Genomic DNA, 57,671 nt, shown 5'->3' on the forward strand with positions numbered 1-57,671 from the left:
CATTTCAAAGAACATTCATATTGACCTATTGCGTAAAGAGAAAAAGTCTATATCTCAAATGGTTTCTAATGACGAAAAATCGGTTCTACAAATTTTAGACGAATCACCTTCCATTGAAGATAAACTAATTACGGAACAACATCTAGCTAAATTGCTTAGGGACATAAAAAAACTAAAACCTCATTATCAACAAGTTATAAACTTGCGCTACTTTCAGGAGTTGAGCTATAAAGAAATCTCTAAAGACCTTAATGAGCCTATAAACAATGTGAAAGTAAAATTATTGCGAGCAAAAAAACTACTTGCCGAAATTATTCAAAATTCCAAATGATTAATAAGCTTAAATACTTAGGTCCTGGTTTATTATTTGCTGGAGCCGCTATTGGCGTATCGCATTTGGTTCAATCTACCAGAGCTGGTGCCGATTTTGGTTTAGGGTTACTTTGGGCTTTACTTTTAGCCAACTTATTTAAATACCCATTCTTTCAATTTGGCCCTAGGTATGCTGCTGCCACAGGTGAAAGTTTATTAGATGGCTATAAAAAACTTGGAAAAGGCATATTAGTTACGTACTTCATTTTAACTTTTGCTACCATGTTCACCATTCAAACCGCTGTTACAATTGTTACTGCAGGTTTAGCTTCTTCTATATTCGGGAATTTAGGTTTCAACCCAGTGCTGGCGGTTAAAGTATGGACTGTCATTGTACTAATAGTTTGTTTATTACTACTTATACTAGGTAAATACAAACTCTTAGATAATATGATAAAGGTTATTATAATTATTTTATCAATTAGTACAATTTCGGCTGTAGTTATGGCTCTTTATGGGAATGACTCAAGTGTTTCACTTGCACAAGTATTCCCTAAAGAAACTGCTCAAGTAGCTTTCCTAATAGCTTTTATGGGGTGGATGCCTGCACCACTGGATATTTCGGTTTGGCACTCATTATGGGCGGTAGAAAAACGAAAAGATGATGAAGAATTCAAATCTAAATCAGCCTTATTCGATTTTAATGTTGGTTATATTGGCACAGTTATTTTAGGTATTGGTTTCGTACTTCTAGGATGTCTGGTGATGTTTGGTTCAGGAGAAACTTTTAGTAATTCAGCTGGAGGTTTTTCAGGTCAACTCATACAAATGTATACCACTAGCTTAGGTGAATGGGCTTATATTTTAATTGGCATTGCTGCATTTACTACTATGTTTAGTACTACACTTACTTGTTTAGATGCTTCACCAAGAGCCATGGATAGAACTTTGGAACTTTTAATTGGCAGAAACTATAAACGCGGTTATTTAGCGTGGATTCTATTGTTGGTTATTGGCACCATTGGCATATTTTTCTTTTTTGCATCAGAAATGGGACTACTTATAAAAATTGCAACCATTCTTTCGTTTATAACGGCGCCGTTCTACGCAATTATTAATTACAAATTAATCTCTGGTAACCACACACCTAAAGAATGGCGGCCTAACATAAAAATGCATGTTTTAAGTTGGTGTGGTATGATCTTTTTAATAGGATTTAGCATCTGGTACCTTATTACTTTATAAAAGAATACTTTGTATCTTTGCGTTTCATTTTTTGACTATGCAAAAGGAAACCACATCTAATATTTTACCTGAAAGAAAACCAAAACCCAAATGGCTTCGAGTAAAACTTCCAACAGGAAAAAAATACACCGAATTAAGAGGGTTAGTTGACAAGTATAATCTAAATACAATTTGTACTTCTGGTAGTTGCCCTAATATGGGAGAATGTTGGGGTGAAGGCACTGCTACCTTTATGATTTTAGGTAATATATGTACTCGTTCTTGTGGATTTTGTGGGGTAAAAACAGGGCGACCAGAATCTGTTGATTGGGATGAGCCTGAAAAAGTAGCTCGTTCTATTAAAATCATGAACATTAAACATGCTGTTTTAACCAGTGTTGATAGAGATGATTTAAAAGATATGGGGAGTATAATGTGGGGAGAAACGGTTAAAGCTGTTCGTAGAATGAACCCTGAGACTACTCTTGAGACATTAATTCCAGACTTTCAAGGTATTGAACAGCATATTGAAAGAATTGTAGATGTTACTCCTGAGGTCGTGTCACATAATATTGAAACCGTAAGAAGACTAACAAGAGAAGTTAGAATTCAAGCGCAGTATGATAGAAGCCTAGGCGTTCTTAAATATTTAAAACAAGCAGGACAAAGACGAACCAAATCTGGAATTATGCTTGGTTTAGGTGAAGCCAGAGAAGAAGTTATTGAAACACTCCATGAATTAAAAGATAATGATGTTGACGTGGTTACAATTGGTCAATACCTTCAACCAAGTAAAAAGCATTTACCGGTTAAGCAATTTATTAATCCAGACCAATTTAAAGAGTATGAAGAAATTGGTTTAAGTCTTGGTTTCCGTCATGTTGAAAGTAGTGCTTTAGTGCGTTCATCATATAGAGCACAAAAACACATTAACTAGTCATGATTACTGTTGCAATCAACGGTTTTGGAAGAATAGGCAGACGTGTTTTTAGACTTCTTCAAGATTATAAAAACATAAAAGTTGTTGCTATTAATGATTTATCTGATGCCAAAACTTTAAGCCACCTCCTTAAATACGATAGTATTCATGGTCTTTTTAATGGACCTATTTCTTTTGATGAGAATTACATTATTGTTGATAAAGAAAGAATTCCGCTTTTAAACAAAAAACACCCAAAAGATTTAGATTGGATACCTTACACTGTTGATTTTGTAATTGAGGCCACAGGTAAGTTCAAAATCACATCGGATTTAGAATATCATTTGAAGAATGGTGCCAAAAAAGTCATTCTAAGTGTTCCTCCTATAGAAGATGATATTAAAACTATAGTTTTAGGTGTTAATGATGGTATAATTGACGGTTCTGAAACCATTATCTCAAACGCGTCTTGTACCACCAATAATGCAGCACCAATGATTGATATAGTAAATAAACTATGCGGAATTGATCAGGCATACATTACCACTGTACATTCATATACTACAGATCAAAGTTTACATGACCAACCACATAGAGACTTACGTCGTTCAAGAGCCGCTAGCCAATCAATAGTACCAACAACAACGGGAGCAGCAAAGGCTTTGACAAAAATATTCCCTAATTTATCAGATGTTATTGGAGGTTGTGGCATTAGAGTTCCTGTGATTAACGGTTCTTTAACTGATATTACTTTTAACGTAAAAGACACCGTTTCTATTGAAAATATTAATAATACTTTTAAAGAAGCATCACAAAATAATTATAAAGGCATTTTAGAGTATACTGAAGATCCTATTGTCTCAATTGATATTGTTGGAAATACGCATTCCTGTATTTTTGATTCCCAAATGACTTCGGTAATTGGAAAGATGGTGAAAATCATTGGTTGGTATGATAATGAAACTGGATATTCTAAACGAATTATTGACTTAATATGTTATTTGTCGGAAAAAAAGTGTATTTTGTCGATAAAATAATTATATTTGTCAGTAATCTTGAACTAAGATGTCCCAAATTAAACAATATATACTTGCACTAACAATGTTACTTGGCATAGTTGCATGGTCTCAAAAAACCATACAAGATGACCCTGAAATTCAACAAAGTAACATTAATCATCGTATAGATCGATCTCAAGAAGAATTAGAAAAATTCAATTATTCTGAAGCCCAAAGGAATCTTGATGAAGCCCTAAAAATTGCCAAAAAAACCAAAAACAAAAAGAGTATTGCTATTATCAATACTCATAGAGCCAAGATTGAACTTATAAATAAAGAGCTTGATAAAGCATTTATATCTTTAAATGAAGCCATTAAAATTCAAAACGAAATAAAAGATGATGCTAACTTGGCAAACTCTTATAAAACCTTAGGTGAATTTTATATAGTTAAAGGAGATTATTATAAAGCAACTGACTATTTCAAATCTGCCAAAAATCTTTTTGAGCAAGAGGAATTAGAGCATGGTATTCCACAAACACTTCTTTTAGAGGGTAAAACATTCATGCTACTTAAAAACTATAGAACAGCTAGAGCTGTATTAGAACAGGCTACAGCCCATTCTAAAAAATTAGGCTTATTAAAAACTCAAAGTGAAGCCCTGATAAATCACGGTTTAGTTTATAATGAACTAGGAAATAATGTGAAAGCCATAGAATTAGCTAATAATGGTTTACAAATAGCAAAAAACAATAATTTTACCGCTATTTTAAATGATGGTTATTTAGTAGTAAGTAACTTGCACAATACTATCGGAAATTATCAGCTTTCTAGAAATTACTTGAGTAACCATTTAATATTATCAGATTCAATAAGAAATCTAACAACAATTAGTTCAAATAAAGAACTAGAAACTCAATTCTTATTAGATGAAAAAAATGATAGAATTAAAGAACTAGAAGCTGAGGCCAAAGAAGAGAAAGAAGATGACGGTGTAAGAACACTTATCTCCATTTTAAGTGTAGCACTCATAACAATATTATCACTTTTAACCTTGTCGTTATATAAAAATAATAACATTAGGTTAAAGACCAATAATATGCTTCATAAAAAGAATGGTGAACTTATTATTGCCAAAGAAAAAGCAGAATTAGCTTCAAAAACTAAAGCAAATTTCTTGTCTACTGTTACTCATGAGTTACGCACTCCACTTTATGCAGTAACGGGTTTAAGCAACATGCTGTTAGAGGAAGACCCAAAGCCTTCACAAATTCAGCATTTAAAATCATTAAAATTTTCAGGAGATTATCTGTTAACTTTTATTAACGACATTCTTCAAATAAACAAAATTGAAGCAAATAAAGTCAACTTAGAGCCAGAACCTTTCAACTTAAGAAAAAAAATAAGTAATATTATTTTGGCACTTAATAATTCCGCTGAGGACAATAATGTAAAACTTCATTTTGAATTCGATAAAAATCTACCGGAAAACTATATAGCAGATCAAATAAAAATATCACAAATCCTTATCAATCTTATTGGCAACTCTATTAAGTTCACAAAAGATGGGGACATTTGGATTAGAGTGTATCAAATGGCTGTTAAAGATAAAATCTATAAACTTAGGTTTGAAGTTGAAGATAATGGTATAGGAATTAGTCAGGAAAAGCAAGATAAAATGTTTGAAAGCTTCTCTCAAGGTTCCATTCAGATTAATCGTAAATATGGGGGTACTGGTTTAGGCTTATCCATAGTTAAAGGTTTAATTGATATTTTAAATGGAGAAATTCATGTTAAAAGTGAATTAGACAAAGGAACAACTTTCTACTTTGAAATTCCTTTAGAATACACCGAGGTTAAAGAAATAGCTCAAACTAAAACGTCTTATTTTGATAAGGAGACTAATGAGTTAGATCTTACCAACGTTAAGATTTTGGTAGTTGAAGACAACAAAATCAACCAAATGATTACTAAAAAGATTTTAACTAAAATGGATCTTAAATGTGATATTGTTGATAATGGTGAAGAAGCCGTGGATATGATTAAAACAAATGATTACAACATTATTTTAATGGATATTCACATGCCTGGAATTAGTGGTATTGAAGCCACTAAAATTGTTAGAACCTTTGATAAAGAGCTTACTATTTTTGCCTTAACAGCTGTAACCATTGAAGACAAAATGCATGAATTTGAAGAAGCTGGTTTCACAGATATTATTCCAAAACCATTTAAGCAAGAAGAGTTTGAGAAAAAACTATATAACGCTCTAGCTTCGAAAGAAGGTAAATCTGCTACGGCTTAGTTTATACAAAATTTAAAATCAACCCATTTAAAGACTCTGCCTTATCAATAGCTGCTTCTATTGGTAGATAAAACAACTTATCTTTTAAAGATTCATATTGCTTTAATCGCATATAATCCTTTTCGGTAGTAATTATAAGGGTTTCATTATTTAAATCATCAATTTCATTTTGGGTAAAATTATGATGATCTTTAAAATTAAGATGTTCAAAATTTAGACCTTTTTCAGATAAAAAAGATACTAAAGGAGAAGTATTAGCAATACCAGTCACTAAAGTAAACGCCTTTAACTCTTTAATTTCTTTTGAAGATTCATCAGAAAACACCTTATTGGAATACCTTATTGAACTGAAAAAAACTTGTTGACTTTTTTTTGGGTTAATCCTACTAATAAATTCCAATTTTTCATCTTCACTTATATTTATAGGACACTTGGTTACAATTATAACATCAGCTCTATTAGCGCCACTTCTAGGTTCACGTAAATTACCAGTTGGCAATACATAATCACTAAAATAAGGGTTACTATATGTGGTTAATAAAATATTGAATCCCGCATTTACCTTCCTATGCTGAAAGGCATCGTCCAATAAAATAACCTCAGGGACATCATTTGCTGATATTAAATTTTTTATTCCATTATTCCTATTAGCATCAACAGCCACTATAATGTCATCTTTATACTTATTATAAAACTGAAAAGGTTCATCTCCAATACTATCTGCATTTGAGTTTTTATCAGCTAACTGAAACCCTTCTGTTTTTCGTTTATAGCCTCTACTTAAGGTGGCTACTTTAAAATCTTCTTTAAGTAGATTAATTAAATACTCAATCATTGGCGTTTTTCCTGTGCCACCAACATTTAAATTTCCAACACAAATAACAGGAAAAGCATATGAAGTTGATTTTTTAACCCCGGCATCATACAGTTTATTTCTTAGGCTTGTCACCAAATAATAAATTGGAACAATTGGTAATAATATTTTTCTAACTAACTTCATCAGAGCGAAATCTTAATAAATATATGGGTTCGAATATAATCAATTATTAAATCATTTAAGATTACACAAGACCTTTAAAATCAATAAAAGTGAACTAGTGAAAGTATAATATTTTATCTTTGAAGCAAATAAAATACTTATGATTGTTCAAGACGTCATTAATCATTTAGAAGAATTAGCACCTTTGGCTTACGCCGAAGATTTTGACAATGTTGGCCTTTTAGTTGGCGATAAAAACCAAAAAATTACTGGAGTTTTAGTCACCCTGGACACCCTAGAAAGTGTTGTAGACGAAGCCATTGCGGAAAACTGTAATTTGATAGTGAGCTTCCACCCGATTATTTTTAAAGGGCTAATAAAAATCACTGGTAAAACTTATGTAGAGCGTGTAGTTTTAAAAGCCATTAAACACAATATAGCTATTTATGCAATTCATACGGCTCTAGATAATGCGTTACAAGGTGTAAATGATATGATTTGTAATCAACTGGGTTTGATTAATAAAAGAATACTCATTCCGCAATCTGCAACTATTAAAAAACTTACAACCTATGTTCCAAAAGAGGAAGCCGAAAATTTAAGAACAGCTTTATTTGAAGCCGGAGCTGGAAACATTGGTAACTATAGCAATTGTAGTTTTAATAAAGAGGGTATTGGAACTTACCAAGGCAATATAGATTCCAACCCAACCCTTGGCAAAAAAGGTGAAACACACCATGAAGAGGAAACCCAAGTCTCAGTAATTTTTGCAAAACATCTAGAATCAAAAGTTATAAAAACTTTAATAAGCTCTCACAGTTATGAAGAAGTGGCTTATGAAGTTGTTACCATAGAAAACAAGAACCAAAATATTGGGATGGGAATGATTGGTGAGCTTGAAAACTCCTTAGATGAAAAAGACTTTTTAACACATTTAAAATCTAGTATGAAAACAGAGTGTATTAGGTACTCTTCCTTTTTAAATAAACCCATTAAAAAAGTAGCTGTTTTAGGTGGCTCAGGTAGTTTTGCAATTAGTGCTGCAAAAGCCTCAGGTGCAGATGCATTTATAACAGCAGATTTAAAGTACCACGACTTTTTCACAGCAGAGGATAGTATTCTTTTAACAGATATTGGACATTACGAAAGTGAACAGTTCACAAAAAATCTTTTAGTAACGTATCTTACAAAAAAAATCACTAATTTTGCAGTCGTTTTATCAAAGACCAATACAAATCCCGTTAAGTATTTTTAAAGTATGGCTAAAAAGAAAGAAGTAACTGTAGAAGAGCGTTTGAGAGCTTTATACGATTTACAACTCATAGACTCACGCATAGACGAAATTAGAAATGTTCGTGGAGAACTTCCTTTAGAAGTTCGTGATTTAGAAGATGAAGTAGCTGGACTGAACATTAGATTAGAAAAACTTGTTGCTAGTTTAGAAGTAATTGACAACGATATTAATTCTAAGAAAAATCTTATTGAAGAATCTAAAGCTTTAATAAAAAAGTACAGTGAACAACAAAAAAATGTTAGAAATAACAGAGAGTACAACTCATTAACTAAAGAAGTTGAATTCCAAGAACTTGAGATTGAATTAGCTGAAAAGCACATTAAAGAATTTAAAGTTCAAATTGAGCAAAAGAAAGAGGTTATTGGCGAAACTAAAGACCGTTTGAAAGAACGTGAAACTCATTTAAAGCACAAAAAAGGTGAGTTAGATGATATTTTAGCTGAAACTGAAAAAGAAGAGCAAGCTTTAATTGACAAATCAGAAACTTATAAAACTCAAATTGAAGCCCGTTTGGTTGCTGCTTATGACAGAATTAGAGGTAGCGTTAAAAACGGATTAGCAGTAGTACCAATTGAAAGAGGTGCTTCTGGTGGTTCTTTCTTCACCATTCCGCCTCAAGTGCAGGTAGAAATTGCTTCTCGTAAAAAAGTAATTACAGATGAGCACAGTGGTAGAATTTTAGTTGATGCCGCTTTAGCTGAAGAACAAAAAGCAAAAATGGAAAAAATGTTTTCTAAACTTTAATCCATTTAAAATATATATTCAAAGAGCCTTCACATTGTGAGGGCTTTTTTTATTTTGGACGTTACCTCTCCTCGGGTCGTGCTTTTCACGTTACACGGTAACTTGCTAGAAATGCGAAGCATTCCAGATTCCCTCTTTATAAAAGTCATAATGCATGAGTAATTCCTAACGCAGAATTAGGAACCTAAAAAGCCACCATTTGTACAGTTCCAAAAGTCAATCATAAAAAATCAAACCAACAATAACATTAAGGTTTTGTATTTTTATACGTCTGAAGAAAGAAAAAAACATGAAAAACCTAATCACACTTTTAATAGTTACATTATTTTTTAGCTGCCAAAACATAGCACAAACAAAAAAGGCTCAAGAAAACGTTATCAATGCAAAACCTATTGAGGTTCCTTTAGAAAACGGAAAAGCCAGAGCATATTTTGCCAGCGGTTGTTTTTGGTGTGTAGAAGCTGTTTATGAAAGTGTAAAAGGTGTTGAAGAATCAATATCAGGTTATTCTGGCGGACATTCTGACAACCCAACTTATGAAGCCAGCAATACCGGGTGCACAGGTCATGCTGAAGCTGTAGAAATTATTTACGAGCCTAATGTAGTAAGTTTTGAAACCCTAGTTGATGTTTATTTTGCTTCTCAAAACCCAACACAAGTTAATGGTCAAGGACCAGACAAGGGCTCTCAATACCGTTCTATTATTTTCTACCAGAACGAAGCACAAAAACAAATTATACTTAAAAAGAAAGCAGCTTTGGCTAAAAAACTAAACGCAACAATAGCTGCCGAAGTATATCCATTTCAAAAGTTTTGGATAGCAGAAGATTATCACCAAAACTACGAACGTTTACACCCAAATCATCCTTATATTCAGCGTATTTCTATTCCAAGATTAAACAGGTTTAAGTCTAAATTTCCTAAAGAATTACTTAAGGAAGGGCATTAATATCTCACTTGATTCTATGTAGAATTTCGGACCCTTTGGTGATCTTGGAATAAACTTTCTTGGGAAACTTTGATTATTAACCTGGTTCTGGCTAAGCTAAAATAGCGATTATTATAAAAATATTTTGGGAACTCTTATCATTTGAAAATTGAGTAGACTCTCTAAACAAAAAAACGCTCACAAATAAGTGAGCGTTTTGGTTTTATCTCATACTAACTAAACTAACTAATAAAATTAAGAGATAAAGGATCTTATTTCATGTTCTTTTTCTTTATTCCTTAATTTATAAAATTAATGGTTAAAGGGTATTTAGGGTTTTCTCCATTGCTTGCTTTAATAGCATTTATAATTGGGAATATAAATGAAAAGATTCCTAAAACTATAAAGCCTAACAAGCCTAATCCAAAGAATAAAATTCCTGGAATACAAATTAAAAAATAGACTATTAAACTCAATTGAAAGTTTATAATACTCTTTCCATGAGCATCCATTTTATCTACTTTTTCTTTTTGAGTAGCCCAAAGTATTAATGGTAATATTAGGCTACCAAAACCCATAATAAAAAGCACTAACTGACTTAAATGGGTGATAACAATTAATTGATTGTCTTTGCGCATCATAGCATTGATTGTTTTGATTGATTACTAATATGACGCTATCAAATTAAAAATGTTACAAGAAATTGAAAAAATTAATTTTCCGTAATCCCATGAGTCTTAAGCAACTCTTTAAACTCAGGATCATCTTTTAAAAACCGAAAGAACTCAGGTACTTCTCGTCTTAAAGTTGCTGTCTGTTTGTTTCTAACAGTATCTATATGATATAACACACTATCTCTAACTCCTAAACCAGCAAATACTACTGCTAGCTGTTGACTTTTTTCCTGAGGTCGTGCTACTAAACGAATTGTATCTATAATTCTAAAGGCATTAGCAGTATCACCTACTTTTGCATAAGAAAAGCCTAAAAAGCGGTTATATACATTCTCCTCAGATACCAAGTACTTAAGAGGTTCTATGGCTTCTTTATACTTTTCTTGATCTGTATAAATTCTAAAATAAGTTCTATTAATTACAAATTGATTGTTCTCCTTACCTAGCTTTTCAACTTTCTTCATTATCATTTCAGCTTCTTCATATTTATGTGTATAAGCCAAGGCAGTAGCATAATTATTAGCCACAGCAAAAGACAAGGGGTCTAACTTATATGCAATACGTGCCTGTACCAACATTCTATCATATTGCCTAGAATAGTAATAAAAAGTTGCGTATTGATGCCTTGTAGTTAAGTCGTTAGGTGATAACTTTATAGCTTTTTGAAAAGCTTCCTCAGCCTCTTCATGTTTGCCTTCAATATTATTTATAAATCCTCTAACTGAATAAATCCTTGGTACTTCACTACTAATTTGTTCTGCTTTGTTAAGGTATTCTCTTGCTAATTCCGAAGCCTCATTAACATCCCTTCCAGAATAATAGGTTTCCAAATAAATAGAGTTTGCTATTTCAGCATAAGCCTCTGCGTAATTGGAATCTAAAACAACAGCTTCTTTATAAAGGGTAATACTTTTTGATATACTTTCAGAATTCCGTTTATCTGCCTCACTCCTACCTTCTAAAAAAAGTTTATAAGCGTCAATATTTTGGGTGGCAATATTAGATAAGCTTTTCTGTTCTTCGAACGATAAATTAAGTTCTAAGGCATTTACTATTTCTTTAGATACTTCAGTTTGAACAGTAAATACATTTGTGATAGTTTTATCGTAATTCTGAGCCCATAAATGTTCATCATTATAGGCATTAATTAACTGCGCAGAAATCCTAATATCATCACCGTATTTTCTAATACTTCCTTCTAAAATATAAGACACCCCTAGTTCTTCGGCTATTTCAGGAATGGTTTTTTCAGTTTCCTTATATTGCATTACCGACGTTCTGGAAATAACCCGTATCTCTTTTAATTTTGATAGTTGCGTAAGAATATCTTCGGTTATACCATCCCTAAAAAACTCTGCATCCTCATCACTGCTTAAATTATCAAACGGTAAAACGGCAATAGATAATTCTTTTACTGAATTATTAGTAGTGATTTTAATGGATTTGATATTTAGCGCAAATACAACCAAAGCTATAAGAGCTACCAACCATATTAAACTGCTCTTTCTTTTATAAAAAGGTGGTTTATATTTTTCCTTTTTTTCTTTTAGCTTACCTTTTACATCTTCTGGTTTTGGAACCACTAAACCATTATTTGCAATAGCAAAAATTGGCATAGCGTCATCCACATTCTTAAGCTCATAAGCGTCTAAAAATTTAGACTGTATATGTTTATGACTCCTAATTTGATCGTGAACCTTATCCGAAATTAAAACACTTCCGGCTACCGCACAAGATTCAATTCTTGACGCTACATTAACGGCATCACCAATAATATCGTCTTTAGACCGAATGATATCTCCGACATGTATACCAATTCTTACTGGTATTTTAGGTTCTTCTAAAAAAGCTTTTTGTAATTCTATTGCGCAATCAACAGCTTCAACAGTGCTTTTGAAAATACTCAAAGTGCCATCACCAAAATATTGAATAATTCTACCATTAAAGGCTTCGGTGGTCATTTCAAAAGCGGTGCGATGCCGTTCTCTAACCAAAACAGCTTCTTTCTCGTCATACTGCATCAAAGATGTGTATCCTTCAATATCAGTAAACATAATGGCGGCAAGTTGTCTGTTTTTAGACATATCGTAGTATTATTTACTTATAAAATTAACCAAATAGATGCGAAATAGCAGTGAAAAAAATAATTAATCAATTTTATTTAACAACGCGATAAACCGAGGTTCATTTTGAAATACCCTGAATTTAATGTCATGCTTCAATCCCCAGAAAAATAATCCCTGTCCTCCAAATTCATAATCTCTTTCTAAATACTTTAAAGCATTTTCTTTTTCACCAAGCCCCATATATATGGTAGCTATCATATATGCAGGCACATATACTTTCTTATTCTTATCAAGTTGATAATCTAAAATTCTTTTCGCTTTGTCATACTGCCCTGTTTTTCCGTAGCAATAACCAAGCATCCAATTTGTATTTGAAGCCACACTTCTGGACGTGTATAATGAAATTGCGGCATCATACTTCTCAAGACCGGACAAAGCTGTGGCTTTAGTCCAAATTAGCATATTATCATTAGGAAACCGATTCAGGGATTTATCTACTAAATCAATGCCTTTTTGAAACTCATTTAAATAATAATAAGCCTGAACCATATCCCCAACATATTTTGAAGATAACGGGTCTAGTTTTAAAACCTTATTAAAGTTTTCTTCCATGAGTTTAAGATCTCCTTCAAAAGCATAAATCCACGCCAATTTATTATAAGCCCCAACATAACTAGGGTTAATTTCTATGGCCTTCTTTAAATATCTTATAGCTACCTCCTTTTCATATTTGTAGTAGCTAATAGCGCCTAAAACTCCATAAACACCACCATCATTAGAGTTTATTGCTAGAGCCGTTAAAGCAGGAATTGAAGCCAATTCAAGCATTTTTTTAGGAGATTCCCTCCCCCAAAATATATATTCCATATAAGTTTCAGCCACACCAACATAAGCCCTGCAAAATTCAGGATCATATTCTATGGCCTTTTTAAAAAGATCTTCCGCTTTTATTAGTTCCTCTACTTTTCCACCACCTTGGTGCAAATACCTTTGTCCTTCTTTAAAAGCCGTATAAGCCTCGGCACTCTTTGTTGGCTGATTGTCAATTCTAAGAACTTCATTGTCGCTAAGGGTTATTTGAAGTGCACTAGCTATATCTCTTGAAACGTCACTTTGAATTTTAAAAATCTCAACTAAGGTGTTGTCATAGTTATCAGCCCATAAATTTTTATCTTCCTTGGCATCAACCAAATTGGCATTAATTCGTACTTGATTATTATTAACTCGCACGCTACCTTCCAAAAGGTAATTAACATTTAACTCATTGGCAATTTCTTTAATTGTCTTATTACTGTTTTTGTAATGCATTGCTGAAACTCGAGAAATCACCTGCAAATTCTGGATTTTGGAAAGATGAGTAATAATGTCTTCGGTGATGCCATCGGTAAATATATCAGAAGCATCGTCGTTATTCATATTCTCAAAAGGAATAACCACTAATGTAGCTTCCTTTTTAATACTATCTACATTGGAAGTTTTCATAACATAATACGCAAGCGCTAAAATGATAATTGATAGAAACCCTAACACATAAAGACTCTTTTTTCTGTAAAACTCAAACTCTTTAGATTCTTTAGGTTTTGTTTTTCCTTTTAGACTTTCCTTTTCAGGAACTTTTAAGCCACCTGTAGTAACAGCAAAAATAGGTATGGTCCTATTCACATTTTTAAAATCTACTGCATCAATAAATTCGGTATTGATATTACCTTTATTTCTTAATTGATCATTAATCTTATCAGACACCAAAACACTTCCAGCTACGGCCAAAGATTCTATTCTAGAAGCTATATTAACAGCATCTCCTATTATATCTTCCTTAGAATATATAATATCCCCTACATGAATTCCTATGCGAACAGGTATATTAGGTTCTTCCAAAAAGGCTTTTTGAAGTTCTATGGCACATTCTACAGCTTCAATAGTGCTTTTAAAAACACTTAAGGTTCCATCACCAAAATATTGAATTAACTGACCATTAAAAGCTTCGGTAGTTATTTCAAATGTCTTACGATGTCTTCCTCTTATTGAAATAGCCTGACTTTCATCTTTTTGCATCAAAGAAGTATACCCTTCAATGTCAGTAAACATGATGGCTGCAAGTTGTCTGTTTCTTGCCATTTTGGTTTAACGTTAGGTGTTTACTAATTTAGTCAATTATCTTTAAAGCTAAATCTTATGCTCATATTCAGTGTTATTACTATTATAAATAATTAATATCTTTAACATGATATTTACCAACATATGGCTAAAGCAACTACCAATAAATTAATAGAGTTTCTTTCTGAAATCCCATTTTTTTCTGAAGTATCTAATGAATCTTTAAAACATTTATGTATAGAATCTGAAAAAGCTTCTTACCTGAAAAACGAAGTTATTGTTAACAAGAATGAAGTTGGTAATTCTATGTATGCCATTATTAGTGGCAAGGTAAAGGTTCATGATAAAAAGCACATTTATGGAACACTAGAAAATGGTGAATGTTTTGGTGAATATGCTTTGATTGATAATGAAACACGTTCGGCATCTGTTACGGCAATAGAAAAAACCGATGTATTAATAATTGGGAGGCAACAATTTTTAGATTTAATGGCCAATGATTCTGGTTTTGCACAAGGTATTCTGTCTGTAATGATTAAACGTCACAGGGAGTTAGATACTATTCAAGAACGACTAGCCTCTTCTAAACAAGACATTGAAATAGCAAGCAATAAAATGAGTGGACTTATTAATGGAGCCATGGATGCCATTATTATGTTTAACAGTGATTTCAGAATTATTTTAACCAATCCGTCTGCCAATACTATTTTGCAAAATGATGATGTATTACAACGTAACGTTTTATTCTTTTTTGATGATGACAGTGCTAATTTAATCGAGGATATTGTTAAATCTGGAATAGAAGATAAATCATCCATCAATAAATATTTACCAAATATTATAAAGGTGATAGGGTCTGATAACAGTGAAACTTTAAACGAGGGTACTATTAGTAAATATGGAAGTGGTTCGGAGACATTTTATACATTAATTCTAAGAAATATAGAAGAGCGTCTAATTGCTGAAGACAAAATAAATTTACTCACCAAACAAACGCAGTATTTAGAAGAGGAAATAAAAGAACTAACTAGTAGCTATGGCATCATTGCTGAGAATAAAGCAATGAAGCAAGCTTTGAATTTAGTTCAACAGGTAGCAAAAACTGATGCCACGGTATTAATTCATGGTGAAACCGGAACGGGTAAAGAACTTATTGCACGTGCTATTCATAAAGAGAGTAAAAGAAATGACAAACCACTAATTCGAATTAACTGCGGTGCTATTCCAACCAATTTAATAGAGAGCGAATTGTTTGGTCACAAAAAAGGAGCATTTACGGGTGCTACTGTAGACCGAAAAGGGCGTTTTATGTTGGCTGACAAAGGCACCATTTTTTTAGATGAAATTGGCGAAATGCCCTTAGAGTTGCAGCCTAAGCTTTTACGTGTTATTCAAGAAGGTGAATTTGATCCCGTTGGAAGCTCTGAAACCATAAAAGTAGATGTTCGAATAATTACTGCAACACATAGAGATTTATTAGAATTTTCAAAGGAAGGTAAGTTTAGAGAAGATTTATATTATCGTTTAAATGTATTCCCTATTGATGTTCCTGTACTTCGAGATAGAGGTAATGACCTTCATCTTATAGCAGAAGAAATGTTAGAGCAATTTTCCAAAAAACTAAATAAACCTATGATTCCGTTATCGGAGGCTGACAAAACTTTATTATCTACTTACCACTGGCCAGGGAATGTTAGGGAGCTTCAAAACTTAATTGAACGCGCTGTCATAGTATCCCAAAATGGTGAAATAAATTGGCATGCCATTATTCCTAATAAGGCTGGAACCCAAGAAGCAAATTTTCAAAATAATAAACAACGCATTTTAACTATAAAAGAATTTAATGCTCTTGAAAAGGAAAACATCCTTAAAGCCCTAAAACACACCAAATGGAAGATTTCTGGAAAAAATGGGGCTGCGGAATTACTACAAATACCTCCAACAACCCTTACCTCAAGAATAAAGGCGCTTGGTATTGAGCGACCTATTTAATTTCACGATATTTCGTTATTACAATTATGATATTTCGTTATTCAACGATATTTCGTTAATTCACTAGTGTCTTAATTTTATTTTAACCACTTGATTAACAGCTGTTTAATTAGTTTGGCACATGAATAGCATTAAACAAGTCAAACATTTAAAAACCAATTTATTAATCAATTTAAAATTTAGAAAACATGATTACAACAGCAAATGTAAAAAACGGAGTAAACGTAGATCAATTAGTAGAAACTATCGGTCACATTCAAGAACAACCAGAATTAGCAAAATTTGAATTTAGAGCTAAAAATAACTGGATTAATGGTGGGCACTGTGTGTCTAGCATAAAAAGCTTCTACGGAGCAGGTCAAGAAGACACAACGCGTGAAGAAACATTCACAATGGAATGTAGCCATCCTCAAGTATTATTAGGAGAAGACGAAGCCGCAACTCCACCAGAAGTTGTATTACATGCCTTAAGTTCTTGTTTAACTGGAGCTATGGTATATCATGCTGCTGCTAACGGTATTGACATTGAAGGTGCAGAATCTACAATTAAAGGTAATGCAGATTTACATGGTTTCTTAGGATTAGATCCCGAAGTAAGAACTGGTTTTAATGGAGTAACTATCCAATTAAAAGTTAAATCTGACGCTTCTGCTGAACAACTTGAGAACTTAGCTAAATTTTCTCCTGTATTTGACATGATTAGCAATCCAACTCCTGTAAACATAGAAATTGTTAAACAGTAGAAACCACTTAAAAAAATGGCTACTCAAATTGTAGTAGCCATTTTTTTATCATCAATCATAAATGATTTGAACACCAAAAAATGAAAGCTTCAAAATATCACATCTCCAATGCTAATAGAGCAGTTGCAAGAATTGCTTATAAAACCAATGAGGTGTTTCCAATTTACCCCATTACACCTGCTTCGGAAATGAGCGAATTGGTTGAACAATGGAGTGCTGAAAACAAACCAAACTGTTTTGGCAATGTGCCAACTGCGTTTCAGATGCAAAGTGAAGCAGGCGCTGCCGGAACAATGCACGGTGCTTTACAAACAGGTTCTTTATCAACTACTTTTACAGCATCACAAGGTTTATTATTGATGCTTCCAAATATGTACAAAATTGCAGGTGAATTAACACCTAACGTTATTCATGTAGCAACCAGAAGTATAGCCACTCACGCTTTATCTATTTTTGGCGACCATAGCGATATTATGGCCGTTCGTCAGTCTGGATACGCTATGTTAGGGAGTGCATCAGTTCAAGAAGCTCAGGATTTTGCTTTGATAGCGCAAGCAGCAACCTTAGAATCTCGTATTCCTTTCGTTCATTTTTTTGATGGATTTAGAACATCTCATGAAACCTCAAAAATTGAAACAATTTCTGATGAAACCATCCAATTTATGATGGATCTAAAAACCATTAAAAATCATAGAGCAAATGCTTTAAATCCCAACAATCCGGTTATTAGAGGAACCGCTCAAGGACCTGATTTGTTTTTTCAAAGCAGAGAAGCTGTAAACCCATTTTACGACACATGTCCTGACATTGTTCAAAAACATATGAACACCTTCGCTTCATTAACCAACAGAAGCTACAATCTATTCGATTACGTTGGCGCTTACGATGCAGAACAGATCATCATTTCTATGGCATCTTCTACAGAAACAATTGAGAAAACTATTGTACATTTAAACAATAATGGAAATAAGTTCGGTTTAATAAAAGTTAGATTATTCAGACCATTTAGTACAAAACATTTACTGCAAGCATTACCAAAGACTACAAAATCTGTTGCCGTATTAGATAGAACTAAAGAAGCTGGATCAAACGGAGAACCTTTGTATTTAGATATTTTAAAATCTATCTTTGAAGCCTATCAAAATAATAAAATATCAACCTTTCCAAAAGTAGTTGGGGGCAGATACGGATTATCCTCTAAGGAATTCACGCCAAGTATGGTGAACGCCATTTTCAACAACCTAAAACAATATCAACCTAAAAATAATTTCACTGTTGGAATAAACGACGACGTCAAAAATTTAAGTTTAGATATTTCAGAATCAATACATATTGACAACAGCTGCTACAAAGCAATATTTTATGAAGAAAAAAACACAAAACTATCAGAGAGCTTTACCAACACCTTAAAGATTATTTCAAAAAAAGAAAACACCTTTACTCAGGGCTATATAAAATGTGATTACAAAAAAGCCAACACATTCAATATTGCCCATTTACGCATTGACAACAAACAAATAAAGGCACCATATTTAATAGAACAAGCCGATTTTATTGGTTGCCAAAAAGCTATCTTCACAATTAAAGATAACACTTTAAAAAATCTAAAATCAGGAGGAACACTACTGGTTAACTCTTCATTAACGTCTAAAGCATTCTGGCATTCATTAACGGTAAACATACAAAGAGAAATTATAACAAAACGTATCAATTTACTAATTGTAAACATTAGTGCTATTGAAAAATTAGAGCTACTTAAAAATGAAACTATTTCAGAATTACATGCTTGCTTTTTAGCACTTAAAAAGGATTTGACCTTTTCTGAATCTATTCATGATTTAATCGATTTCATCTATAAAGTTGACACGTCTAACACCTATATAGAAGAAACTTCCTTATCTAATTTTAACGAATCCCCTAATCGTTCACTATTAGCAAGATTACTGAATAATCAAGGAAATGATACTTCCGTAAGCTTACTACCAGTTGATGGCACTTTTGAAAGTGACACTTCAAAATTCAATCCTATTCAGCATTCAGAATTCCTTCCAAAATGGAATATAGATACATGTACACAATGCGGTGCTTGCAGTATGGCATGTCCTCAGGCTGCTTTACGAAGCAAAGCATTTGATGAAACATATTTAAAAACCGCTCCTAAAAATTTTGATTTTATAGATTCTATGGATTTCGATTTAATGAATTACACCATTCAAATCAACCCTGACCAATGTAATGGTTGTAATAATTGCATTGATGCTTGTCCCACAAAAGCACTAAAACTGGAAAAACGTGAGAATATTTACAAAGAACAAAAATCTATTTGGAATTACTTTGAAACTATCTCAGAATTAGATAGAAACCTCATAGATACAACAAAGGTGAGTCAGCAGCAGCTGCAAGAACCCTTATTTAAATATTCAATTGGTGTTGAGGGTTGTGGAGAAGCACCCTATTTAAAACTTATGTCTCAATTGTTTGGGGATAGACTTTTAGTTGCTAATGCAACCGGTGCAAGTTCCATATTCGGTGGTGCTTTACCAACAACACCTTGGTCAAAAAATAATAAAGGTTATGGACCCGCATGGTCAAATTCTCTATTTGAAGACAATGCGGAATTTGGTTTGGGGTTTAGACTTTCTATCAATCAACAAGAAAAACAAGCAAAACAGTTGATAGAAAAGCTTTCATCCCAGATTGGTTCTGAATTGGCTTTTGATATTGTAAATAATTCTCAAGATTCAGAATTAAAAATAAATCAACAAAAACAAAAAGTTACTCAATTAAAAGAATCTCTTAAAAAAATGGACACTCTTGAATCAGAGGAATTGCTAAATATTAGTGATAACTTAGTTAAAAAGAGTGTATGGGTAATTGGCGGTGATGGGTGGGCCTACGATATAGGTTATGGAGGCATTGATCATGCTTTGGCTTCAGGTGAAAATATAAATATTTTAGTTTTGGACAACGAAGTTTATGACAACACAGGAGCTCAGGCCTCAAAAGCAACACCATTTGGTGCTCAGGCAAAATTCGCTTTCAATGGAAAACAAAGGCAAAAGAAAGATTTGGGGCGTTTGGCTATGATGTACGACAATGTGTATGTAGCCTCTGTAGCAATTGGAGCAAACCAGGAACAAACTTTAAAAGCTTTCAACGAAGCTGAAAGTTTCAATGGCCCCTCAATAATCATAGCGTATTGTCATAGTGACGCTCATGGCATTGACATGAAAAACCCAAGTCAATATCACAAAGCTGCAGTAAAATCAGGCCAGTGGTTATTGTATAGAAATGACCCAAGACGGTTAGGAAATAGACTAAACACATTGCAATTAGACTCTAACGTTCCTTCAATAAAAATTGAAGACTATTTAAAAATGGAAAAACGATTTTCAAAATTGCTGAACAACAGTCCCGAAACGTTTAAAACATTAATTAGACAACTTCAAAAACAAGTAGATAATAAATTTAACAGGTACCTATCACTATCTGAACAAAGACTATTTAATAGATCAAAACTCATTCAGAATAAAAAAATCAATAAACAATTAACTCCTAGAAATTAAAATACCGTTAAATTAAGTCTGGCCTCTAGAGTTTAATCCTCCCTCTTTTTAAGAAGTTTTTTAGTAACTTTAAAACTTAAATTCACGTTTATATGCCTGATGTTAAAGTACCTATTATCACTTATACTGGAATCAATCAACAAGTAGAACTTCATGATTCGGATTCTACATTATTAGAGTGCTCCATTATGAATCAAATACCTCATATTCATGAATGTGGAGGTAATGGATTATGTACCACCTGTAGAATTAGAGTTATGGATGGACATAATAATCTTAATCCGCGTACCTTAAAAGAACAAGAAATAGCTAGAGTGAGAAAGTGGGATCCTTCTATTCGACTAGCTTGTCAATGCTATACTAAAGGAGATGTCAACATCCAACGATTAGTTTGGACCAATTCTGAGGTTAACAAACTACAATTGGAAACAGTTCCAGAAGGAGTTGCGGAAGAAAGAGCTATTGCCATTTTATTTTGTGACATAAGAGGCTTTACAAAGTTAGCTTCTGAAAACAGTTCATTCGATGTTGCTCATATTTTAAATAGATTTTACACTGTTTTAGGTGACCCCATATTAGTTAACAATGGTATTATTTATCAATATGTTGGTGACGAGATTATTGGCCTTTTCGGTGTTTCTGGAGGTATAAAATATAAAAACTGTAATGATGCCATTAGAGCAGCTTTAGGCATGCAATACGCCATTGAAAGATTAAACCATATTGAGCTGGTTGACTTTGATGTAAATATAAAAATGGGCATTGGTATTAATTTTGGGAAAGCCTATATAGGTCATTTAGGACACCCAAAACACAAACAATTTGCAGTAGTAGGAGATCCCGTTAATACAGCTAGCAGAATTCAATCATATAACAAAGAGGTAAATACCAATATTTTAGTTTCAGATACTGTTCTAAAAAGTTTACCCAGGGAAACGGTAAATATTGGACGAACATTTAGCAACCAAATGGCTGGTCATGATTATGACACCGTACTGCATGAGTTATTAGGTTTTAAGGATATGGACATCCAACTGGAACTACAACAGTCCCTTGATGTTTTACTTAGAAATGAAGAAGCTTTTGCTAGCAAATTTTATGATAAAGTTTTTACTAAAGCACCTAAAGTAAGAGCTCTATTTAAAAATAATATGGCATCACAAGGTAGACTTTTAACTCATATGCTTGGAGGTATAGTTTATTCAATGAGTAGACCTGAACATCTTGCCTTGGGACTAAAACTTTTAGGACAAAGTCATGTTAGATATGGTGTTCACCAAGAACACTACCCAATTGTTTTAGAATGTTTAACCGAAACTATTGAAGAAGAATTGGGTGAAATGTGCAACCCTCAACTACTCAGTGCTTGGAAACAAGCACTTGAAACTGTAACTTCTGAAATGAAACGTTATGCTAAATAAATTTAAATTATAGCTTCTGATTTATTAGAACTCTCCACAACTAAAAAAGGCACATCAATACTAAAAGCAAAAGTTTCTAAGGCGTGTCTAGTAAATAATCTCTCTAAAAAAGAATGTTTTTCACTAATCATGGACAGTATGTCAATATCATTGTCCAATATATATTGATGCACGGTATCAAACATATCCTTTTTATTCACATCAATGAAATCATGTTCGGCATCAGGAAAATAAGCATCAAAAAAATTCATGTTTTGCAATTGTTTTTGAGCCAAATGGTGTTCATCTGCAACATGCAAAACATATAATTTAGAACCACAAAGGTGTAGAACTGTTTTTAAAATCTGTAATTCATCAATAGTGAATAAATTAATATGATTAGTTGTAAATGCTATTTTATTTAATGGTGCATATTTACACCCTTCTGGAATTGCTAAAACAGGTGTATGGCAACGCTGCATAACTCTAGCTGTGTTACTTCCAAAAAGTACACGTTGCAAACCTGAAGCTCCTTTGGTTCCCATAATAATTAAATCTACTTGATGTTTTTCCGAAGTTTGATTTATAGAATCAATGAAATTATCATAATCTACTATAGAATGAAATTGATGCTTATCATTATCCTCTCTTAATTTAATACTTGAAATAATATTTGTTATAGATTTTTTAGCAGCGTCAATAAGGGTTGAGTATATAGTGGCAGAAGAGGACACCACCATCATATCATCCGATATGAACGACGAAGCTTTTTGAACATTCAAAATATAAAATTCACATACTTCATTTTTAAATAATTCAGTTGCATAGTTAATTGCATTAAGAGAATTTTTAGAAAAATCTGTAGGTAATAGTATAGTTTTCATCGTTCGCAGATTAATGTTAATTAAGTAAATATAATTTTCAATACCAATAAAAACTATGACAATTATCAGTTACACAACAGGTTACATACATATAACAAAAATTAGTAAAATAAATGAAAGCATTGTATTTTCGGCATAATAAATGATTAATGAAACGTTATAATCTAAAACACTTTATATGCCTCGTTTTCTCTTATTAATTCTCCTTCTTTGGTCAACTATAATTAACGCTCAAAACAATGCTATAGCTCCAGGTGAAAAGCTAGTTTATACAGCCTCATATAATATGTCTGGTATTCTTACAGATATTGCCCAAGTAACAATGGAGACTAGCAATGTAAAGACATCAAAAGCTACCCTATTAAGGTTAAAATGTACAGCTGCAACTTATAGTAAATGGGATACTTTTTTTAAGATTAGAGATTTATACGAAAGCTACGTGAGCCCTAAAACACTTACTCCTTATTTATATAAAAGAAATATTAATGAAGGAGGTTATTTTAAGGCCATGAAATATACTTATAGTCATAAAACAAACATTATTAAATCTGTTCAAACTAAAAAGAATAATAGAATAGAAAACAAAGATTTTAAATTTAATTTAGGATCAAAAGACATCGTTTCTACCTTATATAATATTAGATTATTGAATTACGAATCTATGAGTGTTGGTTCAAAAAAAACCGTTACCATAATCTTTGATAGGAAAGAGACAAAAGCATCTATTACTTATTTAGGAAAAGAAACCATTAATACCGCCATTGGCAAAAAATCTTGTTATAAAATTTCTTTAGGTAGTCAGTCCAAGATATTAGAAGGAAGTAGTAATAATTTATTGTGGCTTACTGCTGATGAAAATAAAATAATAGTCTATGGCAAATTTAAAATTCCTGTTGGAAATGGCGAATTAAAAATCAAATCAGCCTCCGGATTAAAAAACTAATAAAAAATGAAAAAACTATTCACAATATTAGCAATAATAGCTTCGGTTTTAGCAATTATTTTTGCCGTGTTACCAATATCAAACTTAGCTATTATACCATCTATTTTAGCTCTTATTTTAGGATTAATAGCCTTTTATCTTTCAAAAAAAACAGGGCAAGTTAAAAAAATAATTCAATTCACATTTCTATTAACCATAATGGCTTTAGTTATCACCACTTATAAAGCAGTTTTCATAAAAACCGAAGTAGCTGACACTAAAGAACTTGAAGCAACAGAAACAAAATCTGAAGAAGAGGCCATTGAGGAACTAGAAGAACTAGATATCAATGAAATTGAAATTGACGAATCCGAATTAGATGGTATAGAATTATAAAACCCTTTTTATCTCTGTTATTTGTATATTTGACTCAATAAAATAGTCATCTATATCATTATTATTTAGGTGCTCCCCATCTGAAACTAAAACAGAGACGTCAAACGGATGAAAACCTTTTGCATACTTACAGTACTTACATTATTAGGTACCTGTGCTACTCCAAAATACACCACTAAAATTCAAAACCTTAAGGATAGTATTCAATTAGTAGATAGTATTAATGTTGTGAAATATGCCAACACTATTACTACCGAAGAGCTAAAAAAGCATCTTTATTTATTTTCTTCTGACGATTTTGAAGGAAGAGAAGCTGGTGAAAAAGGGCATATAATGGCTGCAGATTTCTTAAAATCCTATTACCAAAACGAAAAAATTGAATCTGCCTACGGTGCAGACAATTATTTTCAGACAATTCCTGCAGATTTTTTTCCTCATCATGATAAAAGCTCTGATAATGTTTTAGCATTCATTGAAGGATCTGAAAAGCCAGATGAAGTAATTGTTATTTCTGCACATTTGGACCATTTAGGAATTGAAGACGATGGCCAAATAAACAATGGTGCCGATGATGACGGATCTGGAACAGTAGCAATTATGGAAATGGCCCAGGCCTTTAATAAGGCCAAACAAGAAGGTAACGGCCCCAAGAGAAGTATCTTATTTCTGCATTTCACTGCCGAAGAATTAGGAAAAAAAGGATCTGAATATTACACCATGTATCCGGCGTTTCCTATTGAGAATACGGTTGCTGATTTGAATATAGATATGATAGGTAGAATTGATGATTTACATCAAGACAATAAGGACTATATCTACTTAATAGGCTCCGACAGATTAAGCAAAGAATTGCATTATATTTCTGAAAAAGTAAATGAAACATTTTTCAATATTAATATTGATTACAGATATAATGTTGAAGGTGAGAGAAACAATTATTATTCTAGATCTGATCACTATCATTTCGCCACAAAAGGAGTTCCAGTAATTTTCTATTTTAACGGTGAACATGCTGATTACCATAGACCATCAGACACCCCTGATAAAATAGACTACCCATTATTACAAAAAAGAGCAAGACTTGTTTTCGCTACTGCATGGCAACTTGCTAATCAGGAACACAGAGTAATTTTAGATAAAAATAACGAACTGTTAAAATAAACGGAAGTTAGCCTTTCTATAAAGGCTTTTTTTGTATTATAGCGTTTAATTAGATTAATAGATATGTATAGAATAATACTTCTACTTTGCGCTACTTGTATTGTAGCATCTTGTAGTTCTTCAAAAAATAAAAAAAATAATAAGGAAGCAGACCCAGTAAAATTTGCTAACACCATTACTGCTAATGAGCTAAAAGAAATGCTATACATTTATGCTTCTGATGACTATGAAGGTAGAGAAACAGGAGAACCTGGGCAGAAAAAAGCGGTTGAATTTATTAAAGAACAATATGTTGCAAATGACATTCCTTCTCCTTTAGAAGAAGGTGATTATTTTCAAGAAATTCCCGCATCCTTTTTTAGAGGGAATACAAAAGCATCTGAAAATGTACTTGCCTATATTAAAGGGGCTGACAATCCAGATGAGGTTATTATTATTTCTTCTCATTTAGATCATATTGGTATATCTAGAGATGGAGAGATTAATAATGGTGCTGATGATGATGGCTCTGGTACCGTTGCTATGATTGAAATTGCGGAAGCTTTTAAAGCTGCTGCCGACAAAGGTTATTCACCAAAACGTTCTATTTTATTTTTGCATGTTACTGGTGAAGAAATTGGTCTTTTCGGGTCTCGTTATTATACAGATGTTGATCCTGTTTTTCCATTAGAAAACACTGTGGCTAATTTGAATATTGATATGATTGGTCGTATTGACCCTAAACATGAAGAAAAGCCTAACTATTTATACTTAATTGGTTCTGATAAATTAAGCAAAGAATTACATGATGTATCTGAAGAGGTAAACAAACAATACATCAACATGAAATTTGATTATACCTATAATTCAGACAATGACCCCAACCGTTTTTATTACAGGTCCGATCATTACAATTTTGCAAAAAACAGCGTTCCAGTTATTTTCTATTTTAATGGAACACATGCTGATTACCATAGGCCAACTGATACTCCAGATAAAATTGAATACGAACTTTTAGAAACCAGGGCACGCCTAATTTTCCATACGGCTTGGGAATTGGCTAATAGGGAAGAACGTGTTAAATTGGACGAGAAAAAAGCGAAAGTACAGTAGTTAATAAAGTATCCCGAATAAAAAATAAAAAAATAAAAAAGCCCTTCGAAAACGAAAGGCTTTTAATTTTTTGGGTGGAAGACCGGATTCGAACCGGCGACCCTTGGTACCACAAACCAATGCTCTAACCAACTGAGCTACAACCACCGTGTAACTCGCATTTTGCAATGCGTGTGCAAATGTAATTTATTTCAATCTTATCTACAAAGACTTTTTTTAATATTTTTAATTGAATTTAAAAATAAAATCAACAATATTCTTAACTACTTTATATCGAACAGACTATCAATAGCAACATAACGTTCAACATTAAATCCTTCAGCATGCTCTACCCCAATCAATCGTCCTAATTCTCTAGCTCTATACGCAATACTGTCCGTGAAATTTTTACTAGAAATCGGGGTTTCTGGTTCCTTGCTAGTGGCGTCAAAAAACTGCGTTTTATATGCTAAAACAGCTTCCATTTTTCTATCCATAAACCCTGTAACATCAACCACAAAATCTGGCTCTAAGTTTTTCCATTGCATATAATGATACACATGTTTTGGTCTCCAAGGATCTTGCCAGCTATCATCATCTTCAGATTTAGTGTCAATTTTAATCAATCCACTTAAAAAACAAGCGTCACTTACCAACTTACTGCCTTTACCATGGTCAATATGCCTATCGTCTATAGCATTACATAAAACAATATCCGGTTTATATTTGCGTATCATTTTAATGAGCTCTATTTGATGGTATTTATCATTTACAAAAAATCCATCTGCAAATTCCATATTTACCCGAAACTCCGCACCTAAAATCTTTTTGGCTACCTCAGATTCAACATCTCTCGTTTCAGCAGAACCTCTGGTTCCCAACTCACCTCTTGTCAGGTCTATTATTCCCACTTTTTTATTATTTGCAATCTCTTTCGCAAGGGTTGCTCCACAACCTAATTCAACGTCATCTGGGTGTGCTCCTATGGCAAGTATATCTATTTTCATTTATTCAACTTTCTTAAACAATTAATCGAAAATTCTCCGATTATTCTACAATATTCATTGAAGTTTTTTAACTAAAGGAAATTATAAGTAATTAATTCTTCAAAAGAAACCTACTATTGCATAAAACTTGGAATTACGAAAACGACTTCGCTAACGGTTTTACCATTTTTTACAGGTTAAATATAACAATAATTGAAAAATTATCGACCAAGTTAAACTATGACATTAGTCATAATAAACTATAGGCTATAAATAGTAATTTTATCCTATCAAAATAATCAAACGAGAAAACACAAGAATATGTATTTAATGCTCTTTATTTTAGTTATAACAATTGGACTATTTGTCTGGGGAAAATTCACTCCTGATATTGTTGCTTTAATTTCAATGATAAGTTTATATCTAACAGGGATTTTAACAGCACCAGAAACCTTAAGTGGATTTAGTAATCCAACCGTTATCATGATTGCTGCCCTATTTATTATTGGTGAAGGTATTGCCCAAACCGGATGGACAGCTATGGCTGGTAAGAAATTTGTAGAATGGGCTGGAAAAAGTGTGCCTAAATTATTGGTAATTGTAAGTTTAGGTGCTGGTGTATTATCTGGCTTTGTTAGCAACACAGGAACCGTTGCTACTTTAATGCCACTTACCATATCTTCAGCTTGGAGTATCGGTACACTACCTTCTAAAATGTTAATGCCTGTAGCTTTTGGTTCTAATACGGGTGGCTTACTTACATTAACAGGTACACCACCAAACATTATTGCTAGTAATGCTTTAGTAGAATCTGGTTTTGAAGGATTCTCTTTCTTTGAATTTGGGTTAATAGGTTTACCTCTATTAATAATTGCTTTACTCTACTTCAGATATGTTGGGTACAAACTTTTACCCAATAATAAAACCAATAATAAACCTGTAAACATTGAATCTACATTACACAACTGGATTGAAGCTTATAAAGTAAATAATGACTACTATAGGTTACGTATTAGATCATTATCGCCTTTAATTAATACCGAAATTAAAGATTGGAACTTTGAAGAAGAATTTAACGTAACGATAATTCGACTAAAAAGAAGACACCCTAACAGACTTAAAGGATTTCCTAAATTTGAAGAATTTCCAGATTTAGAAACAAAACTTAGATACCACGACATTATTACTGTTAAAGGTGATACGGAGGCCATAAACCGAATCATGATTAGATTCAGACTTGGTTTATTACCACTAGAACAAGAATCAACTGACGAGTTAAAGAACAACCTTATCAACCAAGAGGTTGGTATGACAGAAGTTATTGTAAACCCTAACTCTGTATTAGTTGGCAGAAAATATAAGTTAGCCGAATATTTCAAACGATTTGGACTTCAATTATTGGCTGTTTCCAGAAACCATCAACCATTAACTGAAAAAGAAATCAGGGTAAAAGTTGGTGATGCTTTTTTACTAAGAGGTACTTGGGATGATATTGAAGGCTTGAAGAAACAACATGAAAACTTGGTGATATGTGGTAGTCCAGAAGGAATGGCTAAAAACGTTGAAAGCCTAAATTACAAATCATACATTGCCATGGGGTCTCTTCTTTTAATGATAGCCTTTATGGTATTTAAAGTAGTTCCTGGTTCAATGGCAGCTTTAATCTCTGCTGGCATCATTTTACTAACTGGATGTGTTCCAATGGCAAAAGCCTACAAAGGTATAAGTTGGACAAGTGTTGTCATGATTGCAGCTATGATACCCATGGGTATTGCTTTACAGAAAACAGGAACCGCACAAGTAATTGCAAACGGATTAGTTAACTACTTAGGTGCAATTCACCCAGTTATGTTATTAGGTGGTGTTTTCTTATTAACAACAACCTTTAGTCAAGTAATTAATAACTCAGCAACAGCCGTTCTTATGGCTCCAATTGCAATATTAGCTGCCGGTTCTTTAAATCTTTCACCAGAACCATTTATGATAGTTGTAGCCATAAGTGCTTCAACGGCGTTTTTAACACCAATAGGAACAACAACAAATGCAATGGTAATGACAGCAGGTGGATATAAATTTATGAATTACCTTAAAGTAGGTGCTCCATTATTGGTATTATTCTTAATTATTTCGTTAATCCTCGTTCCAATAATTTGGCCATTTTAAATAATTATTAAGCATCTTAAATTTGAATAAAATGAAACGAGTTTTAGCCCTATTACTACTTTTTATAAGTTTGAACACATTTGCTCAAACACCTGTTGAAGATAAATTAGGATCCTGGTTCACTTATGGTGCCACTTATAAAGTTTCAGATAAAATAAGTCTTAGTAATGTTATACAGTCATGGCATTACGAAGTTGCCGATAATTTCAACTTCTTGTTTACCAGTTTAACTTTAAACTATCATCTATCTCCAAAAGTAACAACTTCATTTGCTTATGGTTGGATGGATATTGATAGAGGTTATGAATCAATTAAACCACATATTTATGAAAATCGGTTGTATGAACAACTTGGTTATAAACATAAATTAGGTAAACTTCCTATTGACCATAGATTTAGAATTGAGCAGCGTTTCCTTAACATGCCAGCACCAACAGACAATGTTATGCGATCACGTTTCCGTTATAGATTAGGCACCAAATTAACACTTAACAAAACATTCTTTGTTAGAATTAATAATGAATTCATTGCAACAGTTCGAAATGGAAATTATGAGAGTTTTACCGAGAATAGAGCTTATGGTGCTTTAGGTATTAACGTTTTAAAATCTGGGAATCTACAAGTAGGTTATTTAAATAGAAAAATTAAGGGGTTAGATTTACACCGTTTACAATTTAGTTTCTTTTATAAAGCAGATTTAAGAAAGAAGAAAGATTAATCAATAAAGGACCAGGCTATAATTCTTGATTGCTTGTTGCCTTGTCCCATATTGATAACCTTAACGGATTTAACGTTTAGTTTTTTCAGAGAAACTTTCATACCTCTAACCAATTCTTTTTTTGAGACTAAGGAAGAAAACCAATGGCATTGTTCTTTAAACAAAGAACTTTCATATAAGTAATTATGAAGGAAGGCTTTTTCACCACCTTTATACCATAACTCATTATGGGTTCCTGCAAAATTTCTAACCATCTTGTTATCCTTGTTTAGTCCTTTTAATTTTCTTGTAGTGGCCTCCACAGCTTCTTGCTCTGATTTATAAAATGGAGGGTTGCACATTGAAACAGAAAAGGTATCCTCATTAGATAAAACACTTTTTAATATGTTCTTACTATCCTTTTGATGCCTTAATGAAATATAATTGTTCAAATTATTTTTATTGACAATCTCCTGAGCATATTTCAAAGAAGTTTTGTCAATATCAGTTCCTGTAAATCGCCAACCATATTCAGCATATCCTAAAATGGGATAGATACAACTTGCTCCCGTTCCTATATCTAAAATAGAAATATTTTCTGTTAAGTTTGAAGTTTTTAATAAATCTGAAAGATGATGAATATAATCTACTCGCCCAGGTATTGGTGGACACAAATTATCATCAGGAAACTCCCAAAACTTAACTTCATAATACTTAAACAGTAAAGCGGTGTTAAGTGCTTTTACTGCTTTTGGGTTAAAGAAATCTATTGTTTTAGATTCATATTTATTTACAAAAACAAACTGTTCTAATTCCGGGTAAACTTCACATAAGTTTTCCAAGTCATAACCAGGTTTATGTTTGTTTTTTGGATGTAAATTATTACTCATTCTATACCTTAACTAATTTCCAGCTTCCTTTTTTAAACCATATAACTGCAACTATAGCAATTATTATTTCTGCCAAAGTAATTGCCAAAAACACACCTGTAGGACCAAAATCTAAAGTCAGTGCCATCACATAGGCAAACGGTAATTGTAATAACCAAAAACAAACAAAATTAATATAAGTTGGTGTTTTGGTATCTCCCGCACCATTAAAAGCATTAATTACCACCATTCCGTAACCATAAAACACATATCCCGCAGCAATTACACGCAAACATAAACTACCATACTTTACGACATCTGGGGTATCGTTAAACAGTACTATAATTTGCGGAGCAAATATTAAATAAACTATAGAAACTAACCCCATAAAAATGGCGCTATACTTACCTGTTTTCCAAACCGACAATTCTGCTCGTTCTGGTTTTTGAGCTCCTAAATTCTGGCCTACCAATGTAGCTGCAGCATTACTCATGCCCCAAGCAGGCATTAATGTAAACATCATAACACGTATGGCAATGGTATAACCTGCAAGCACTTCGCTACCAAATTCGCTCATAATTCGCATTAAAAACACCCATGAAGATGTTCCTATTAAAAACTGTCCAATACCTCCTAATGATACTTTAATTAAATTCAACATCACCCCTACACGAATTACTAAATCTTTAAAAGCAATTTTAATTTTTCCGTAGCCATAAAATAGAATCGCCAATTGAAATAACACTGCAACACCCCTACCAATAGTAGTTGCTATAGCGGCTCCTTTAACACCATATGCCGGAATTGGACCAAGTCCGAAAATAAAAATAGGGTCTAAAATAATATTTAACCCGTTGGAGACAATCAACACTTTCATCGCAATGGAAGCATCTCCCGCTCCCCTAAAAATGGCATTGATAAGAAAGAGTAACATAATAGTAACATTTCCTCCTAAAAGCACTTGTGTATAACCATAACCCTCTTCAATTAAATCAGATTTACCTCCCATTAAACCAAGTATCTCTTTCGGATATAAAATTCCGATGACACTTATAACCGCGGCTACGAAAACCCCGAGAAAAACAACCTGGACGGCAGCATCAGATGCTCCCTTATAATCGGTTTCACCAACTCGTCTTGCAACTATAGCAGTTGCTGCCATACTCAATCCTATGGCTACAGCATAAACTAAGGTAATAACCGATTCTGTTAACCCAATGGTTGCCACTGCATTTACGCTTATTTTAGACACATACATAATGTCTACAATGGCGAAAATGGATTCCATGAGCATTTCCAAAATCATGGGAATAGACAACATAAAAACTGCCCTACGAATACTACCAGAAGTAAACTCTTGCTCTTTACCGGTTACAGCAATTTTAAAGTATTGAATGAATTGTTTAAATGTAATTTTATTTGATTGCATGTATAGTTGTATTAAAAATAGACATAGCCAAAGACCAACATCTTTAGCTCATTTGTTACTGAGAGAACCTCAGCGCTAACCGGAAGTCAATTTAAACAATCATAAGTCGCAAAGTTGTTGAAATATTTTCACATAACAAAATGATTTTTTTAGGCAACCTTTCTCAATTGAATTATCTTCGCCAAAATTTTTCAATATGCTTAAAGCGGTTATTTTTGATATGGATGGTGTTATTATTGATAGCGAACCTATGCATAATAAGGCTTACCATGATATGTTTGAAGAAGTGGGAATTGAAGTTTCTAGTGAATTATACGAGTCTTTTACGGGACAATCTACTATAAATATTTGCCGTAGGTTGTGTGACCATTTCAATCTTGAAGAATCACCCGAAACTTTAGTTGCTCTAAAAAGAAAACACTACAAACAGTTTTTTGAAAGCAGCTCTGATTTAACACTTATTGATGGTGTTTTAGAGCTAATTAAAGATTACTACAGCAATGGATTAACCTTAGTTTTAGGATCATCTGCTGCGATGACAAGCATTAATCAGATTTTTGATCGTTTTGAATTAGACCAATACTTTATAGCTAAACTAAGTGGAGGAGACCTAAAGCAATCTAAACCACACCCTGAAATATTTATAAAAGCTGCCGAAGCAACAGGTTTTAAAAAAGAAGAATGCATAGTTATTGAAGATTCAACCAACGGTATTCAAGCTGCAAATGCTGCAGGAATTTATTGTGTTGGCTATGACAGTTTCCATTCTAAAAATCAGGATTACTCAACTGCAAATAAAGTCATAACCGATTTTAAAGAGATCATATTTAACAAAGTCATTACCTTATTAAATTAAACTTTTGAAGTATAAGAATATCTACCTCTTATAATATTTTTCAAAACCTCTATAGGCAAAAAACGCTAAGACCACTAAAAAGCCATATGTGACAGCTATAACTTTATAACTAGCCATTTGTTGTCCAGACTGATAAGAGTGTAACCCAGACAAATAGAAATTCACTCCAAAATAGGTGAAAATAATAAATGAAATGGCCACAACAGAACATAAATTAAATAACCAACGACCACGAAGCCCTGGTATTAATCGCATGTGAATAACAAAGGCATAAATCATGATACTAATTAGTGCCCAAGTTTCTTTTGGGTCCCAACCCCAATAACGTCCCCAACTTTCATTGGCCCACATACCTCCTAAAAAATTTCCAATGGTAAGCATTACCAAACCAACAGTAAGTGCCATTTCATTAATAATTGTAAGCTCTTTAATGCTTAAATCCATTTTAACTTTATTCTTACTTGTAGTTACAGCCATTAAGAACAGTGAGACAACACCTAAAACCATTCCTAATGCAAATGGTCCATAACTTGCAACAATAATAGCCACATGAATCATTAACCAATAACTATTTAAAACTGGCTGCAAATTTCCTATTGAAGGGTCCATCCACTGAAAATGAGCTACCATTAATAACATAGAAGTTACAAAGGCAGTTGCAGCAAGCGTTAAGTCACTCTTTCTACCAAAAATTAAACCAAATAGCATGGTGGCCCAAGCTACATAAATCATAGATTCATAAGCATCACTCCAAGGAGCATGACCCGATACATACCAACGTGCAATTAAACCTCCTAAATGGATTAAAAACATGCCTACAATTATCCATTTAAAAACAGCCACAGCAACACTTATAGCCTTACTTCTATCTCTAAATATTTGAACAATTAAAAGCACAAACATTAAACTACTGGCGTACATATACCAGCTAAAAAGTTTCTTAAATATATCGTACTTATTATATAATACTTCTGTATGAATTTTTTCATCACTAAGCATGACTTCAGAGCCGTACTTATGTTGCGTTTTTTTGAATGCAGCTAATAACTTTTCTGCTTCAGAAAAATCTCCCGATTGTTTCGCTTCATTAAGCGTAAAAAGGTATGCCTTAAACCCGTTCTTTATAAAATTACTATAAAGTGAATCTACTACTTTGAATTTCCCCGACATTAATTCATAAGATGATGTCCATGTATTGTTGGCATCATCAGGAACCGGGTATAATTTTAAAGATGTTCCTTCTATGGTATTGTACAGCAAATTAACACGCTTATGTGCTTCTTGTACTTCTTTTTGATAACCATTAGGTGCTGTTGTTCCGAAGGCATCCTCTAAATAAGGTTCTAATTTATAGATTCCTTTTTCTGTAAAGAAATCGGCTAAAGTAACGTACTTGTCTTCAACACTAGTACCAATAATATGGCGTATGGTATCCGCTTTTTTCTTTGCTAAATATATTACCGGTACATTATACCACAAACGCGGGCTCTCTTGCATTGAAAGGAATACCTGATGTGCATCAAAGTCTTCATAAGTATCATGCTTACTTAATTTACGAAGCATTTCAGAAGCATAAGTACTAACCGGTTTCATACGTCCGTCTAAATCCTGAATCACTAAGTGTCCAAATTTTTCAGCATGCTCTTTAGGCGTAATATTATCAGTTAAAATTGAATCAATTTGTGCTTTTGTTGGTTTTACTTGTGCTGTAGCATGAGCAGAATGGTCATGACCATCATCTTCAGAATGTTGTTGTGAAAACCCGGTTAAACCTAAACACAAAAACAATATGGTGATTAACTTTGATTTCTTTTGTTTAACCTTATTGAGCTGTTTTCTTAAGTCTGAAAACCTGGTTCCTTTCAAAAACAATATAGCAAGAAGCCCAAGGTATAGCATAAAGTAACCTATATAAGTGATTAAAGTTCCCAAATAATCATGATTCACTGATAAAATAGTTCCTGATTCATCTGGAAAAAAACTTGATTGAAAAAACCTGTAACCACGATGATTAAGAATATTATTCATGTAGATTTTATAATCAAAATCACCTTCTTGTTCATCAATTACCGTCACTTGACTAGAATATGCAGAATTAATATCTGAACCTGGAAACTTATCTGCCACAAAATCATTTAACTTAATACTAAATGGCAACTTTAAGACTTTAGCTCCATACTGAAGAGAAATATCTAAACCACCTATTTTTACTTGTTTAAAAGGTCTATTCATCCCTTTTCCTCCAAGAACAGGAACACGTTTGGACTCTCCATTAGTAGTAACTATAAATACTGCTCCGTCCTCATCATTTCTGTTTACTTGTTCCTTTTGAACAATATCAAAAGCACCCTTAAAAATAGGACTAGGAAACACCATTTGTACATTGCCTATTCTATAAAGCGAACGCAGTTTTAAGGGTTGCAGACTATCTTTAACCAAAGCTGTTTGTTCTTGTGTAGCCATTGTCATATAACTACCATCAAAAGGAGAATCTATAGACAAAGAATCACCTTTATACAAAATATTAACAGCTCCTTTTACTGGATTATTTAAAGTAAAAATAACATTGTGAATACTGGCTTGCTCACCCACCTTTAAAAAGTGATTATGTCTTCCTCCTCCACTAGTTCCAACTATTTTTAAATATTCATCACCATTTTCATCTGGAACTAAATCTTCTTCGGCACCAACAATAAACTTTTCTAATTCAATAGTAACCGGTTGCTTATCATATTTAGTATTAACCTTAAAGTCATTATCCAATCGTTTCGAAAAATCTACTTCATATTCCAAGGGCAACCTTTGCGCAACACCATCAATTTTGTAATCACCATCAATATAAGCAGTAACATATGTTTTTTGCGAAAGAAAAACATTTTCAGTACCTCCTTCGGGTATAGACATCATACCTTCAAAACTCACATATCTCGTGATAAAGGCTCCAACAAAAATAAAAATGAAGGCTATATGCAATGATAATGTAGCCCACTTTTCTTTTTTGTAAAGTTTGTATCTGAAAATATTTCCACAAAAATTAACCACGAACAAGCCCATTATAGCCTCAAACCACCAAGCATTGTAAATTAAATTTCTTGTATAAGGAGTTGGAGATGTTTCTTGATTAGCATCTAAAAATGTTCCTGTAACCATGGCGGCAGCAAAAACTAAAAATAAAATACCTGTAAGACGTGTTGAAAAGAGAATTTTCGCGAGTGTTTTCTGCATAGTGAAAGCCTTTTAAAAGGTCAAGCAAATTTACGTATTTAAGTTTATTTAAACGTGTTAAAATTTTCTTAGTATTAAGAATTACTTTGTCGTGCTTCGAAGATTTTCAAATAAAGAAATGTACCCATTTTTCTGGCACGCCTTTTTGCATTTTCGGCATAATCTCCTTCAAAAAGTTCTTCAATAGTTTGAAACCAAAGGTTTAACCAAATACCAAAATGCTTTTCTGTGATAGAATTGTCATTAGCTTTATCAACATCAACATGTACGTCCAATGGATTTCCATAATATCGGGTCTTTAAAAACAAGCTAGATTGCCAAAAGTCAGTTAAGTTTTCAATATGCGCATCCCAATCATTAATGACATCATTAAAAAAAGGACCTAAAAAGTCATCTTTTCTAACTTTATCATAGAATGAAGACACCAATAAAAACACATCTTCTCTGGTTTTAATATCTGTTTTTGCCATAGACAACAAAGATACGTCAATACACTTTTATTTAAAGCATTATTACTTATTTTAGCAATATGATTTCAGTGATTATTCTGGGTGCAGGAAATATAGGAACACATTTATATAAAGCTTTTAAAAAAGCTGAAAATATCAAGGTTAATCAATGGTATAATAGAAGTATTAAAAACATCAACAAGTATAAAAATGAAGTTGATGTTACTGATGATATTTCTCAACTTAAAGATGCCGATGTTTATATTTTAGCAGTGAGTGATGAAGCCGTTGCCCCAATATCTAAAGCATTACATTTTGAAAACAAATTAGTTGTTCATACGGCAGGAAGTGTTAACATACATGATTTAGATAAGAAGCATAGACGTGGTGTTTTCTACCCAGTACAGTCTTTTACTAAAACTGCCAATTTGGATTTTTCTGATATTCCAATTTGTATTGAGACTCTTGATAAGAAAGATTATAATTTATTAAAATCTGTAGCTTTAGAATTGGGAGGACCTGTAAAAAAGGTAAATAGCGACCAACGCAAAGTTTTGCATCTAGCGGCCGTATTTGTAAACAACTTTAGTAATCAAATGTATCGTATTGCACATGAAATTGTAGAATCTGAGGCTGCTGAGTTTGATTTGCTTAAACCTCTTATAATGGAGACCGCTAGAAAAATTCAGGATATGTCTCCGTATATGGCACAAACAGGTCCTGCAAAACGAAATAACTTAAAGACTATTAAAAAACATTTGACTCTCTTGGAAAATGACCAACACAAAGAGATTTATAAACTAATGACTCAATCTATTCAAGAAACACATGGAAGATAAAAGCTATAAAGAAAACCTTGAACATATTAACACATTTATTTTTGATGTTGATGGCGTTTTAACTGATGGTTCAGTAACCATAATGACTAATGGAGACATGTTAAGAACCATGAATATTAAAGATGGTTACGCCTTAAAAACGGCTGTTGATACAGGTTTTAACGTATGCATCATATCGGGTGGTTCTAATGAAGGTGTAAGAAAACGTTTAGCAGGTTTAGGTATTAAAGACATTTTTCTAGGTGCTCATAACAAAATAGATCAACTCAATGAATACCTAAATAGAAAAGGTGTTGAATTGAAAAATGTCCTCTATATGGGAGATGACATTCCCGATTTTCTAGTTATGAAATTGGTTGGTTTACCTTGTTGTCCGCAGGATGCCGTTCAAGAAATAAAAAGTGTTTCTAAATATATTTCACATAAAAATGGTGGCAAAGGTGCGGTACGAGATGTCATAGAACAAGTATTAAAGGTTCATGATAAATGGAATAGTAATTTTAATGCTAAGTATGATTAATTCTTCTACACTTGTGAATAGACTTCTTTTATTTTTAATGCTAACCACATTCTTTATTTGTTCTGGTCAAGACACCACAAATAAATACCTAATAGGGAATTGGAAGGTAATTGAATCTCAAATAGATATTAAAGCTTTTGATGATTCCAATATTAGTAATTTTCATTTAGTTGAATCCTTTTTCCAAAATATAACATTTTCATTTAGCAAAAATGGTTATGTAAAAATTGAGTCTGAGGATAAAGTTGCAAAACCTTTCATAAACGATTTATTTAATACTGTTTTATATTTTAACATTGAAGAAAATGTTCTTAGTATAGGAAGTTGGAAAAAATCTTCTAATATTCTTTACATCCAGGTTAAGCAAGAGGATAACACTTTACTTTTTAACTTTTCTGGTGGATTACTTAGGATAAAAAAAATAGATGAGCCTGTTAAACTCAAAATTGATAAAAACGTATTGAATTCTATAAGACCATTACTAAACAATAAACCATTACTTTTTGAAGAGGTTAAAGAAAGTGAAGAATTAGTTGACAACCCTATCTCAACCTATAATTGCTCCCATTTAATTGATAAATTACTACAAAAGAAATGTGTAACTATGACAATCACCAAGTTCTTCAATCGAAAGTTTAATACAGAAATTGCTTCAGATTTAGGGCTTTCTGGCAGATTCATGAATAAAATCCGTTTCACCATAAATAAAGATGGAAACATAATCAATATTGAAGCTGAGTCTAAAAATCCTGAACTTAGTAAAGAAATAATTAGAACTATAAATCGTCTACCAAAATTTATACCAGCCGAAAAAAATGGGGAACCAATAAATTCAAAATACAGTTTTCCTTTTATTTTCCAAGTTCAAGACTAATGAGTTTCCTAAACCTCATCCGATGGAAAAACTTATTGATGATTGCCTTGGCGCAATTGTTAGTTAAATATGGCCTTTTAGAGCCTTTTGGAGCAAACATAGCTTTAAATTCTTTTGAGATAACACTTCTTATTTTAGCAACTATCTGTATTGCAGCTGCTGGAAATATCATTAATGATATTTATGATATTGAAACCGATTTGGTAAACAAACCTAACAAAGTAATTGTTAGTAAATCCATTTCAGAAAAATTAGCCTTTAACCTGTTTATCATTTTTAACGTTATTGGTGTTGGTATAGGTTATTATCTATCTCATTTAGTTGGAAAAAGTGCCTTCTTTTCATTGTTCGTAATTATATCCGCCTTACTATACGTGTACGCTAGCTATTTAAAACAAACTTTGTTAATTGGCAATATTGTTATTTCTATTCTAGTATCATTAAGTGTACTAATAGTTGGTGTTTTTGAGTTACTACCAAATATTACTCCTGAAAACAGAACCCTCCAACTGGTGTTTTTTAAAATTGTTTTAGACTATTCCATTTTCGCATTTGTTATTAATTTTATTCGTGAAATAGCTAAAGATATTGAGGATATTGATGGTGATTATAAAGCTGGCATGAATACTTTGCCTATTATTATTGGTAGAGAGCGTGCTTCAAATGTTTTATTTACTTTATCCTTAGTTCCTGTTTTGGGCACTACCTATTATATAGTTTATGACCTTTACCAAAACCCAATAAGCGTTATTTATTTTCTAGCATTTGTATTGGCTCCGTCCATTTACATTTCTATAAAATCTTTTAATGCTAAAAACAAAAAAGACTACCATCATATAAGCAACATACTGAAATTAGTGATGTTGTTCGGATTGCTTTCTTTACTTTTATACAAGTTTACTTTTTAATGCTCAACAAAAAACTAAAAAACCATCATATTATATTGGCTTCGGGATCACCCAGAAGACAAGCATTTTTTAAAAGTTTAGGTTTAGATTTTGAAATTAGATTAAAAACTATAAAAGAAGAATACCCTGACCGATTAACTCATTTTGAAATAAGCAATTACCTTGCTCAACTTAAAGCGCTACCTTTTAAAGATGAATTGAAGGACCATGATATTTTAATAACTAGTGATACCATTGTTTGGCATAATAATAAAGCATTGGGTAAACCAAAAGATGAAGATGAAGCTTTTACTATTCTACAATCATTGAGTGATAATACACATGAGGTAATTACATCTGTTTGCTTTACTTCTAAAGACTACGATAAAACGCTACATAATATTACCAAGGTTACTTTTAAAGAGCTTACAGATGAAGAAATTCGGTATTATATTAAAACGTGCAAACCTTATGATAAAGCAGGTGCTTATGGGATTCAAGAATGGATTGGAGAAATAGGTGTTACTAAAATTGAAGGCTCTTATTTTAACGTTATGGGTCTACCTGTACATTTAGTTTACAAAACCTTAAATGAGATAGCTGAATTATAATTTGCGATGTATCTTTGCATTAAACTTTTTTTAAACTTAGCTATGATTTGGGATACGCTTAAAGATGAACTAATAATATCAGGAATTGTTCTTCTATCACTTCTTATTATTAGGTTTATTACAAATTTCACTATTTCTAAAGTTGCAAAACGCAATGGAATTAACGTGGCTAGAATAAGGCTTATGCGCAGGTATGTAACTGTAGTTCTGTTTCTAATTGCCATCCTTATTGAAGCGTTTGTATTTGGTGCAGAATTTAAAGACCTTGCCGTAATTTTCTCATCTGTTTTTGCCATACTAGGAATTGCTTTATTTGCAATATGGTCAATCTTAAGTAACGTAACTTCTGGAGTTATAATGTTTTTTAATTTTCCATATAAGGTTGGAGACAAAATTGAAATACATGATAAAGACTTTCCAATAAAAGCTATTATTGAAGATATAAGATCCTTTCAATTGCATTTAAGATTAGAAAATGGCGATTTAGTTACCTACCCAAATAACCTAATGCTTCAAAAAGCCGTTACATTAGTAGAAAAAGATGCCATTGAAGATGACATGGAAGAAGCCTAATTTATAGTTAAAGAAACATTAAAAATCACCCTACCACACTTATACTTTGCTATATTTGATTTTTAGCTAATCAAATATATGATGCAAAGACACATTGCTTTTTTTATAATTTCATTTTTATCGTTTACACTTTTAAACGCTCAAAAACCAAAAATCCCTTCATCTTCTCAGATATATGAGTCCATCCAAAAACTTAACTTTTTAGGATCTGTTTTGTATGTGGCGGCTCACCCAGATGATGAAAATACGCGCTTAATATCATACATGTCAAACCATGTAAAAGCAAGAACTGCCTATTTATCACTTACTAGAGGTGACGGTGGTCAAAACCTTATTGGGCCTGAAATTAGAGAGCTTTTAGGTGTTATTAGAACTCAAGAATTACTGGCTGCAAGAAGGATTGATGGTGGTGAACAAATATTCACCAGAGCAAACGATTTTGGATATTCCAAACATCCAGAAGAAACCCTTTCTATTTGGGATAAGGAGCAAGTATTAAGCGATGTTGTTCTTGCCATAAGAAAGTTTAAACCAGATGTTATTATTAACCGTTTTGACCACAGAACTCCAGGGAGAACCCATGGTCATCACACAGCTTCAGCCATATTAAGTTTGAAGGCTTTTGATATAGCAGCAGATGAAAAGGCTTATCCAAATATGCTAAATCAAGTTGATGTGTGGCAACCTAAACGGTTGTTTTACAATACCAGTTGGTGGCGCTATGGAAGAGAAGCGTTTGAGAAACTTGATAAAAGTAACATGATAAACTTTGATATTGGGGTTTATTATCCTCTTAAAGGCATATCAAATAATGAACTTGCTTCATTGGCTAGTAGCCAGCATTTGTGTCAAGGTTTTGGAAGATTATCGCAACGTGGAACGCAGGAAGAATATATTGAATTTATAAAAGGAGAAGCCTTAGAAGGTAATGATGTTTTTTCAGGTATTGACACCTCTTGGAATCGTGTAAAAGGCGGTAAACCTATTGGTGCTATTTTAAATAAAATTGAAACTAACTTCAATTTTAAAGATCCATCAACTCATGTTCCCCAGCTTATTGAAGCATATAAACTTTTACAAAATATTGATAACAAACATTGGCAAACTCAAAAAACCAAAGAGTTAAAATCTATTATTGAAATGTGTGCTGGTTTGTATTTAGAGGCTTCGGCTTCAACTCCAATTGTTGCTACCAATAATGATGTTGAAATTAACATTGAAGCACTTAAAAGAAGTCAGACAACAGCTGTATTGAGAAGTGTCAATATTTCCCCATTAAATCAAACTCAAAATCCTGATGTTGCTTTAGATAATAATAAGAAATATAATTTTTCATTTAATAGTATTATTCCAACGGAAATAAACACAACTAGTCCTTATTGGTTAAATACAAAAGGTACTTTAGGTATGTATCACGTTGCCAATGAAACCATCATAGGAAACCCTGAAACAAAACGAGCACTTCATGCTAATTTTATTGTTGATTTTGATGGATATTCTATCAATTTTGAAAAGGATGTCATCCATCGATATTCAAGACCTGATAAAGGTGAATTGTATCGTCCATTCGAAATTATTCCAGAAGCATCTGCAAAAATCGCTCAAAAAGTAATCATTTTTGAAAACAACAAGCCTCATGATATAACCGTTATTGTTAAAGCTGGAAAAGATAATTTAGATGGCCATGTTGAAGTTTGCCACCCAAATGATTGGAGTGTATATCCTAAAAACCAAAAAATTTCTATAAAGCACAAAGGCGAAACGCAAACTTTGGTATTCACGATTATCCCTCCTAAAAATCAAAGCGAAGGACTTATTAGTCCCATAGTTCATATTGGTGATAAGAGTTACACAAAAGAGCTGATAGAAATTGAATACGACCATATCCCATTTCAAACAGTATTACTTCCTAGCGCAAGTAAAGTAGTACGGTTAGATATTAAAAAGCGTGGTGAAAATATTGCCTACATTCAAGGTGCCGGTGATGTGGTTCCTGAAAGTTTACAGCAAATAGGTTACAATGTGCGCGTACTCAAACCTGAAGAAATTAATGCAGAAACTTTAAGTAAATTTGATGCTGTAGTTGTTGGAATTAGAGCTTATAATACGGTTGAAGACTTAAACTTTAAGCAACAAACTCTTTTTAATTTTGTGGAAGCCGGAGGCAATATGATTGTGCAATACAATACCGCTCACAGAATAAAAGTAGAACAATTAGCTCCTTATGATTTAACACTTTCCAGAGGCCGGGTTACCGATGAAAATGCTGAGGTCCGATTTTTAAATCCACAGCATCCGGTTTTAAATTTCCCCAATAACATTACCCAACAAGATTTTGAAGGGTGGACACAAGAACGTGGGCTATACTTCCCTAATAAATGGGGAAAGGAGTTTACAGCAATTCTTTCCATGAATGATAAGAATGATAGCCCTAAAGACGGAAGCTTATTGGTAGCTAAGCACGGTAAGGGGCATTACATTTATACAGGTTTAAGTTTCTTTAGAGAATTCCCAGAAGGGGTTTCAGGGGCCTATCGCCTATTTGCTAATATGCTATCTTTAGGTAAAGAAGATTTAAAATTAGAAGCTAAATTAAACGATTAATTATGGCAGAAGAAAACCAACCTAAACAACCTTGGCTTAAACTGTACTCTATTGTTTTAATAGTCAATGCCATTTACTTTATTTTGTTTTATCTAATCATGAAAGCCTTTTAATATGCAATTAAATTGGATTGACTGGACAGTATTAGGCATTACATTATTAGCTATCGTTTCCTATGGCACTTACCAAACTCGAGGGAGTAAAAATGTAAAAGATTATTTAAGAGGCGGAAACAAATCTAAATGGTGGACCATAGGTTTATCAGTTATGGCAACTCAAGCTAGTGCCATTACCTTCTTATCAACACCCGGACAAGCTTTTAATGACGGTATGGGCTTTGTGCAATTTTATTTTGGATTACCCATTGCTATGGTTGTAATTTGTATGGTTTTCATCCCGCTATATCATAGATTAAAAGTATATACTGCATACGAATTTTTAGAAAGCAGATTCGATTTAAAAACCAGAACCTTAACAGCCATTTTATTTTTGATTCAACGTGGATTAGCTGCAGGTATCACCATTTTTGCTCCTGCTATTATTCTTTCTGTTGTTCTTGGTTGGGACCTGCTAACACTAAATATTGCCATTGGTCTTTTGGTTATTATATATACTGTTTCTGGAGGAACACGCGCCGTAAACGTCACCCAAAAACATCAAATGGTAGTCATCTTTATAGGTATGCTTGTAGCCTTTTTTATCATAGTAAGCAAACTACCTCAAGATATTACCTTCTCTAAAGCTTTAAGTATCGCAGGTGCTAGTGGCAAAATGGAAATCTTAGATTTCTCATTCAATTTAAATAACCGTTATACATTTTGGAGTGGTATTATTGGAGGGACCTTTTTAATGCTATCGTATTTTGGGACCGACCAAAGTCAAGTGCAACGTTACCTATCCGGTAAGTCAGTAAAAGAAATGCAATTAGGGCTCATTTTTAATGGTTTATTAAAAATACCAATGCAGTTCTTCATCCTTTTAGTTGGGGTTATGGTGTTTGTTTTTTATCAATTTAATGAAGCACCTGTTAATTTCAATCCTACAGCTACCGAGGTAGTTTTAAATTCAGAGTATGCCGAGGAGTATAAGGCACTTCAACAAGAGCAAAAAGAAGTTTTTAATGACAAACAAAAAATTATTGAAGCTTTTCTAAGTTCCGAAAATGAAGAAACCACAAAATATATTTCAATAGCAAATGAGGCAAACGATGAAATTAGAAATGAAGCAAAATTACTTATTGAAAAGGCTTCACAAGAGCAAAAGGTAAAAGTTGAAAGTAATGATAAGGATTATGTCTTTATTCACTTCATATTAAATAATTTACCTAGAGGTTTAATTGGTTTATTATTAGCAGTAATTTTAAGTGCCGCAATGTCTAGTACTGCAAGCGAATTAAATGCCTTAGGATCAACCACAACTATAGATTTGTATATTAGAAATAGTGATGAGAAAACTGAAGAAGAAAAAGTTAAAGCCTCACGCTGGTTTACTTTTGTATGGGGGATAATGGCTATTGGCGTGGCCTGTGTAGCTAATCTTGCAGAAAATTTAATTCAGCTGGTTAATATTATTGGGTCTATTTTTTATGGTAATGTTTTAGGAATCTTTTTACTAGCATTCTTCTTTAAATTTGTAAAAGGAAACGCTGTATTTGTGAGTGCATTAATTACCCAAGTAATAGTTATTGGGCTGTACCTATTAGATTTGTATGAGATAATAAACCTTCCGTTCCTATGGCTGAACTTTGTAGGGTGTATTATTGTGATGTTTCTTGCTACACTTATGTCTTACAATAATTCTGACAGAAACGGAAAGCTTTCGCTATTTGTTATATCTCTTTTATTAGGCATTGTTGCTTATTATATCTATTAATATCTTAGATTTTATTTCCATCAGAATTTAATCGGAATGTTTTTTTAGATTTTCCATTTCTAATCTGAACTTTGTATTCTTTCTTTACCTTTTTTCCTAGTTCATAAGACACAAAATAATCAGTCTTAAAAAGTATCCATTTTGAATGATTTTTGAAAACTGCATTTCTTACGGCATCAGGAAGTTTTACATCTTCAAATCGTTCTAAAGTGGCTATGATTTGCCCAGATTTATCATAAGTAGCATGAATACTTCCTTTGTTAGATTTAAATAGAATCTCATAAGGCTTGTTTACCTTTTTATCTAACTTCTTAAAACTTTGACTTCCTGGACCTGCAACTTTATATTCTAAAGAACGTATGTGGTCTGCCATAGACTGATCGTAAACTTCATCAAGATAAGTACCGTTAACCATTATAGGATTAAATTTTTCTAAATCATACCTTGGAGTATCAACATTTGAACCTTGACTAAAAGCTAGGTTGGTTAAACCTAAAACTGCTAAACCAATAATTAAATTTTTCATTACAATAGTTGTTTAAAGATTAATAAATAATGTTTAAGCAAATATTGAACATTAGTAATAGCAACACTTAACAAGTATGTTGCAATAGTTTTAAAGTATTATTTTAAGCAATAAAAACATAATCACAAGACTTTAAATTATGTTTCAGGAGTTTAAAAGTGGTAGTATTTTCAATGGTTTTATTGAAGCTTATGGTTTAAACGGCTGAGAATAATCCCCCAAATTCATTTTCCTTAAAACCTCCAGAAAGCGAGGGTCAAAATGCATATTTTCAAAGAAATGATCATACTTTATCCAGTAAATTGCCCCATTCTTCTGCTCAAGAGCTATATGTAACCACTTCATAGCCTCATCATGTTCTCCAATAAAAGCAAATTTTTGAGCAATAAAGTATGCATTATCCATAACAGTCCTGGGGTCATCCGCAAATTCAATATCCAAATTATTAATCCACCTGAAAGCTTCATTTATACCTCCTTTTTTATAAGCTTCTAGCATAGGCTGTATATTTTGTCTTGTATTAGGAGCGATATCCCAACTGCGGGACAATATTTCAATAGCTTTATCTGGATTCCCTTGTTTTACTTGCACCAAAAAGTCTAGCCAAGGCGCCCATAAATCCTCTATATTAATTTCCATAGCTTTGTTAACTTCTTCAATAGCTGACTGATAATCTTTAGTAAGGATATAATTCTCTGCACTTAAAATATAGAAATAGTAATTTATAGGAGAAAGCTCAATAGCCTTATTTATATAATGTCTACTTTTGATAAAATCACCTTTCACAAGCATCAAATATTTGGCGTAAGTGATATACGTACCATAATCATTAAGGTCTAAACTTAAAGCTGTTTCAAATTCCTTCTCTGCCAATTCCCAATCCCATTCATATTCCATATAAATAGTTCCCAAAGTACGATGTGTTTCTGCTAAAGCATCGTCCAGACCAACAGCCTGTAAAGCATATTTTTTTGCCTCTTTATAGTCTGCTTCCGGGATTACCGGCCATTCCCTGTATAGACGAATTAAAGCCAAACCTGAGTACGGCAGGGCAAATTCAGAATCTAAAGCTATACTTTCGTTAAAGTATTTTTCGGCGCTTTTTAATCCACTGTTAGAAAAACTATATAGAAAAAATTTACCCTTAAGGTATAAATTGTAAGCTTCAGTACTGGCTGTAGGCACTTTTCCTAGTTGTAGTAACTCATTTGGAGATAATATCAAATCCAACTCCGATGCAATATTTTGTGCAATATCACTTTCTAAACTAAATATGTCGCTAAACTTCCTGTCAAAACTCTTGGACCACATGTGTGTGTCCTCTTTTGCATTTACTAGATGTACAATAACCTTTATACGATCATCATACCTTTGTACACTACCATCAATTATATAATTAACCTTAAGAGTTGTACCAACCTCCTCCTCAGCTAATTTTATGGTGCCATATCTATCAAATGACTTATTGAATTTTACAACAAGCCCTTTCATTTTAGATAAATGATTAATGATATCCTCCCGCATACCATCAGCGAAATATTGATTCTCCTGATCATCACTTAAATTCTTAAAAGGTAATACAGCTATGGATTTTTCTTGGATAATTGTATCAATTGTATCAGGGTCTACACTTTCTTCCTTAGCTGAACTATTCAAAAAATATAAATAAGATGTCATAGCAATAACCACAACACCAACAGATACAATTAAAAAGCTCTTTTTTAAACCTCCTCTTTTCTTTCTATTTACCTTTATATTACTTTGACTAGTTTCAGAAGTGCCTCGATATTTCACTTCTCCTGGCGGATATCCAAAATAGTCACTAAAACATTTATTAAAATAAGTTGCACTGGAAAACCCTACACTATAGGCAATTTCAGAAGCTGTTGCCTCATTACTTTTTAACATTTCCATGGCCTTATCAAGTCGATACTCTCTAACAAACTGGCTGGTAGACTTGCCAACTAAGTTATTTAACTTACGATGCAATTTTGAACGGCTCATATTAGCAGCTTCAGCTAATTCATTCACTCCAAATTGTTCATTGTTCAAGTTAGCTTCAAGTAATTGATTTAGATCATTCAGAAACTTTTCATCCATTGAAATGTTGTTTTGCATTTTCTAGTATTATCAGAATGTTAGAATCAAGCTGCTCAAATTGATTAGGGAGAAAATTTATACATCTAATATACAAGAATTTAAGGAAAGTAAACTTGTACGAGTGATGTTTCAATAATATCTTTAGCTAAAATTAATTTTAAGATTAAATAGAAAACTTTGAAAAATAAAACCATTAATTGGGGCATCATTGGCCTTGGTAACATTGCCCACAAATTTGCGGCAGATTTATTAACAATAGAAGGTGCTAAACTATATGCCGTAGCATCTAGAACACAAGAGAAGGCAGATGAATTTGCTTCACAATACAATGCCTCCAAAGCTTATTCAAGTTATGAAGCTTTAGCTCAAGATGAAAATATTGATGCCGTATATGTTGCAACGCCTCATGCACTTCACAAAGCAAACACACTACTTTGTTTAGAACATGGTATAGCTGTTTTATGTGAAAAGCCATTCGCTATGAACATAGGTGAAGTCAATGAAATGATTTCAAAAGCTAAGGAAAAGAATGTTCTGCTTATGGAAGCCCTATGGACCTATTTTCTACCGCACTATCAATACGTTTTAGATTTATTAAAAAATGAAACATACGGAAAGGTTTTAAATATGAAAGCTGATTTTGGTTTTTACCGAGCCTTCGATACTTCTTCAAGATTATTTGAAAAATCTCTAGGTGGTGGTAGTTTATTAGACATTGGCATCTACCCTATTTTTGCAGCTTTGTCAACTTTAGGAATTCCAAATAAAATTGAAGCCGATGCTACTTTTTTTGATAACGGAGCGGACTCTTCATGCACCGTGTCTTTAGGCTATAACAATAATGTTTCGGCACTTTTAAAAAGCACTCTGTTAGAAGACACTCCCACTGAAGCAACCTTCTACTGTGAAAAAGGCACAATAAAAATAAATACCATGTTCCATATGCCTTCAACTGTATCTGTTATTGTAGATGGTAAAGAAGAAATAAAAGACTTCAACTATAAAACCATTGGTTATAATTATGAAGCTATTCATTTTAATCAACTTCTCAGAGAAGGAAAAACTGAAAGCCCTGTTATGACCTTTAAGTTTAGCAAACAACTTATTAAACTTCTAGATGAAGTTAGAGAAATCATTAATTTAAATTATTAATAAAGACTAGTATTTGTTACTTTAAGTTAATTTTATTTGTCTATATGTAAAGTTTCTTTTACTTTTGATTTATCAATCATATAAATCAATTTTAAAACGAACAGTTATGCAAACAAATTATTTATTACCCAACAAGCACAAAACCAGTGGATGGATTATCCTCTTGATTGGTTTAATATCAGGAACTTATATTTGGTTTACCGACTACGAATCAGACTACCTAACTATTAAGGTGTTTACAATACTTAGTGACGATCAAATATTTGATAGTAGTAGAGAAATATTTAAAATTATAGAGAATAGTATTGTTGATGAACTTGCTGCTTTAGCCATTATAATAGGTGGTATAATTGTAGGATTCTCTAAAGAAAAAATTGAAGATGAATTTATTTATAAACTAAGAAAAGACTCACTGGTTTGGGCCATCATATTTAATTATGTGGTACTAGCACTAACTATTATTTTTGTCTACAACTTTAGTTTCTTTCATATTTTAGTATTCAATATGTTCACACCTCTGTTATTCTTTATTATCCGTTTTAATTTTTTAAAACATAAAACCAGAAGTCATGAAGAATAGTATTAAGGTTCAACGTGCTATTTTTGATATGACCCAAGCAGATTTAGCCAAAGCAATTGGTGTTAGCAGGCAGACTATTAATGCCATGGAGAAAAACAAATATGTGCCTTCTACTGTACTTTCACTTAAAATAGCGAAACTCTTTAAAAAACCTGTAGAAGACATTTTCTTTCTAGAAGAAGATGATTAACAAAAAAAGCGCAACCAAAAGTTGCGCTTTTATGTTTAAAAGGTCTAAACCTCTATATAACCAGACTTATAAAGCTCCCCACTCTTTAAGAGAATCTTTATTCATTTTTACATAATCTGCATTTCCTGCAGCCTCAGCACCAGCTAAAGATTTCTTAGCTGCAGCAATAGCTCCAGCTTTATCACCAGCTTTAGCATGAATTAAAGACTGTTGTCTTAAAAACCAAAAACGTGGCTGATCCTTAGTCATTTCAACAGCTTTATCAATCCATTTTTGTGCTTTTTTAATATCCTTACCTTCTTGTAAGAAATAAACAGCCGATTGGAAATAATCATTTGCTCCAGGTCCGCTCATAACATTTTTAATGCTAGCCATAACACCCTTATCCGTTGGTACTTCAATATCAATACCAACCCATGTTTTCTCCCAAATAAATTCTAATCTGGCACCACTATTTGTAAGGTTGTTTAAATCTATGGTGAATGTTTCAACACTAAAAGGAATTGGGTAAGCTTTTCCTGTAGCTTTTGCTGCAACAAATTGTGCATCTAATTCACTTGGTGTACCAAATTGTTTGCCATCGTTATAAAAAATAACTTCCCATGATTCTGCTGTAGGGATAGAAAAAATTGAATAAGAACCGGCTTTTAATTCAGTTCCTCCTACAGTAACATCTGTACTAAAAGTAATTTTAGTTCTAGCATTTGCACCCGTTCTCCATATTTTTCCATAAGGCACTAAATCGCCAAAAACCGTTCTTCCTTTTACACTCGGCCTAGAGTATTCTAAGGTAACATCGGTTAACCCAACTTTCTGTTCCACTTTAGAAAACGGACTAGGTGCTGGGGTTTTAACTTGTGCATTTACCATACTTACGGTAGCAAATGCCATGAATAATAATAGAAGCTTTTTCATTTTGATTGTTTTAAGATTATAAGTTAATAAGACTTTAAAATTAATGATTAAAAATCTGGTTATTGTTAACAAAAGCTTAAAATAAGGCATTGTATATTTGCCAAAAATAAATTTGGGCGTTACCCTTTTGGGTCGGGCTTTACGCTGTATCTTTTTGTAAAATAACAAAAAGGATGTCGCTTCAATCCCTAACGCAAAAAGACAGTTATTATGAAAAAATACATTGCTGAAACAATAGGAACCTTTGCCATGATATTTTGCGGTTGTGGTGCTATGACTATTAATGAAATAACTGGCGGAGCCATTTCACATGCTGGGGTAGCTGCCACTTGGGGCTTGATAGTTATGGCTATGATATATGCTTTTGGCGAGATTTCTGGAGCTCATTTTAATCCAGCAGTAACCATAGGTTTTGCCTTTGCCAAAAAGTTTTCATGGAAAGAAGTTCCAAAATATATAAGTTCACAAATTATAGGAGCCATTGCTGCTGCCTTTCTTTTATGGTTTCTTTTTCCGGAGAGTCGGTTCTTGGGCGAAACTACGCCTGCTCAAGGTTTTCCGGCATACAAGGCAGCTATATTAGAGTTTCTACTAACCTTCTTTTTAATGCTTACCATTATAAACGTATCTACAGGTAGTAAAGAAATTGGCACTATGGCAGCCATTGCCGTTGGTGGTGTAATACTTCTAGAAGCTATGTTTGCTGGCCCAATGACTAAAGCCTCAATGAATCCAGCAAGATCTATTGCTCCAGCTTTATTTACCGGAAATTTTCAGTATTTATGGCTATATATTACTGCTCCTATTTTGGGTGCAATGACGGCAGTTTCTAGTTGTAAACTAGTTAAAGATGCCAATTGTTGTTAGCCTATTATAAATAAATCCTATAGCTGCATTATAATTTTTGTTTAACTTTTTTACTTTTTTGTTAAACATTTAATATCTTTACCATAAATAAATATAATTATGGCAAAGAAAAAAACGGTTTCGAAAAACGATATCATATCATGGTATATGGATTACGTTTTAGAACATGATGAAAATCCAAAAACAGTATTTGCTTTTACTAAAAAACACAGTTTTGAAGAAGCTACACTGTACCAATATTTTACTTCTTTTGAAGCTATCGAAAAGGGAGTTTTTGAAGCTTTCTTCAGTAATTCTGTCAATTCACTTAATAAGAATGAAGATTATCAAAATTTTGATTCAAGAAATAAACTATTAAGTTTCTATTTTACATTTTTTGAAAATCTTACGGCTAACAGAAGCTATGTAATTCATGTTCTAGATAAATATAAAAATGACCTTAAAGGCTTGAAGGTATTATCTGGTTTAAAAAAGCACTTTAATAATTATATCAATGGTCTTGATATTCCTATGCTAGATTTAAAACAAGAGAAACTGGAAAAATTACAAGAAAACGCCCTCAAAGAATCTTCTTGGTTACAACTATTAATTACAATTAAATTTTGGTTAGACGACTCCTCGGCATCTTTTGAAAAAACAGATATATTCATTGAAAAATCTGTTAATACAACATTTGATGTCATAGATATTGTTCCAATTAAAAGTGTTATAGACTTGGGTAAATTTCTATTTAAAGAAAAATTTCACATGAATTAAAAGAAAACATATGAAAACCATTGACAGTATACCTACTTCCAAAATTAATAGAGCTTCAAAACTAGTTTCCACCGGAGCAAAGGTAGGTGTAAACTATTTAAAATATTATGGAGATAAGTTTATTAATTCAGATAAGGAAGCCAAAGAGCGCTTAAATAAAAACAATGCCTCTGATATATATGATGGATTAAAACAATTGAAAGGTAGTGCGCTTAAAGTGGCGCAAATGCTTAGTATGGAAAAGAGCATTTTACCACAAGCTTATGTAGAAAAGTTTTCACTGGCTCAATTTTCGGTTCCTCCATTATCACCTCCATTAGTTATAAAAACATTTAAAAAATATTTTGGGGAACATCCAAATGAATTTTTTGATACTTTCAACGCAACTTCTGTAAATGCCGCTAGCATTGGTCAGGTGCATATTGCGACTAAGAATGGGAAAAAACTTGCTGTGAAAATTCAATACCCAGGAGTTGCGCAAAGTATCGCTTCAGATTTAGCTATGGTTAAACCTATTGCCATGAGCATGTTTAATATTAAAGGCAAAGATTCTGATAAATACTTCAAAGAAGTGGAATACAAATTGGTTGAAGAAACCAATTACATATTAGAAGTTGCACAAAGCAAAGAAATATCAAACGCCTGTCATCATATTTCAAATTTAAAGTTTCCCAAATATTATGAAGATTTTTCTTCTGAAAGAATCATTACTATGGATTACATGGAAGGTGAACATCTTTCTGAATTTACATCACACAATACCAACCAAGAAAAGTCCAATAAATTAGGTCAAGCTCTTTGGGATTTTTACATGTATCAAATTCATAATTTAAAAAAGGTTCATGCAGACCCTCATCCTGGGAATTTCCTGATTTCTGAAAAAGGAGAATTAATAGCTCTTGATTTTGGTTGTATGAAATCTATTCCTCAAGAATTTTACAAACCTTATTTTCAACTTGCTAAAAAAGAAAATCTTAGTAATAAGGATTACTTTATAAAAAAACTCTATGAACTTGAGATTTTAAAAGACGATGATAGTAAAGCGGAAATTGAATTTTTCACAGATATGTTTCATGAAATGTTAAGCCTATTTACGCAGCCTTTCCATCAAGAGGAATTTGATTTTTCTGATGCGACCTTCTTTGGTAAGATAGCAGAATTAGGAGAACGTTACTCAAAAAGTACTGATTTAAAGAAAATGAATGGTAACCGAGGTTCAAAACACTTTATTTACATAAACAGGACGTTTTTTGGACTTTACAATTTAATGTTTGACCTAAAAGCAAAACATGTTAAAATAAACAATTACCTTAAACTTTCTTAACATGAAACATTACAGGGACACAGACCTACATAACTTAAAGCATTTAAAATAAACTCATGACTATTCTTGTAACAGGAGCAACAGGTTATATTGGTAAACGCCTCATCCCTTTTTTATTAAATCAGGGCCATACTGTTGTATGTGTTGTTCGAGATAGATTACGTGCGGATAAAAGTTATGCCGAAGAGAAGAATGCTTATGTTATAGAGGCAGATTTTTTAAAGCCAAAAACACTTGAGAACATTCCAAAAAAAATAGATATAGCTTACTATTTAATTCACTCTATGTCTAATTCATCAAAGGATTTCGAGTCACTTGAAGAAGCATGTGCTCGAAATTTTAAAAGCTATATTGAAACAACAGATACTAAACAAGTTATTTATTTAAGTGGTATTACAAATGAAAAGATTTTATCTAAACATCTGCGTTCTAGAAAAAATGTTGAAGAACACTTAAAATCAAATAAGTATGCGCTAACCATATTTAAAGCCGGTATTATTGTTGGTTCTGGTAGTTCATCTTTTGAAATCATAAGAGACCTTGTTGAAAAACTACCTTTTATGATAGCACCTAAATGGTTGAATACCAAAACACAGCCTTTAGCAGTAAGAGATGTTATAGCTTTTTTATACAGAGCTGCTGGAAATGAAAGCGTATACAACAAAACATATGATGTCTTTGGCCCTGAAGTGATAACTTATAAAGATATGTTGCTACAATTTGCAGAAGTAAGAGGACTTAAGCGGCACATCTTTACAGTTCCTATAATGACGCCAAAACTCTCATCTTATTGGCTATATTTTGTCACATCAACATCCTACAAATTAGCTACATCTTTGGTAAATAGTATGGGTATACAAATTATTGGCAAACCATCTGATATTAATAAAAAACTTAATGTAAAACCAATTACGTATAGAGAAGCGGTAAAATTGGCTTTCAATAAAATTGAACAAAACAGTATTATTTCAAGTTGGAAAGATTCTATGGTAAGTAGTGGTAGACTTAGAAATAATTTACACAAATACGTTAACGTTCCCAAATTTGGTTGTTTTACTGATCATAAGCAACGTCCCATTAAAGATGCCAAAACTACAATAGAAAAGGTTTGGAGTATAGGAGGAAAGAACGGTTGGTACTATGGCACAATTTTATGGCGTCTTAGAGGTTACATAGATAAACTTTTTGGAGGTATAGGGCTTAGAAGAGGACGAACTAGCTCTACAGAATTAAATGCAGGAGATGCATTAGATTTTTGGCGGGTAATTTTTGCCAACAAAGCAGAAAAAAAACTACTCCTATATGCCGAAATGAAATTACCTGGAGAAGCATGGTTAGAGTTTAAAATAGAAGACAATAGACTAAAACAAACAGCTACTTTTAGACCACGTGGTATATGGGGAAGGATATACTGGTATTCAGTATTACCCTTTCATGGACTCATTTTCTCTGGAATGATTAATAAACTGGTTAATGTAGAATCTTAGTATTATAGTAGACAATGACAAGAAAATACATTCTAACGCCACTACTTATCTACAAAAGTAAAAAGCCTATTAATCTAACAACAGGCACTATAAGTTTTTCTAATAGCACTATTCTTATTTTTGTTTAACTTTTTTATCTTTTTGTTAAACATTTTGTATATTTGAATAAGAATCGTGCTTTGATTAATGTTTTTTATTAAGACAGCACATAAAAAAGATGATATGCAATTAGAAAAGACACAAACAAACGGACATAAATTAAATGGTTATACCTATGAAGATATTGGTGACGACCACCTGTATACTGGAATTAAAACCCCACTGAGAGAGGATGCTTTTAAAATAAGTGATGAAGAAAAAAAAGAGCGTATAGCCTTTTTATTTGAAGAAATCATGCAAGTAATGGGTCTAGATTTGACAGATGATTCTCTAAAAGGCACTCCAGATCGTGTTGCGAAAATGTATATAGATGAGATTTTTTCTGGCTTAAACCCAAAAAACAAACCAAAGGTGGCGCTATTTGATAATAAATATCACTATGACCAAATGGTAATTGAAAAGAACATAACATTCTACTCTAATTGTGAACACCATTTTGTACCAATTATAGGTAAAGCACATGTTGCTTATATATCTTCAGGTAAAGTTATTGGTTTGTCTAAGCTAAACCGAATTGTACAATATTTTGCAAAGCGTCCTCAAGTTCAAGAACGTTTAACAATTCAAATAGGGAATGAACTAAAATCAATTTTAGATACAGAGGATGTAGCAGTAATTATAGACGCAAAACATTTGTGCGTGTCTTCAAGAGGTATTAAAGATGATTCTTCGGCAACAGTTACTGCATATTATGGAGGTAAATTTAATACTTCAGAAAAAATCACAGAATTACAGAACTATATAAAAACATAAAATTATGGAATTGGAACTTATAAATAAAGCCTTGGAATTTGAACAAAGAAAAATGAGAGCTCTGTCAACAAGTGATCGTGTGAAAATTTCACGAGAAGCTAAATCATTAATCTTAGATCTTAATCAAATATATAAGATAAAAAAAGATGATAAAATAATGGATATTATGAAACGCTTAACAGTCATAAAAAGAAAAGTAGAAAAGCGCCTAAAGGGCAAGCTTTCAATCTAACATAAAAAACAAATTAACTTGTAAGTTCTAAAATGGATACAGTAATTGTAATTGGTGGCAGTAAAGGTATAGGTAAATCTATTGTAGAACAATTACTTATCAATCATAAAGTAATTAATATAAGTAGAAGTATACCGCAAATAACACATGATAATCTAACGCAATATACTTGTGATGTCACAATAAATGAGCTACCAAACATTGAGCATGCAGACAAATTAGTGTATTGCCCAGGAAGCATAAATCTTAAGCCTCTTTCTAGGTTAGATATAGATGATTTCAAAAAAGATTTTGAGATTAATGTTTTAGGTGCAGTTAAGTCTATTAAAAAATACCTAACTATTCTTAAGCAAAGCAATATGCCCTCAATAGTCCTTTTCAGTTCTGTAGCTACAAAGTTAGGCATGCCTTTTCACGCTAGTATTGCTGTTGCAAAATCTGGAGTTGAAGGTTTAGTAAAATCCTTGGGAGCTGAATTAGCTCCAAATGTGCGTATTAATG

The 57,671-nt window shown here is 32.6% G+C and carries 50 protein-coding genes and 1 tRNA gene (2 of these 51 running past the window's edge); 37 read left to right on the forward strand and 14 right to left on the reverse strand.

Annotated elements, in window-relative coordinates; genetic code table 11:
- The 5 genes from FUA22_RS14555 to FUA22_RS14575 form a co-directional block, all read left to right on the forward strand.
- Window positions 1-331, forward strand: partial view of an RNA polymerase sigma factor gene (locus FUA22_RS14555; protein ID WP_147769323.1) — the 3' portion only. It extends 218 nt beyond the left edge of the window; 331 of the gene's 549 nt are visible here — the last part of the coding sequence; its start codon lies off the left edge, out of view; its stop codon occupies window positions 329-331.
- Window positions 328-1,557 (forward strand): Nramp family divalent metal transporter, encoded by a 1,230-nt coding sequence (locus FUA22_RS14560; protein WP_147769324.1) that lies wholly within the window; start codon window positions 328-330, stop codon window positions 1,555-1,557. Before FUA22_RS14555 ends, FUA22_RS14560 begins: the two co-directional genes overlap by 4 nt.
- Window positions 1,558-1,594: 37 nt before the next feature.
- Window positions 1,595-2,473 (forward strand): lipoyl synthase, encoded by an 879-nt coding sequence (lipA, locus tag FUA22_RS14565; RefSeq protein ID WP_147769325.1) that lies wholly within the window; start codon window positions 1,595-1,597, stop codon window positions 2,471-2,473.
- A 2-nt stretch (window positions 2,474-2,475) separates the two neighbouring features.
- Entirely contained in the window at window positions 2,476-3,492 is a 1,017-nt protein-coding gene (gene gap / locus FUA22_RS14570; RefSeq protein ID WP_147769326.1) for a type I glyceraldehyde-3-phosphate dehydrogenase, read from the forward strand.
- Window positions 3,493-3,556: 64 nt separating this feature from the next.
- Window positions 3,557-5,758: an ATP-binding protein gene (locus tag FUA22_RS14575; RefSeq protein ID WP_241664838.1), complete on the forward strand. Its 2,202-nt coding sequence runs from the start codon at window positions 3,557-3,559 to the stop codon at window positions 5,756-5,758.
- Window position 5,759: 1 nt separating this feature from the next.
- Here the strand turns inward: FUA22_RS14575 and lpxK are convergent, their stop codons facing one another.
- Window positions 5,760-6,758 carry a tetraacyldisaccharide 4'-kinase gene (gene lpxK, locus FUA22_RS14580; protein WP_147769328.1) on the reverse strand — a complete coding sequence of 333 codons (999 nt, stop codon included), beginning with the start codon at window positions 6,756-6,758 and terminating at the stop codon, window positions 5,760-5,762.
- Between the two features lie 139 nt (window positions 6,759-6,897).
- Between lpxK and FUA22_RS14585 the strand changes: the two genes are divergently transcribed.
- The 3 genes from FUA22_RS14585 to msrA all read left to right on the forward strand — a co-directional run bounded on the left by FUA22_RS14585 (window position 6,898) and on the right by msrA (window position 9,724).
- Window positions 6,898-7,992 carry a Nif3-like dinuclear metal center hexameric protein gene (locus FUA22_RS14585; RefSeq protein ID WP_147769329.1) on the forward strand — a complete coding sequence of 365 codons (1,095 nt, stop codon included), beginning with the start codon at window positions 6,898-6,900 and terminating at the stop codon, window positions 7,990-7,992.
- Window positions 7,993-7,995: 3 nt separating this feature from the next.
- Complete coding sequence (locus FUA22_RS14590; RefSeq protein ID WP_147769330.1) at window positions 7,996-8,775, forward strand: zinc ribbon domain-containing protein; 780 nt, start codon at window positions 7,996-7,998, stop codon at window positions 8,773-8,775.
- Between the two features lie 289 nt (window positions 8,776-9,064).
- Window positions 9,065-9,724 carry a peptide-methionine (S)-S-oxide reductase MsrA gene (gene msrA / locus FUA22_RS14595; RefSeq protein WP_147769331.1) on the forward strand — a complete coding sequence of 220 codons (660 nt, stop codon included), beginning with the start codon at window positions 9,065-9,067 and terminating at the stop codon, window positions 9,722-9,724.
- Window positions 9,725-10,002: 278 nt separating this feature from the next.
- Here the strand turns inward: msrA and FUA22_RS14600 are convergent, their stop codons facing one another.
- The 3 genes from FUA22_RS14600 to FUA22_RS14610 all read right to left on the reverse strand — a co-directional run bounded on the left by FUA22_RS14600 (window position 10,003) and on the right by FUA22_RS14610 (window position 14,561).
- The gene (locus FUA22_RS14600) at window positions 10,003-10,341 is read right to left on the reverse strand and encodes a DUF4870 domain-containing protein (RefSeq protein WP_147769404.1); all 339 of its coding nucleotides are present in this window, start codon (window positions 10,339-10,341) and stop codon (window positions 10,003-10,005) included.
- Window positions 10,342-10,415: 74 nt separating this feature from the next.
- The gene (locus FUA22_RS14605; protein WP_147769332.1) at window positions 10,416-12,461 is read right to left on the reverse strand and encodes an adenylate/guanylate cyclase domain-containing protein; all 2,046 of its coding nucleotides are present in this window, start codon (window positions 12,459-12,461) and stop codon (window positions 10,416-10,418) included.
- Between the two features lie 63 nt (window positions 12,462-12,524).
- On the reverse strand, window positions 12,525-14,561 hold the full coding sequence (locus FUA22_RS14610; RefSeq protein ID WP_147769333.1) for an adenylate/guanylate cyclase domain-containing protein: 2,037 nt from the start codon (window positions 14,559-14,561) through the stop codon (window positions 12,525-12,527).
- Between the two features lie 123 nt (window positions 14,562-14,684).
- Here FUA22_RS14610 and FUA22_RS14615 point away from each other — a divergent pair, with 123 nt between their 5' ends.
- The 4 genes from FUA22_RS14615 (at window position 14,685) to FUA22_RS14630 (ending at window position 22,262) form a co-directional block, all read left to right on the forward strand.
- Complete coding sequence (locus tag FUA22_RS14615; protein ID WP_147769334.1) at window positions 14,685-16,532, forward strand: sigma 54-interacting transcriptional regulator; 1,848 nt, start codon at window positions 14,685-14,687, stop codon at window positions 16,530-16,532.
- Between the two features lie 188 nt (window positions 16,533-16,720).
- The gene (locus tag FUA22_RS14620) at window positions 16,721-17,275 is read left to right on the forward strand and encodes an OsmC family protein (RefSeq protein ID WP_147769335.1); all 555 of its coding nucleotides are present in this window, start codon (window positions 16,721-16,723) and stop codon (window positions 17,273-17,275) included.
- 80 nt (window positions 17,276-17,355) lie between these two features.
- A complete protein-coding gene (locus FUA22_RS14625) occupies window positions 17,356-20,841 on the forward strand; it encodes a 4Fe-4S binding protein (protein WP_147769336.1) in 3,486 nt (1,161 codons plus the stop codon).
- A gap of 92 nt (window positions 20,842-20,933) precedes the next feature.
- Entirely contained in the window at window positions 20,934-22,262 is a 1,329-nt protein-coding gene (locus FUA22_RS14630; RefSeq protein WP_147769337.1) for an adenylate/guanylate cyclase domain-containing protein, read from the forward strand.
- A 2-nt stretch (window positions 22,263-22,264) separates the two neighbouring features.
- Here FUA22_RS14630 and FUA22_RS14635 read toward each other — a convergent pair whose 3' ends face one another.
- Window positions 22,265-23,125, reverse strand: a complete 861-nt coding sequence (locus tag FUA22_RS14635) for a universal stress protein (RefSeq protein ID WP_147769338.1) — start codon at window positions 23,123-23,125, stop codon at window positions 22,265-22,267.
- 178 nt (window positions 23,126-23,303) lie between these two features.
- Between FUA22_RS14635 and FUA22_RS14640 the strand changes: the two genes are divergently transcribed.
- The 4 genes from FUA22_RS14640 (at window position 23,304) to FUA22_RS14655 (ending at window position 26,696) form a co-directional block, all read left to right on the forward strand.
- Window positions 23,304-24,068, forward strand: coding sequence for a DUF3108 domain-containing protein (locus tag FUA22_RS14640; protein ID WP_147769339.1), 765 nt, complete (start codon window positions 23,304-23,306; stop codon window positions 24,066-24,068).
- A gap of 6 nt (window positions 24,069-24,074) precedes the next feature.
- A complete protein-coding gene (locus FUA22_RS14645) occupies window positions 24,075-24,443 on the forward strand; it encodes an FUSC family protein (protein WP_147769340.1) in 369 nt (122 codons plus the stop codon).
- A gap of 108 nt (window positions 24,444-24,551) precedes the next feature.
- The gene (locus FUA22_RS14650; protein WP_147769341.1) at window positions 24,552-25,604 is read left to right on the forward strand and encodes a M28 family metallopeptidase; all 1,053 of its coding nucleotides are present in this window, start codon (window positions 24,552-24,554) and stop codon (window positions 25,602-25,604) included.
- Window positions 25,605-25,667: 63 nt separating this feature from the next.
- A complete protein-coding gene (locus FUA22_RS14655) occupies window positions 25,668-26,696 on the forward strand; it encodes a M28 family metallopeptidase (protein ID WP_147769342.1) in 1,029 nt (342 codons plus the stop codon).
- A 72-nt stretch (window positions 26,697-26,768) separates the two neighbouring features.
- On the opposite strand, the gene FUA22_RS14660 is transcribed toward FUA22_RS14655, so the two are convergent.
- Both FUA22_RS14660 and bshB1 read right to left on the reverse strand, forming a co-directional pair.
- Window positions 26,769-26,844: transfer RNA gene (locus tag FUA22_RS14660), tRNA-His, on the reverse strand.
- Window positions 26,845-26,959: 115 nt separating this feature from the next.
- Window positions 26,960-27,682, reverse strand: a complete 723-nt coding sequence (bshB1, locus tag FUA22_RS14665; protein WP_147769343.1) for a bacillithiol biosynthesis deacetylase BshB1 — start codon at window positions 27,680-27,682, stop codon at window positions 26,960-26,962.
- A gap of 300 nt (window positions 27,683-27,982) precedes the next feature.
- Between bshB1 and FUA22_RS14670 the strand changes: the two genes are divergently transcribed.
- Window positions 27,983-29,824, forward strand: a complete 1,842-nt coding sequence (locus FUA22_RS14670; protein WP_170309936.1) for an SLC13 family permease — start codon at window positions 27,983-27,985, stop codon at window positions 29,822-29,824.
- Window positions 29,825-29,855: 31 nt separating this feature from the next.
- Window positions 29,856-30,542, forward strand: a complete 687-nt coding sequence (locus FUA22_RS14675; RefSeq protein ID WP_147769345.1) for a DUF2490 domain-containing protein — start codon at window positions 29,856-29,858, stop codon at window positions 30,540-30,542.
- Here FUA22_RS14675 and rlmF read toward each other — a convergent pair.
- Both rlmF and FUA22_RS14685 read right to left on the reverse strand, forming a co-directional pair.
- A complete protein-coding gene (gene rlmF / locus FUA22_RS14680; RefSeq protein WP_147769346.1) occupies window positions 30,539-31,411 on the reverse strand; it encodes a 23S rRNA (adenine(1618)-N(6))-methyltransferase RlmF in 873 nt (290 codons plus the stop codon). The two genes, FUA22_RS14675 and rlmF, sit on opposite strands and share 4 nt — an antisense overlap.
- Before the next feature lies 1 nt (window position 31,412).
- A complete protein-coding gene (locus FUA22_RS14685; RefSeq protein ID WP_147769347.1) occupies window positions 31,413-32,819 on the reverse strand; it encodes an MATE family efflux transporter in 1,407 nt (468 codons plus the stop codon).
- Between the two features lie 196 nt (window positions 32,820-33,015).
- Here FUA22_RS14685 and FUA22_RS14690 point away from each other — a divergent pair, with 196 nt between their 5' ends.
- Complete coding sequence (locus FUA22_RS14690; protein WP_147769348.1) at window positions 33,016-33,675, forward strand: HAD family hydrolase; 660 nt, start codon at window positions 33,016-33,018, stop codon at window positions 33,673-33,675.
- Between the two features lie 21 nt (window positions 33,676-33,696).
- On the opposite strand, the gene ccsA is transcribed toward FUA22_RS14690, so the two are convergent.
- Both ccsA and FUA22_RS14700 read right to left on the reverse strand, forming a co-directional pair.
- A complete protein-coding gene (gene ccsA / locus FUA22_RS14695; RefSeq protein WP_147769349.1) occupies window positions 33,697-36,900 on the reverse strand; it encodes a cytochrome c biogenesis protein in 3,204 nt (1,067 codons plus the stop codon).
- A gap of 74 nt (window positions 36,901-36,974) precedes the next feature.
- Window positions 36,975-37,370: a group III truncated hemoglobin gene (locus FUA22_RS14700; protein WP_147769350.1), complete on the reverse strand. Its 396-nt coding sequence runs from the start codon at window positions 37,368-37,370 to the stop codon at window positions 36,975-36,977.
- A gap of 59 nt (window positions 37,371-37,429) precedes the next feature.
- Between FUA22_RS14700 and FUA22_RS14705 the strand changes: the two genes are divergently transcribed.
- The 8 genes from FUA22_RS14705 (at window position 37,430) to FUA22_RS14740 (ending at window position 46,129) form a co-directional block, all read left to right on the forward strand.
- On the forward strand, window positions 37,430-38,188 hold the full coding sequence (locus FUA22_RS14705) for a Rossmann-like and DUF2520 domain-containing protein (protein ID WP_147769351.1): 759 nt from the start codon (window positions 37,430-37,432) through the stop codon (window positions 38,186-38,188).
- Complete coding sequence (locus FUA22_RS14710; protein WP_147769352.1) at window positions 38,178-38,708, forward strand: KdsC family phosphatase; 531 nt, start codon at window positions 38,178-38,180, stop codon at window positions 38,706-38,708. Before FUA22_RS14705 ends, FUA22_RS14710 begins: the two co-directional genes overlap by 11 nt.
- Window positions 38,701-39,582 carry an energy transducer TonB gene (locus FUA22_RS14715; RefSeq protein WP_170309937.1) on the forward strand — a complete coding sequence of 294 codons (882 nt, stop codon included), beginning with the start codon at window positions 38,701-38,703 and terminating at the stop codon, window positions 39,580-39,582. Before FUA22_RS14710 ends, FUA22_RS14715 begins: the two co-directional genes overlap by 8 nt.
- Window positions 39,582-40,490 carry a geranylgeranylglycerol-phosphate geranylgeranyltransferase gene (locus FUA22_RS14720; protein WP_147769354.1) on the forward strand — a complete coding sequence of 303 codons (909 nt, stop codon included), beginning with the start codon at window positions 39,582-39,584 and terminating at the stop codon, window positions 40,488-40,490. Before FUA22_RS14715 ends, FUA22_RS14720 begins: the two co-directional genes overlap by 1 nt.
- Window positions 40,490-41,080: a Maf-like protein gene (locus FUA22_RS14725; RefSeq protein WP_147769355.1), complete on the forward strand. Its 591-nt coding sequence runs from the start codon at window positions 40,490-40,492 to the stop codon at window positions 41,078-41,080. Before FUA22_RS14720 ends, FUA22_RS14725 begins: the two co-directional genes overlap by 1 nt.
- A gap of 42 nt (window positions 41,081-41,122) precedes the next feature.
- Window positions 41,123-41,653 carry a mechanosensitive ion channel domain-containing protein gene (locus FUA22_RS14730; RefSeq protein ID WP_147769356.1) on the forward strand — a complete coding sequence of 177 codons (531 nt, stop codon included), beginning with the start codon at window positions 41,123-41,125 and terminating at the stop codon, window positions 41,651-41,653.
- An 81-nt stretch (window positions 41,654-41,734) separates the two neighbouring features.
- Window positions 41,735-44,257 (forward strand): PIG-L family deacetylase, encoded by a 2,523-nt coding sequence (locus tag FUA22_RS14735; protein WP_147769405.1) that lies wholly within the window; start codon window positions 41,735-41,737, stop codon window positions 44,255-44,257.
- 114 nt (window positions 44,258-44,371) lie between these two features.
- Window positions 44,372-46,129, forward strand: a complete 1,758-nt coding sequence (locus FUA22_RS14740; protein ID WP_147769357.1) for a sodium:solute symporter — start codon at window positions 44,372-44,374, stop codon at window positions 46,127-46,129.
- Window positions 46,130-46,133: 4 nt separating this feature from the next.
- Here the strand turns inward: FUA22_RS14740 and FUA22_RS14745 are convergent, their stop codons facing one another.
- Both FUA22_RS14745 and FUA22_RS14750 read right to left on the reverse strand, forming a co-directional pair.
- Window positions 46,134-46,655 carry a hypothetical protein gene (locus tag FUA22_RS14745; RefSeq protein WP_147769358.1) on the reverse strand — a complete coding sequence of 174 codons (522 nt, stop codon included), beginning with the start codon at window positions 46,653-46,655 and terminating at the stop codon, window positions 46,134-46,136.
- Window positions 46,656-46,844: 189 nt separating this feature from the next.
- The gene (locus FUA22_RS14750) at window positions 46,845-48,755 is read right to left on the reverse strand and encodes a helix-turn-helix domain-containing protein (RefSeq protein WP_170309938.1); all 1,911 of its coding nucleotides are present in this window, start codon (window positions 48,753-48,755) and stop codon (window positions 46,845-46,847) included.
- 177 nt (window positions 48,756-48,932) lie between these two features.
- Here FUA22_RS14750 and FUA22_RS14755 point away from each other — a divergent pair, with 177 nt between their 5' ends.
- From FUA22_RS14755 to FUA22_RS14765, 3 genes are all read left to right on the forward strand, one after another.
- Window positions 48,933-49,907: a Gfo/Idh/MocA family protein gene (locus tag FUA22_RS14755; protein ID WP_147769360.1), complete on the forward strand. Its 975-nt coding sequence runs from the start codon at window positions 48,933-48,935 to the stop codon at window positions 49,905-49,907.
- A 106-nt stretch (window positions 49,908-50,013) separates the two neighbouring features.
- A complete protein-coding gene (locus FUA22_RS14760) occupies window positions 50,014-50,487 on the forward strand; it encodes a hypothetical protein (protein WP_147769361.1) in 474 nt (157 codons plus the stop codon).
- Entirely contained in the window at window positions 50,477-50,677 is a 201-nt protein-coding gene (locus FUA22_RS14765) for a helix-turn-helix transcriptional regulator (RefSeq protein ID WP_147769362.1), read from the forward strand. Before FUA22_RS14760 ends, FUA22_RS14765 begins: the two co-directional genes overlap by 11 nt.
- Window positions 50,678-50,743: 66 nt before the next feature.
- On the opposite strand, the gene FUA22_RS14770 is transcribed toward FUA22_RS14765, so the two are convergent.
- Window positions 50,744-51,592 carry a DUF2911 domain-containing protein gene (locus FUA22_RS14770; RefSeq protein ID WP_147769363.1) on the reverse strand — a complete coding sequence of 283 codons (849 nt, stop codon included), beginning with the start codon at window positions 51,590-51,592 and terminating at the stop codon, window positions 50,744-50,746.
- 210 nt (window positions 51,593-51,802) lie between these two features.
- Between FUA22_RS14770 and FUA22_RS14775 the strand changes: the two genes are divergently transcribed.
- The 7 genes from FUA22_RS14775 to FUA22_RS14805 all read left to right on the forward strand — a co-directional run.
- On the forward strand, window positions 51,803-52,459 hold the full coding sequence (locus tag FUA22_RS14775) for an MIP/aquaporin family protein (RefSeq protein ID WP_147769364.1): 657 nt from the start codon (window positions 51,803-51,805) through the stop codon (window positions 52,457-52,459).
- A 99-nt stretch (window positions 52,460-52,558) separates the two neighbouring features.
- Complete coding sequence (locus FUA22_RS14780) at window positions 52,559-53,215, forward strand: TetR family transcriptional regulator C-terminal domain-containing protein (RefSeq protein ID WP_147769365.1); 657 nt, start codon at window positions 52,559-52,561, stop codon at window positions 53,213-53,215.
- Between the two features lie 10 nt (window positions 53,216-53,225).
- A complete protein-coding gene (locus tag FUA22_RS14785; protein ID WP_147769366.1) occupies window positions 53,226-54,539 on the forward strand; it encodes an ABC1 kinase family protein in 1,314 nt (437 codons plus the stop codon).
- A 56-nt stretch (window positions 54,540-54,595) separates the two neighbouring features.
- Window positions 54,596-56,026 carry an SDR family oxidoreductase gene (locus FUA22_RS14790; RefSeq protein ID WP_147769367.1) on the forward strand — a complete coding sequence of 477 codons (1,431 nt, stop codon included), beginning with the start codon at window positions 54,596-54,598 and terminating at the stop codon, window positions 56,024-56,026.
- A gap of 222 nt (window positions 56,027-56,248) precedes the next feature.
- Window positions 56,249-56,938, forward strand: a complete 690-nt coding sequence (gene folE, locus FUA22_RS14795; RefSeq protein ID WP_147769368.1) for a GTP cyclohydrolase I FolE — start codon at window positions 56,249-56,251, stop codon at window positions 56,936-56,938.
- A 10-nt stretch (window positions 56,939-56,948) separates the two neighbouring features.
- Entirely contained in the window at window positions 56,949-57,170 is a 222-nt protein-coding gene (locus FUA22_RS14800) for a hypothetical protein (protein ID WP_147769406.1), read from the forward strand.
- A gap of 32 nt (window positions 57,171-57,202) precedes the next feature.
- A protein-coding gene (locus FUA22_RS14805; protein WP_147769369.1) for an SDR family NAD(P)-dependent oxidoreductase crosses the window boundary here: on the forward strand, window positions 57,203-57,671 show its 5' portion. Its footprint extends 215 nt past the window's final position; only the first 469 of its 684 coding nucleotides appear in the window; its start codon is at window positions 57,203-57,205; its stop codon lies off the right edge, out of view.

The sequence above is a fragment of the Seonamhaeicola maritimus genome (genome assembly GCF_008056315.1).
Classification (GTDB): Bacteria; Bacteroidota; Bacteroidia; order Flavobacteriales; family Flavobacteriaceae; genus Seonamhaeicola; species Seonamhaeicola maritimus.

Coding starts and splice junctions, on each gene's coding strand:
- FUA22_RS14645 (WP_147769340.1), top strand. CDS start 24,075: ATGAAAAAACTATTCACAATATTAGCAATAATAGCTTCGGTTTTAGCA.
- FUA22_RS14640 (WP_147769339.1), top strand. CDS start 23,304: ATGCCTCGTTTTCTCTTATTAATTCTCCTTCTTTGGTCAACTATAATT.
- FUA22_RS14710 (WP_147769352.1), top strand. CDS start 38,178: ATGGAAGATAAAAGCTATAAAGAAAACCTTGAACATATTAACACATTT.
- msrA (WP_147769331.1), top strand. CDS start 9,065: ATGAAAAACCTAATCACACTTTTAATAGTTACATTATTTTTTAGCTGC.
- FUA22_RS14735 (WP_147769405.1), top strand. CDS start 41,735: ATGCAAAGACACATTGCTTTTTTTATAATTTCATTTTTATCGTTTACA.
- lipA (WP_147769325.1), top strand. CDS start 1,595: ATGCAAAAGGAAACCACATCTAATATTTTACCTGAAAGAAAACCAAAA.
- FUA22_RS14605 (WP_147769332.1), bottom strand. CDS start 12,461: ATGTCTAAAAACAGACAACTTGCCGCCATTATGTTTACTGATATTGAA.
- FUA22_RS14730 (WP_147769356.1), top strand. CDS start 41,123: ATGATTTGGGATACGCTTAAAGATGAACTAATAATATCAGGAATTGTT.
- FUA22_RS14705 (WP_147769351.1), top strand. CDS start 37,430: ATGATTTCAGTGATTATTCTGGGTGCAGGAAATATAGGAACACATTTA.
- FUA22_RS14765 (WP_147769362.1), top strand. CDS start 50,477: ATGAAGAATAGTATTAAGGTTCAACGTGCTATTTTTGATATGACCCAA.
- FUA22_RS14585 (WP_147769329.1), top strand. CDS start 6,898: ATGATTGTTCAAGACGTCATTAATCATTTAGAAGAATTAGCACCTTTG.
- bshB1 (WP_147769343.1), bottom strand. CDS start 27,682: ATGAAAATAGATATACTTGCCATAGGAGCACACCCAGATGACGTTGAA.
- FUA22_RS14620 (WP_147769335.1), top strand. CDS start 16,721: ATGATTACAACAGCAAATGTAAAAAACGGAGTAAACGTAGATCAATTA.
- FUA22_RS14785 (WP_147769366.1), top strand. CDS start 53,226: ATGAAAACCATTGACAGTATACCTACTTCCAAAATTAATAGAGCTTCA.
- FUA22_RS14655 (WP_147769342.1), top strand. CDS start 25,668: ATGTATAGAATAATACTTCTACTTTGCGCTACTTGTATTGTAGCATCT.
- rlmF (WP_147769346.1), bottom strand. CDS start 31,411: ATGAGTAATAATTTACATCCAAAAAACAAACATAAACCTGGTTATGAC.
- FUA22_RS14725 (WP_147769355.1), top strand. CDS start 40,490: ATGCTCAACAAAAAACTAAAAAACCATCATATTATATTGGCTTCGGGA.
- FUA22_RS14760 (WP_147769361.1), top strand. CDS start 50,014: ATGCAAACAAATTATTTATTACCCAACAAGCACAAAACCAGTGGATGG.
- FUA22_RS14610 (WP_147769333.1), bottom strand. CDS start 14,561: ATGGCAAGAAACAGACAACTTGCAGCCATCATGTTTACTGACATTGAA.
- FUA22_RS14625 (WP_147769336.1), top strand. CDS start 17,356: ATGAAAGCTTCAAAATATCACATCTCCAATGCTAATAGAGCAGTTGCA.
- FUA22_RS14780 (WP_147769365.1), top strand. CDS start 52,559: ATGGCAAAGAAAAAAACGGTTTCGAAAAACGATATCATATCATGGTAT.
- FUA22_RS14560 (WP_147769324.1), top strand. CDS start 328: ATGATTAATAAGCTTAAATACTTAGGTCCTGGTTTATTATTTGCTGGA.
- lpxK (WP_147769328.1), bottom strand. CDS start 6,758: ATGAAGTTAGTTAGAAAAATATTATTACCAATTGTTCCAATTTATTAT.
- FUA22_RS14690 (WP_147769348.1), top strand. CDS start 33,016: ATGCTTAAAGCGGTTATTTTTGATATGGATGGTGTTATTATTGATAGC.
- FUA22_RS14775 (WP_147769364.1), top strand. CDS start 51,803: ATGAAAAAATACATTGCTGAAACAATAGGAACCTTTGCCATGATATTT.
- FUA22_RS14700 (WP_147769350.1), bottom strand. CDS start 37,370: ATGGCAAAAACAGATATTAAAACCAGAGAAGATGTGTTTTTATTGGTG.
- FUA22_RS14720 (WP_147769354.1), top strand. CDS start 39,582: ATGAGTTTCCTAAACCTCATCCGATGGAAAAACTTATTGATGATTGCC.
- FUA22_RS14670 (WP_170309936.1), top strand. CDS start 27,983: ATGTATTTAATGCTCTTTATTTTAGTTATAACAATTGGACTATTTGTC.
- FUA22_RS14650 (WP_147769341.1), top strand. CDS start 24,552: ATGAAAACCTTTTGCATACTTACAGTACTTACATTATTAGGTACCTGT.
- FUA22_RS14685 (WP_147769347.1), bottom strand. CDS start 32,819: ATGCAATCAAATAAAATTACATTTAAACAATTCATTCAATACTTTAAA.
- gap (WP_147769326.1), top strand. CDS start 2,476: ATGATTACTGTTGCAATCAACGGTTTTGGAAGAATAGGCAGACGTGTT.
- FUA22_RS14615 (WP_147769334.1), top strand. CDS start 14,685: ATGGCTAAAGCAACTACCAATAAATTAATAGAGTTTCTTTCTGAAATC.
- FUA22_RS14635 (WP_147769338.1), bottom strand. CDS start 23,125: ATGAAAACTATACTATTACCTACAGATTTTTCTAAAAATTCTCTTAAT.
- FUA22_RS14770 (WP_147769363.1), bottom strand. CDS start 51,592: ATGAAAAAGCTTCTATTATTATTCATGGCATTTGCTACCGTAAGTATG.
- FUA22_RS14745 (WP_147769358.1), bottom strand. CDS start 46,655: ATGAAAAATTTAATTATTGGTTTAGCAGTTTTAGGTTTAACCAACCTA.
- FUA22_RS14750 (WP_170309938.1), bottom strand. CDS start 48,755: ATGGATGAAAAGTTTCTGAATGATCTAAATCAATTACTTGAAGCTAAC.
- FUA22_RS14600 (WP_147769404.1), bottom strand. CDS start 10,341: ATGCGCAAAGACAATCAATTAATTGTTATCACCCATTTAAGTCAGTTA.
- FUA22_RS14675 (WP_147769345.1), top strand. CDS start 29,856: ATGAAACGAGTTTTAGCCCTATTACTACTTTTTATAAGTTTGAACACA.
- FUA22_RS14630 (WP_147769337.1), top strand. CDS start 20,934: ATGCCTGATGTTAAAGTACCTATTATCACTTATACTGGAATCAATCAA.
- FUA22_RS14590 (WP_147769330.1), top strand. CDS start 7,996: ATGGCTAAAAAGAAAGAAGTAACTGTAGAAGAGCGTTTGAGAGCTTTA.
- FUA22_RS14790 (WP_147769367.1), top strand. CDS start 54,596: ATGACTATTCTTGTAACAGGAGCAACAGGTTATATTGGTAAACGCCTC.
- FUA22_RS14715 (WP_170309937.1), top strand. CDS start 38,701: ATGATTAATTCTTCTACACTTGTGAATAGACTTCTTTTATTTTTAATG.
- FUA22_RS14575 (WP_241664838.1), top strand. CDS start 3,557: ATGTTACTTGGCATAGTTGCATGGTCTCAAAAAACCATACAAGATGAC.
- ccsA (WP_147769349.1), bottom strand. CDS start 36,900: ATGCAGAAAACACTCGCGAAAATTCTCTTTTCAACACGTCTTACAGGT.
- FUA22_RS14740 (WP_147769357.1), top strand. CDS start 44,372: ATGCAATTAAATTGGATTGACTGGACAGTATTAGGCATTACATTATTA.
- folE (WP_147769368.1), top strand. CDS start 56,249: ATGCAATTAGAAAAGACACAAACAAACGGACATAAATTAAATGGTTAT.